The 51,217-nt window shown below is 69.2% G+C and carries 59 protein-coding genes; 41 read left to right on the forward strand and 18 right to left on the reverse strand.

Annotated elements, in window-relative coordinates; translation table 11 throughout:
• Positions 1-497: 497 nt before the first annotated feature.
• The 3 genes from ACIQJT_RS40765 to ACIQJT_RS40775 all read left to right on the forward strand — a co-directional run bounded on the left by ACIQJT_RS40765 (position 498) and on the right by ACIQJT_RS40775 (position 3,899).
• Positions 498-3,026 carry a Helicase associated domain protein gene (locus tag ACIQJT_RS40765; protein WP_402650585.1) on the forward strand — a complete coding sequence of 843 codons (2,529 nt, stop codon included), beginning with the start codon at positions 498-500 and terminating at the stop codon, positions 3,024-3,026.
• Entirely contained in the window at positions 3,026-3,568 is a 543-nt protein-coding gene (locus ACIQJT_RS40770; RefSeq protein WP_402650586.1) for a hypothetical protein, read from the forward strand. Before ACIQJT_RS40765 ends, ACIQJT_RS40770 begins: the two co-directional genes overlap by 1 nt.
• A 94-nt stretch (positions 3,569-3,662) precedes the next feature.
• Positions 3,663-3,899, forward strand: coding sequence for a hypothetical protein (locus tag ACIQJT_RS40775; protein ID WP_402650525.1), 237 nt, complete (start codon positions 3,663-3,665; stop codon positions 3,897-3,899).
• A 240-nt stretch (positions 3,900-4,139) separates the two neighbouring features.
• Here ACIQJT_RS40775 and ACIQJT_RS40780 read toward each other — a convergent pair whose 3' ends face one another.
• Entirely contained in the window at positions 4,140-4,592 is a 453-nt protein-coding gene (locus tag ACIQJT_RS40780; RefSeq protein ID WP_402650526.1) for an ATP-binding protein, read from the reverse strand.
• A gap of 166 nt (positions 4,593-4,758) precedes the next feature.
• Between ACIQJT_RS40780 and ACIQJT_RS40785 the strand changes: the two genes are divergently transcribed.
• On the forward strand, positions 4,759-5,127 hold the full coding sequence (locus ACIQJT_RS40785) for an STAS domain-containing protein (RefSeq protein WP_402650527.1): 369 nt from the start codon (positions 4,759-4,761) through the stop codon (positions 5,125-5,127).
• Here ACIQJT_RS40785 and ACIQJT_RS40790 read toward each other — a convergent pair.
• Together ACIQJT_RS40790 and ACIQJT_RS40795 are read right to left on the reverse strand one after the other, a co-directional pair.
• Complete coding sequence (locus ACIQJT_RS40790; protein ID WP_402650528.1) at positions 5,116-5,469, reverse strand: ANTAR domain-containing protein; 354 nt, start codon at positions 5,467-5,469, stop codon at positions 5,116-5,118. The two genes, ACIQJT_RS40785 and ACIQJT_RS40790, sit on opposite strands and share 12 nt — an antisense overlap.
• 476 nt (positions 5,470-5,945) lie before the next feature.
• Positions 5,946-6,326, reverse strand: coding sequence for a DUF6300 family protein (locus ACIQJT_RS40795; RefSeq protein WP_402650529.1), 381 nt, complete (start codon positions 6,324-6,326; stop codon positions 5,946-5,948).
• A 662-nt stretch (positions 6,327-6,988) separates the two neighbouring features.
• On the opposite strand from ACIQJT_RS40795, the gene ACIQJT_RS40800 reads away from it, so the two are divergent.
• The gene (locus ACIQJT_RS40800; protein WP_402650530.1) at positions 6,989-7,159 is read left to right on the forward strand and encodes a hypothetical protein; all 171 of its coding nucleotides are present in this window, start codon (positions 6,989-6,991) and stop codon (positions 7,157-7,159) included.
• A 1,238-nt stretch (positions 7,160-8,397) separates the two neighbouring features.
• On the opposite strand, the gene ACIQJT_RS40805 is transcribed toward ACIQJT_RS40800, so the two are convergent.
• Complete coding sequence (locus ACIQJT_RS40805; RefSeq protein ID WP_402650531.1) at positions 8,398-8,970, reverse strand: transcriptional regulator; 573 nt, start codon at positions 8,968-8,970, stop codon at positions 8,398-8,400.
• Between the two features lie 106 nt (positions 8,971-9,076).
• Here ACIQJT_RS40805 and ACIQJT_RS40810 point away from each other — a divergent pair, with 106 nt between their 5' ends.
• A complete protein-coding gene (locus ACIQJT_RS40810) occupies positions 9,077-9,370 on the forward strand; it encodes a hypothetical protein (RefSeq protein ID WP_402650532.1) in 294 nt (97 codons plus the stop codon).
• Between the two features lie 166 nt (positions 9,371-9,536).
• Here ACIQJT_RS40810 and ACIQJT_RS40815 read toward each other — a convergent pair whose 3' ends face one another.
• The 3 genes from ACIQJT_RS40815 to ACIQJT_RS40825 all read right to left on the reverse strand — a co-directional run bounded on the left by ACIQJT_RS40815 (position 9,537) and on the right by ACIQJT_RS40825 (position 13,013).
• Entirely contained in the window at positions 9,537-11,060 is a 1,524-nt protein-coding gene (locus ACIQJT_RS40815) for a helix-turn-helix domain-containing protein (protein WP_402650534.1), read from the reverse strand.
• Positions 11,057-12,295: a hypothetical protein gene (locus ACIQJT_RS40820; RefSeq protein ID WP_402650535.1), complete on the reverse strand. Its 1,239-nt coding sequence runs from the start codon at positions 12,293-12,295 to the stop codon at positions 11,057-11,059. The genes ACIQJT_RS40815 and ACIQJT_RS40820 overlap by 4 nt, the downstream gene beginning before the upstream one ends.
• A gap of 391 nt (positions 12,296-12,686) precedes the next feature.
• Positions 12,687-13,013, reverse strand: a complete 327-nt coding sequence (locus ACIQJT_RS40825) for a helix-turn-helix domain-containing protein (RefSeq protein WP_402650536.1) — start codon at positions 13,011-13,013, stop codon at positions 12,687-12,689.
• A gap of 55 nt (positions 13,014-13,068) precedes the next feature.
• On the opposite strand from ACIQJT_RS40825, the gene ACIQJT_RS40830 reads away from it, so the two are divergent.
• Both ACIQJT_RS40830 and ACIQJT_RS40835 read left to right on the forward strand, forming a co-directional pair.
• Positions 13,069-13,713, forward strand: a complete 645-nt coding sequence (locus tag ACIQJT_RS40830; protein WP_402650537.1) for an HAD family hydrolase — start codon at positions 13,069-13,071, stop codon at positions 13,711-13,713.
• A 4-nt stretch (positions 13,714-13,717) separates the two neighbouring features.
• The gene (locus tag ACIQJT_RS40835; RefSeq protein ID WP_402650538.1) at positions 13,718-14,554 is read left to right on the forward strand and encodes a DUF1932 domain-containing protein; all 837 of its coding nucleotides are present in this window, start codon (positions 13,718-13,720) and stop codon (positions 14,552-14,554) included.
• A 7-nt stretch (positions 14,555-14,561) separates the two neighbouring features.
• Here the strand turns inward: ACIQJT_RS40835 and ACIQJT_RS40840 are convergent, their stop codons facing one another.
• From ACIQJT_RS40840 to ACIQJT_RS40850, 3 genes are all read right to left on the reverse strand, one after another.
• Positions 14,562-15,128, reverse strand: a complete 567-nt coding sequence (locus ACIQJT_RS40840) for a guanylate kinase (RefSeq protein ID WP_402650540.1) — start codon at positions 15,126-15,128, stop codon at positions 14,562-14,564.
• On the reverse strand, positions 15,122-16,153 hold the full coding sequence (locus ACIQJT_RS40845; RefSeq protein WP_402650541.1) for an AAA family ATPase: 1,032 nt from the start codon (positions 16,151-16,153) through the stop codon (positions 15,122-15,124). Before ACIQJT_RS40845 ends, ACIQJT_RS40840 begins: the two co-directional genes overlap by 7 nt.
• A gap of 183 nt (positions 16,154-16,336) precedes the next feature.
• Positions 16,337-17,089 carry a GntR family transcriptional regulator gene (locus tag ACIQJT_RS40850; RefSeq protein ID WP_402650542.1) on the reverse strand — a complete coding sequence of 251 codons (753 nt, stop codon included), beginning with the start codon at positions 17,087-17,089 and terminating at the stop codon, positions 16,337-16,339.
• Between the two features lie 425 nt (positions 17,090-17,514).
• Here ACIQJT_RS40850 and ACIQJT_RS40855 point away from each other — a divergent pair, with 425 nt between their 5' ends.
• The 27 genes from ACIQJT_RS40855 to ACIQJT_RS40985 all read left to right on the forward strand — a co-directional run bounded on the left by ACIQJT_RS40855 (position 17,515) and on the right by ACIQJT_RS40985 (position 39,256).
• A complete protein-coding gene (locus tag ACIQJT_RS40855; protein WP_402650543.1) occupies positions 17,515-18,288 on the forward strand; it encodes a hypothetical protein in 774 nt (257 codons plus the stop codon).
• A gap of 130 nt (positions 18,289-18,418) precedes the next feature.
• Positions 18,419-18,574 (forward strand): hypothetical protein, encoded by a 156-nt coding sequence (locus tag ACIQJT_RS40860; RefSeq protein WP_402650544.1) that lies wholly within the window; start codon positions 18,419-18,421, stop codon positions 18,572-18,574.
• Between the two features lie 177 nt (positions 18,575-18,751).
• Positions 18,752-19,165 carry a hypothetical protein gene (locus ACIQJT_RS40865; protein ID WP_402650545.1) on the forward strand — a complete coding sequence of 138 codons (414 nt, stop codon included), beginning with the start codon at positions 18,752-18,754 and terminating at the stop codon, positions 19,163-19,165.
• Between the two features lie 315 nt (positions 19,166-19,480).
• The gene (locus tag ACIQJT_RS40870; RefSeq protein ID WP_402650546.1) at positions 19,481-19,621 is read left to right on the forward strand and encodes a hypothetical protein; all 141 of its coding nucleotides are present in this window, start codon (positions 19,481-19,483) and stop codon (positions 19,619-19,621) included.
• Positions 19,622-19,794: 173 nt separating this feature from the next.
• Positions 19,795-19,995, forward strand: coding sequence for a DUF5999 family protein (locus tag ACIQJT_RS40875; protein ID WP_402650587.1), 201 nt, complete (start codon positions 19,795-19,797; stop codon positions 19,993-19,995).
• A gap of 126 nt (positions 19,996-20,121) precedes the next feature.
• A complete protein-coding gene (locus ACIQJT_RS40880; RefSeq protein WP_402650547.1) occupies positions 20,122-20,997 on the forward strand; it encodes a hypothetical protein in 876 nt (291 codons plus the stop codon).
• A gap of 14 nt (positions 20,998-21,011) precedes the next feature.
• The gene (locus ACIQJT_RS40885; RefSeq protein WP_402650548.1) at positions 21,012-22,166 is read left to right on the forward strand and encodes a hypothetical protein; all 1,155 of its coding nucleotides are present in this window, start codon (positions 21,012-21,014) and stop codon (positions 22,164-22,166) included.
• 210 nt (positions 22,167-22,376) lie between these two features.
• Positions 22,377-24,014, forward strand: a complete 1,638-nt coding sequence (locus tag ACIQJT_RS40890) for an FtsK/SpoIIIE domain-containing protein (protein WP_402650549.1) — start codon at positions 22,377-22,379, stop codon at positions 24,012-24,014.
• A gap of 180 nt (positions 24,015-24,194) precedes the next feature.
• Positions 24,195-25,187 (forward strand): NlpC/P60 family protein, encoded by a 993-nt coding sequence (locus ACIQJT_RS40895; protein WP_402650550.1) that lies wholly within the window; start codon positions 24,195-24,197, stop codon positions 25,185-25,187.
• A 3-nt stretch (positions 25,188-25,190) separates the two neighbouring features.
• On the forward strand, positions 25,191-25,466 hold the full coding sequence (locus tag ACIQJT_RS40900) for a hypothetical protein (protein ID WP_402650551.1): 276 nt from the start codon (positions 25,191-25,193) through the stop codon (positions 25,464-25,466).
• Between the two features lie 6 nt (positions 25,467-25,472).
• Positions 25,473-26,759: a hypothetical protein gene (locus tag ACIQJT_RS40905; RefSeq protein WP_402650552.1), complete on the forward strand. Its 1,287-nt coding sequence runs from the start codon at positions 25,473-25,475 to the stop codon at positions 26,757-26,759.
• A gap of 92 nt (positions 26,760-26,851) precedes the next feature.
• Entirely contained in the window at positions 26,852-27,925 is a 1,074-nt protein-coding gene (locus ACIQJT_RS40910) for a hypothetical protein (protein ID WP_402650553.1), read from the forward strand.
• Complete coding sequence (locus tag ACIQJT_RS40915; RefSeq protein WP_402650554.1) at positions 27,922-30,096, forward strand: hypothetical protein; 2,175 nt, start codon at positions 27,922-27,924, stop codon at positions 30,094-30,096. The genes ACIQJT_RS40910 and ACIQJT_RS40915 overlap by 4 nt, the downstream gene beginning before the upstream one ends.
• Positions 30,097-30,283: 187 nt before the next feature.
• Positions 30,284-30,514 carry a hypothetical protein gene (locus tag ACIQJT_RS40920; RefSeq protein WP_402650555.1) on the forward strand — a complete coding sequence of 77 codons (231 nt, stop codon included), beginning with the start codon at positions 30,284-30,286 and terminating at the stop codon, positions 30,512-30,514.
• Between the two features lie 193 nt (positions 30,515-30,707).
• Entirely contained in the window at positions 30,708-31,139 is a 432-nt protein-coding gene (locus ACIQJT_RS40925; protein WP_402650556.1) for an RRQRL motif-containing zinc-binding protein, read from the forward strand.
• Between the two features lie 67 nt (positions 31,140-31,206).
• Complete coding sequence (locus ACIQJT_RS40930) at positions 31,207-31,674, forward strand: Pycsar system effector family protein (RefSeq protein WP_402650557.1); 468 nt, start codon at positions 31,207-31,209, stop codon at positions 31,672-31,674.
• Positions 31,675-31,773: 99 nt separating this feature from the next.
• Positions 31,774-32,283: a hypothetical protein gene (locus ACIQJT_RS40935; protein WP_402650559.1), complete on the forward strand. Its 510-nt coding sequence runs from the start codon at positions 31,774-31,776 to the stop codon at positions 32,281-32,283.
• Between the two features lie 95 nt (positions 32,284-32,378).
• Entirely contained in the window at positions 32,379-32,522 is a 144-nt protein-coding gene (locus ACIQJT_RS40940; protein ID WP_402650560.1) for a hypothetical protein, read from the forward strand.
• 119 nt (positions 32,523-32,641) lie between these two features.
• Positions 32,642-33,304, forward strand: a complete 663-nt coding sequence (locus ACIQJT_RS40945; RefSeq protein WP_402650561.1) for a diguanylate cyclase domain-containing protein — start codon at positions 32,642-32,644, stop codon at positions 33,302-33,304.
• Entirely contained in the window at positions 33,301-33,768 is a 468-nt protein-coding gene (locus ACIQJT_RS40950) for a hypothetical protein (RefSeq protein ID WP_402650562.1), read from the forward strand. Before ACIQJT_RS40945 ends, ACIQJT_RS40950 begins: the two co-directional genes overlap by 4 nt.
• Positions 33,765-34,289, forward strand: a complete 525-nt coding sequence (locus ACIQJT_RS40955; protein ID WP_402650563.1) for a WhiB family transcriptional regulator — start codon at positions 33,765-33,767, stop codon at positions 34,287-34,289. Before ACIQJT_RS40950 ends, ACIQJT_RS40955 begins: the two co-directional genes overlap by 4 nt.
• A 119-nt stretch (positions 34,290-34,408) precedes the next feature.
• The gene (gene dnaN / locus ACIQJT_RS40960; RefSeq protein WP_402650564.1) at positions 34,409-35,533 is read left to right on the forward strand and encodes a DNA polymerase III subunit beta; all 1,125 of its coding nucleotides are present in this window, start codon (positions 34,409-34,411) and stop codon (positions 35,531-35,533) included.
• A 141-nt stretch (positions 35,534-35,674) separates the two neighbouring features.
• The gene (locus ACIQJT_RS40965; RefSeq protein ID WP_402650565.1) at positions 35,675-36,556 is read left to right on the forward strand and encodes a hypothetical protein; all 882 of its coding nucleotides are present in this window, start codon (positions 35,675-35,677) and stop codon (positions 36,554-36,556) included.
• A 73-nt stretch (positions 36,557-36,629) separates the two neighbouring features.
• The gene (locus tag ACIQJT_RS40970; protein WP_402650566.1) at positions 36,630-36,998 is read left to right on the forward strand and encodes a hypothetical protein; all 369 of its coding nucleotides are present in this window, start codon (positions 36,630-36,632) and stop codon (positions 36,996-36,998) included.
• Positions 36,991-38,055 (forward strand): DUF5131 family protein, encoded by a 1,065-nt coding sequence (locus ACIQJT_RS40975; protein WP_402650567.1) that lies wholly within the window; start codon positions 36,991-36,993, stop codon positions 38,053-38,055. The genes ACIQJT_RS40970 and ACIQJT_RS40975 overlap by 8 nt, the downstream gene beginning before the upstream one ends.
• Positions 38,052-38,735 carry a hypothetical protein gene (locus ACIQJT_RS40980; protein WP_402650568.1) on the forward strand — a complete coding sequence of 228 codons (684 nt, stop codon included), beginning with the start codon at positions 38,052-38,054 and terminating at the stop codon, positions 38,733-38,735. The genes ACIQJT_RS40975 and ACIQJT_RS40980 overlap by 4 nt, the downstream gene beginning before the upstream one ends.
• The gene (locus tag ACIQJT_RS40985) at positions 38,732-39,256 is read left to right on the forward strand and encodes a hypothetical protein (RefSeq protein WP_402650569.1); all 525 of its coding nucleotides are present in this window, start codon (positions 38,732-38,734) and stop codon (positions 39,254-39,256) included. The genes ACIQJT_RS40980 and ACIQJT_RS40985 overlap by 4 nt, the downstream gene beginning before the upstream one ends.
• Before the next feature lie 130 nt (positions 39,257-39,386).
• Here ACIQJT_RS40985 and ACIQJT_RS40990 read toward each other — a convergent pair whose 3' ends face one another.
• Together ACIQJT_RS40990 and ACIQJT_RS40995 are read right to left on the reverse strand one after the other, a co-directional pair.
• A complete protein-coding gene (locus ACIQJT_RS40990) occupies positions 39,387-40,289 on the reverse strand; it encodes a hypothetical protein (RefSeq protein ID WP_402650570.1) in 903 nt (300 codons plus the stop codon).
• On the reverse strand, positions 40,286-41,086 hold the full coding sequence (locus ACIQJT_RS40995; protein ID WP_402650571.1) for a ParA family protein: 801 nt from the start codon (positions 41,084-41,086) through the stop codon (positions 40,286-40,288). Before ACIQJT_RS40995 ends, ACIQJT_RS40990 begins: the two co-directional genes overlap by 4 nt.
• Before the next feature lie 503 nt (positions 41,087-41,589).
• Between ACIQJT_RS40995 and ACIQJT_RS41000 the strand changes: the two genes are divergently transcribed.
• Complete coding sequence (locus ACIQJT_RS41000) at positions 41,590-41,949, forward strand: hypothetical protein (protein ID WP_402650572.1); 360 nt, start codon at positions 41,590-41,592, stop codon at positions 41,947-41,949.
• Between the two features lie 84 nt (positions 41,950-42,033).
• Here ACIQJT_RS41000 and ACIQJT_RS41005 read toward each other — a convergent pair whose 3' ends face one another.
• The 4 genes from ACIQJT_RS41005 to ACIQJT_RS41020 all read right to left on the reverse strand — a co-directional run bounded on the left by ACIQJT_RS41005 (position 42,034) and on the right by ACIQJT_RS41020 (position 44,932).
• Positions 42,034-42,243 carry a DUF6207 family protein gene (locus ACIQJT_RS41005; RefSeq protein WP_402650573.1) on the reverse strand — a complete coding sequence of 70 codons (210 nt, stop codon included), beginning with the start codon at positions 42,241-42,243 and terminating at the stop codon, positions 42,034-42,036.
• 212 nt (positions 42,244-42,455) lie between these two features.
• Positions 42,456-43,430 (reverse strand): ATP-dependent DNA ligase, encoded by a 975-nt coding sequence (locus ACIQJT_RS41010; RefSeq protein ID WP_402650574.1) that lies wholly within the window; start codon positions 43,428-43,430, stop codon positions 42,456-42,458.
• A 216-nt stretch (positions 43,431-43,646) separates the two neighbouring features.
• Positions 43,647-44,546: a hypothetical protein gene (locus ACIQJT_RS41015; RefSeq protein ID WP_402650575.1), complete on the reverse strand. Its 900-nt coding sequence runs from the start codon at positions 44,544-44,546 to the stop codon at positions 43,647-43,649.
• Positions 44,547-44,734: 188 nt separating this feature from the next.
• Positions 44,735-44,932, reverse strand: coding sequence for a hypothetical protein (locus ACIQJT_RS41020; protein WP_402650576.1), 198 nt, complete (start codon positions 44,930-44,932; stop codon positions 44,735-44,737).
• A gap of 122 nt (positions 44,933-45,054) precedes the next feature.
• Here ACIQJT_RS41020 and ACIQJT_RS41025 point away from each other — a divergent pair, with 122 nt between their 5' ends.
• Complete coding sequence (locus ACIQJT_RS41025; protein ID WP_402650577.1) at positions 45,055-45,720, forward strand: hypothetical protein; 666 nt, start codon at positions 45,055-45,057, stop codon at positions 45,718-45,720.
• A gap of 223 nt (positions 45,721-45,943) precedes the next feature.
• Positions 45,944-46,510 carry a DUF6233 domain-containing protein gene (locus ACIQJT_RS41030; protein WP_402650578.1) on the forward strand — a complete coding sequence of 189 codons (567 nt, stop codon included), beginning with the start codon at positions 45,944-45,946 and terminating at the stop codon, positions 46,508-46,510.
• A 257-nt stretch (positions 46,511-46,767) separates the two neighbouring features.
• On the opposite strand, the gene ACIQJT_RS41035 is transcribed toward ACIQJT_RS41030, so the two are convergent.
• Both ACIQJT_RS41035 and ACIQJT_RS41040 read right to left on the reverse strand, forming a co-directional pair.
• Positions 46,768-46,989 (reverse strand): hypothetical protein, encoded by a 222-nt coding sequence (locus tag ACIQJT_RS41035; protein ID WP_402650580.1) that lies wholly within the window; start codon positions 46,987-46,989, stop codon positions 46,768-46,770.
• Between the two features lie 124 nt (positions 46,990-47,113).
• On the reverse strand, positions 47,114-48,010 hold the full coding sequence (locus tag ACIQJT_RS41040; protein ID WP_402650581.1) for a replication-relaxation family protein: 897 nt from the start codon (positions 48,008-48,010) through the stop codon (positions 47,114-47,116).
• 1,010 nt (positions 48,011-49,020) lie between these two features.
• Here ACIQJT_RS41040 and ACIQJT_RS41045 point away from each other — a divergent pair.
• The 3 genes from ACIQJT_RS41045 to ACIQJT_RS41055 all read left to right on the forward strand — a co-directional run bounded on the left by ACIQJT_RS41045 (position 49,021) and on the right by ACIQJT_RS41055 (position 50,866).
• Entirely contained in the window at positions 49,021-49,770 is a 750-nt protein-coding gene (locus ACIQJT_RS41045; protein WP_402650582.1) for a hypothetical protein, read from the forward strand.
• Between the two features lie 191 nt (positions 49,771-49,961).
• A complete protein-coding gene (locus ACIQJT_RS41050) occupies positions 49,962-50,540 on the forward strand; it encodes a hypothetical protein (protein ID WP_402650583.1) in 579 nt (192 codons plus the stop codon).
• Positions 50,537-50,866, forward strand: coding sequence for a hypothetical protein (locus ACIQJT_RS41055; RefSeq protein WP_402650584.1), 330 nt, complete (start codon positions 50,537-50,539; stop codon positions 50,864-50,866). Before ACIQJT_RS41050 ends, ACIQJT_RS41055 begins: the two co-directional genes overlap by 4 nt.
• The last annotated feature ends 351 nt before the right edge of the window (positions 50,867-51,217 follow it).

The raw sequence follows: 51,217 nt of genomic DNA on the forward strand, positions 1-51,217 counted from the left end.
CGCGCGGTCTGCTCCGCAGACACGACGCGCCGCCGCTACGCGGCGGATTCCGGCTTCGCCGGAATAGCGGCGGAACTCCGTTCCGCCTACCGGATCACTCCGTGATCCGGGGGCCCGGCCTCCGGCCCGGGCCGTCCCGTACCGGCCTGCTCCGCAGTCCAGTACGGGACCTGACGCCCCCCTCCGGGGGCGTCAGGAAAGCGGCGGCAACAGGAAGAGCGTGCGGCGGTGCGTCACCGGCTTCCGCCTGACGCGAGTTTGACGTCCCGTCAACTCCGACTCCATCAGGTTCCGGCCGCCCTTGACCGCTTTCGGTCACTTCCGAAGAAGTCTCGTGCGTCACTCTCATAGGCGGCTTGAGTCTGGGATGATGGCAGAGTACCTCTTCGCTGGAAAAGTTGGCGTGAGTGGGGCGTCATTTTTGGAACCGGATGAAATCTGGGTTGAAGCTGGATTTCCTCTGAATACACCGGATAATGTGGGGTCTTGTGACTGGCATGGAATTGAGGCCGCATCAGGCTGAGGCTGTCGATAATGTCGTCCGCATTCTCGGCACGCCGCCGGGTGGGCATATGCCGCCCGAGGGCCTGCGGACGCAGGTTATCGCTGCAACCGGCTCCGGGAAAAGCCTCATTGGCGCGGAGTCCGCGCGCCGCCTTTCGGCGCGTCGGGTGTTGGTGGTGGTCCCGACGCTGGATCTGCTGACGCAGATGGCCGGCGCCTGGCGTCGGGCGGGCCGGTCGGGGGCGATGATCGGGGTCTGCTCGTTGCGGGCGGAGGAGAGCCAGGGTCTGCCCTGCACGACCGACCCCGACGAGTTGGTGTCGTGGCTGGAGGGGCTGGAGACCGTGACGGTCTTCGCGACCTACGCCTCGGTGGGGCTGCGCATCCTTCAACGGGCGCACGCTGCTGGGCTGGGGGTGTGGAGCCTGATGATCATTGATGAGGCCCACAGGACCAGTGGCGATGGAATGAAGCCGTGGGCGGCCGTCCACGACCAGGCGCAGTTGCCTGCGGAGCGGCGGTTGTACATGACGGCGACGCCGCGGGTGTGGGAGGCCGGGGCCGGGGGTGAGCGGCCGCGGTTGGTGGCGTCGATGGAGGATGGGTCGCCGGTGTTCGGGCCGGTGGCGTACAGGCTGACGCTGTCGGAGGGGGTGGCTCGGGGGATTGTTGCGCCGTATCAGGTGCTGTGCCTGGATATCCGTGATCCGGAGTTGTATGCCGCGATGACGAGTGAGGACTCCGGCTCGGATGCGGTGCGTGGGGCGCGGTTGGCGGCGGTGCAGGCTGGGCTGATGCGTGCGGCCGTGACGGAGCGGTTTCGTCGGGTGTTGTCGTTTCACAGCCGGGTGGGGGAGGCCGAAGCGATGGCGGCCGCGGTGCCGGTGACTGCGGGCCGGCTTGCTGAGGACGACCCGGACATGTACCCGCCTGCTGATCGGGTGTGGGCGGACTGGCTCTACGGTGAGCACGCTCCCGCGCATCGCCGCCAGGTGCTCGATGAGTTCGCTTCCGATTTCCTCGGAGGACCTGGTTATGATGGCCGGGATGTGCGAGCGGAATTGCGGGTGCTTTCGTCGGTTCGCGTTTTGGGTGAAGGTGTAGATACCGCAGAATGCGACGCGGTCCTTTTCGCGGATGCGCGCGGCTCGATGGTTGATATCGTGCAAATGGTAGGTCGGGCGCTTCGGCTGCATCCCGGGCAGGGGAAACTAGCAACGTTGATCGTTCCGGTATTCCTCGGACCGGACGAGGACCCCAATGAACTGCTCACGTCCAACGCCTATGACGTGTTGTCGAAGATCTTGGGAGCTCTGCGGGCGCACGATGCGGACACCATCGAAGCCCTCGCCGATCCTCGTCTGCGCAACAGCCGCCGGCCGTCCGACGACCATGGCGGTGAGGACGGTGTCGGCGTCCTGGATGGTGACGGCCAGGAGCAGGATCTGGTGCCGCCGGTGGGGGCTGCAGCCGCGGGGGTGCTGCGGTTCACCGAGGAACGCGACCCGGCCGCGCTGACCCAGTTCGTGCGGCTGCGCGTCATCGATCCCGAGGGCGCCTACTGGCGGCGTGGCATCGAGGCGGCCACCCGGTGGCTGCGCGAGACCGGCAACACCGAGCTGCGCGTCCCGTACACGTATGAGACCCCGGAGGACTGGGGAGCCCTCGGGGGCCATCCGCTGGGGGTGTGGCTGGCGGACCAGCGCCGGTACTACGCGGCCGGGGCGCTGGAGGCCAAGCGCGTCACCGAGCTGGGCAACCTGGGCATGGTGTGGTCCGTGCACGCCTCCGCGTGGGAGGCCGGCCTCGCCGTCGCCCGCGACTACGCGGCCATTCACGGGCACTGCCTGCCGGGCGCCGGTGTGGTCTGGGACGGCTACCCGCTGGGGGTGTTCCTGAAGAATGCCCGGACGGCCGCTAAGAAGGCCCGTGAGAACGCCGTGCGCCGCGCGAACGGGGAAGAGGGCGTCTCGTATGCCGGGGAGCTCTCAGAGTCGCGTATGGAGGCGTTGAACGAGATCGACCCCGGGTGGGCCCCGGAGTGGGAGATCGGATGGCAGCGCTCGTACCGGCTCCTGCTCGCGCATGTGAAGGCGGGCGGACAGCTCCCGGCCGGGCCGGGGGACGTCGTCGTCCAGGGCGAGGACCTCGCCGTGTGGGTCGCCGGGCAGGTGGCCGGTTGGGACCGGCTGCTGCCGGCACAGCAGTACCTGCTGGAGTCACTCGGAGTGCACCCCGAGAACCAGGGTGTGCCGGTGGTGCCGGTACGGCGGTCGCAGGATGAACGGTGGGCGATGAACCTCGCCGCCGCCCGCCAGTTCCACGCCCGCGAAGGACACCTGCGCCCCGCACGCAAGCACGTCGAGACGATCACCACAGACGGTGGCGGTCAGGAGGTCGCGGTCAAGCTGGGGGCATGGCTCGATAACGCCCGGCGCCGGGTCGGGACGATGTCCGCGGAGCGACGCGCCGCACTGGCCGAACTCGGACTGGAGTGGGCTGTCGTGGAGGGCGGGGCGTGATGTGGAGTCCTGAGGACGTGGCCCGGGCCGCGGTACGGCGCCAGGGCGAGGGACTGGACCAGGGGCAGGTCGCGTCGAAGGTCGCGGAAGCCGCGCGGCGGGAGCAGGAGACACGAGAGCAACTGCGCACGTCCGCGGCGTCCCTGTCCGGGCTGGACGGGCTGAGGGAGGATCCGGAGCGGCTCGCTGCGGTGTGGACGGCCCGGCACACGGAGTGGCGGCGCGTGGCCGCGCTGATGGAGCAGGAAGGCTGGCCGGTCTACGCCCCGGAACAGGACGTGAAGGGCAGTGAGTGGGCGCAGAAGCGGGACACCGCGCGCGACGGCGCTCTCGCCCGTCAGGCCGCGTGGCAGAAGGAACGCCAGGACGCGCGTGACGAGTTGCAGGCGCACGTGTGGCTGCCCGCTGATGCGAGCCGCCGGCTACGCGCCATCGCCGCCCGCACCGGCCTGACACCGGAGCAGATCCTCGCCCAACTCGCCGAACACGTCCGGCTGACCGAGGACGGCGCTCTCACGGCGGGCCCGTTCACCCCGCAGTGAACGGGCCGCGTGCTCGTTGAGTCCGGTATGGATCAGGGAGGACTCTCATGAGGATCATGCGTAACCAAGATCAGCTCAAGACTGTTCATAAGGCATGAACAGCATGAAACGGGCACTTGTCACTGTCATTCTCGCCGGCGCCGCCCTCACCGTGTGCGGCACGGCACAGGCCGCAGACCAGCCTGGAAAGCACTACTTCGACTCCACGAACTACGTGAACTTCATGCTGGAATCGATGCCCTCTGCCCCCATCCCCGGACTCAGCGACGATCTCAAGGTCGGCCTTGCGCAGAGCATCATGAAGATCATCGCCGAGCGTATCGGGTTGTAGGCATCAGAGGCCGCTTTGCCTTGCTTGGGGCGGGTCTGTCCCGCCCCAAGCAGCTTGCGCTATGAGCCCAGTGGCAGGGCCTGACGCCGGGACCGCCGTCGGTCTTCTCTGATCCCGTAGCGGGACCACGTCCGGGTGACCGAGGACGGTGCTCTCACGGCGGGCCCGTTCACCCCGCAGTGAACGGGCCGCGTGCCTTTGTGCCCCCGGCTGGCTGTCACGTTCGGCTGCGGTCGGCTCTCAGGCTGCTGGGTGTTCGGACAGGGCGATGCGGGCGGTGATGCGTTTACCGACCGGTTCCTGCTCAATGAACAGGCTCTCGGTGACGGCCTTGACGATCTCCAGTCCGTGCTGCCCGATCCTGCCGGGATCCGCCGCCCGGGCCGCCGGCACCGTGGGCTCGCTGTCCCACACCACGATCTCCACCGCGCGAGCCGTGACGCGCAGCTCCATCAGAACAGGGCCCGGGGCGTACTTGCGGGCGTTGGTGACCAGCTCACTGACGACGAGCTGGGTGAGATCCCTTACGCGGGAGGACACCGGCACGCGATGGCCGGCGCGGGCCTGGTCGAGGAACGCGGCGGCGTGGTGACGGGCGTCGGCGATGCATGAGTCGTCCGCTTCCAGGGCGTAGCCGGCGCGCAGGGTGACATCCTGTTCGGTGCGGCCGTCGCCGCTGGTATGGGATCCCACTGGCCTCGCCTCGCTCCCCGTTCACGAGCCAGTACCCGTCGGTCATCCGTGCATGCTGCAAGGGTGTCGGTCCGGTACGGCCGCCCGGGTGTATCCGGCCCAAGCGGTGGGGCAGACTCGCCACGCACCCCGAACCGCGGGCACCGCCGAACACTGTCGAGGAGACGTGGCCGACATCGAGAACGCGGACCAGCCCAAAAGGCTCTCCGTCGAGCATGCCGTGGTCGACGGGGTCCGGGTGGTGACCGTGCGCGGCGAGATCGATCACGACGTGCGCGAGGTCTTCCACGAGGCTCTGCAGTTCGAGGACGGTGTGCCAGCGCCCTGGCGGATCGTCGTGGACCTCAGTGGAGTGCCCTTCATGGACTCCAGTGGCATCAACACGTTCATCGCCTGCCACCGGCAGGTGAGCCAGAAGCAGGGGTGGGTGCGGATCGCGAGTGCCCACCCGTTCGTCGTGCGGGTGCTCGCGCTGGTCGGTGTCGATGCCGTCATCGCCTGCTACCCCAGCGTCGAGCAAGCCCTACACGCCTGACCTGCCCTCTGCCGGTCCCGGTCCGTCCGGGGTGTCTGCTTGGCTGCGCTGCACGGCGGCGTCCAGCTCCTGCCGCACCGGCTCGCACAGCGCGTTCCCCAGAGCCCAGCCGATCACTGTTTCCGCGACCTTATGCAGTTTGATGTTGGTGTGCTGGGAGACCTCGCGCAGCACCTCGAACCCGGCCGCCGGCGGAATCCGGTGAGTGGCGGTGAGGACACCGATGGCCTGGTCGATAAGTGCGTGGGAGTCGACGGCGTGCCGCAACTGGGCGTTCTCCCGCACAAGACGCGCCACCGCGTCATCGCCGTCGGTCGGTCGCTGGGCGCGGGACGTCGTCATCACCAGTCTCCATACGGGGGCAGGGTCTCCAGTACACCTGCCCGGGCGGGACAGTGAGACGCTCCCAGCGGAGCGAAGATCACATGAGGGGGTGGGGTTCTTCGCCGCCCCTGGCGGCGAAGAACCCGAGAGGCTGTCACCCCAACCCCTCCCCAGCCGAGTCGCCATCCCGTCCTGACTCACACCCGAATCCCGCCGCAACCTGCGCGGACTCACCCGACCGGGCGAGCGAGGTGTCACGACCGCGCTGTCCGCAGGCGCGGCACCTCGCGGTGCTGGCCCGGAAGATCGCTGACGCGTGGAGGTGCCGCAGTCGGCACCCGCGTGACGGCGGGATCCCATCGTCGTTGGACGGTGTGCGTCCCCGATTCGGGGCCCCGGGGCCGTTCCTCCGGGGCCCTCAGCATGCGCAGATCCGCATGGCTGGTGACGGCGCCTCGGTGGTCAACGTCTTCACACCGTAGGAGGCTGACGGATCAGGCCTGAGGTGGGTGGAAGACCCAGCCCATGGCTTCCATGGTCTCCGTCTCCCACATCGCGAAGAGCAGGGGCAGGTCGACCGCGCGCCGGGCGGGATCGCGTTTCCAGCGGATCAGGTCGGCCGCGGCCGGGCGGCCGCTGTCGCAGTGCTCGCACAGCTCCAGCATCACCCCCGGTGCGGGCGCCCTCCAGTGCAGCACCACCTCGCGGCCGCACCGCGAGCACGACACCGGTTCTCTGTCCCCGCGATGCTGGTCCACCAAAGGCCACATGCCCTGGAGCTGCTCATCGGTCACCGAGTCCAGGGCCCCGTCAACGTTGGGCGTGCGCCAGAAGGAACCGTCGGGACGGACGACGTAACGCCACTCGAACGACATGACAGCCCCCTCTTGGGACGAATGTGGTGCGATGCGCCACCATGTGCCCGCTCCCAGAGGGCCGTCAAGAGCCACACCATGCTCGCACCTCACATCCGCGCTGGATTACGACATAACCCGCGTGTAAGGCAGATGGTCGGGACCCAGGCCGCTCACACGGCACCGTCTCAGAGGGCCGGTCAGTGAGCGTCATGTGGATCAGCTAACCGACTCGACAGACACAAGTTAGGAAGGCGCTGCCCACCACCGACGCAAGTGTGGCGGGTGCGGAGAAATTACAGGTCTTCCACCACTGAGCATGCAGGGCCCGGACCAGATGGTCCGGGCCCTTGCCGTGCTGCGAGGGCTAACCGACTCGACAGCGCACCTATACCAAGGGCCTGGTGATGGCCCTGCAGAACCGAGCAGGGGGAACAGCGATGCGAAATGCCTCTACCGTGGATACGGCCCCGGGAGCCGCGCGAGCGGTGCTGAGGGGACGCCGACCGCGAGGCGATCAACCCACGCGGACAGCGCCACGACAGGCGCCGGCCCCTTCTTCACACGCTCTCGCAAGGAGAACAACCGTGTCCCGGGATCCTGGTCCCTCCAACTCGTCCGCAAGTACTCCCGGCATGCCGGCTCCCGCTGTCCGCGCTGGTACTCCGCTTGAGGCCAAGCTGATGGTGACGGCGATCGTGCTGACGGCGCTCGCGCTCGCGCTCATCGCGGGCATTGCCGGCTACGTGCTCTCCCACACCCTGATGACCGCTGTCGTGTGGGGCGGCAGCGTGTTCGTCTCGGTCGCCTTCGGGGTGCCGTCTCTGGTGAAGATGTGGTTTCACGGCCCTTGAGCATCCGCTCAGGGGCACTTCCGGTCGCGCGTCGGGTCACCGTGGCTGGCGCGCGACCGGACCGCTCGACGGAATGCAGGCACGGTGGATGGGGTCGCTGGCCCTCACCTCGTGCGAACAGGGCCCGGAGTACGAAAGTACGACCGTCTGCCTGCGACAACGCTGTCAAGAGGGGGCGCGTTCATCCGGAGAGCGTGCTTCCTGTGTGACCTTGGGCACGCAACGGGTGGGAACTGACGCGCGAGGCTGGACGTACCACCAATTTGCGGACGGGCGCGAGGACTTCGGATTTCGTCGCCGCGGGTGTGTGTGCCCAGCGTGGCGGGGTCGCGCGGCACGCAATGACCACAACCGGGCACGGCGTGCCCGAGGTTGTGCATCGACGCACAAGCAGGGACGACATCCCCGGTCAGGGCGGCGGGACTTGACGGTACGGCGGAGCCTGCTCCCCTCGGGTAAAGTGCCCGCATCCGTCACTCCGGGTGCTCATGCACGGTCGTGCCTCCCCGGGAGTCCACGAAGAATGTGGGCCTCCACGGAGGACCTGCGAAATCCGCAGGCCTTCACGGAAAGTGGGGTGACGGTCCTGATGGCTGTGCAAGATCTGCCAGAGGGGCACTGTCGGTGCTGCAGCAGGCGGAGTCGGTTCTACCGAGTCGCTCGCTGGCTGGGGCCGGTCTACACGATGTACCGCATCGTGACGGACCTCCTGCCTCAGTAACGCGGAAGACCCCGACCTAACCGGTCGGGGTCCGCGCTGCAGACGGTGTGCTGGAGAGGGCCTCACCCAAGGCTTCGCGGGCTGACGGGTGGGGCCTTCTTTATGTCCGAATGCGGTTACCGTCGCGTAAGGCAAGCAGGAACCGCCTTTTTGTGGCGGCTGTCACACTCTCGCGCGGCGACGTCCCCATCGTGCCTCAACTGGGGGGAGTTATGCGACTGCTGGTCAGATGTTGAGCACTGATCATTCAGAGCCCTGCGTCCGTAATACCCCAGGTTGGTAGCGGTTTGACGGACCCCAAATTGGGTGTGACGTGTCGCACATCACACACCCGAAAGGGTGGAGGTCACATCATCTGCGCTTGGTTGAATGAGGGGATTTGCCGGGTGTTCTCCTGATCAAGACACCCGGACTCAGACCCTCCGCTTGTGAGCCGAGGTACCTTACCCGCCGGGTCTGACAATGACGTGCTGGCAACCCCCCGTCCGCAGCACGTGCCGCCTCAGATGATCGCTCTTCACGCCGCGAACCCCACGTTGGTGACGTACTCGTACTGGCCCCACTGGGAGCCGAGGTCGACGACCAGGTCGACCCAGGCGTCGTCGAGCTCCTGGTCGTCGCCGGCCGCCCAGGCGGCGACGATCCGATCCCAGCGGCGCACGTTCATCGCGCGGAACTCCACGGGGCGCTGGCGGGGCCGGGAGACCTGGGACTGGTTGAGGGGGTGGATTTCCACGCGGGTGCCGCGGCCGTCGCGGTTGAGGCGGGCGGCCAGGTAGCGGGCGACGTTCTCGCGACGCACGGTGCGGTAGGCCCGCTCGATCGCCTCCAGGTTCTTCCTGGACGGGCTACGGGTGCCGGCCGTCCAGGCGCGCAGGGTGCGGTCGGTGACGGTCAGCCCGGCGGCCCGGGCAGCCGCCAGGGCGTGGGGGGTGCGGGTGAGGTAGTGCAGGCGCGCTTGGAGGCCTCGCCGGGCGGTGACGGGGGTGGCGATGTAGCCGGCGAGGGCGTCCAGTTGGCGGGCGACGGCTTCGTGGCCCTTGATGCCGCGGGCGCCGTACTTGCCGAACTCGATGTTCCGCTCAGGCACTTGCTGTTCCTCCGTTCCGTTCCCTGGCAGGGCAACCTACCGGCGCGTGCAGCGTTTGGGGCGCCCGTCCGGCGGGGCACGTCCCCACATGGGAGAGGGGAACGCCATGACCACCGAAGTAGCCGGCACGGACGCCTGGCTGAAGGAGATCGGCGCGCAGGCGCGCACGTCGACGGCCCGCGTGTTCTCCGTGAGCGTGCCGCTGAACCATCCCGACAGCCCGGACCAGGCACCCGAGCATTTGGTGGCCGCGACGATCGAGGGCGTTGAGGTCCACGGATGGCAACTGGAGAGCATGAGCACGTACGGGGCCGCATTCACTCTGCCCCCATACGAACCCGATCCCCGTTTCTGGGCACTGCTGGTCTTCCGCACCACCTACCGTGGCCGCAACGTGTGAACCGGACCCGACGTGCAGGTGCGGCATGAGCTGACGCATCTCGCCTTCCTTGATCGCCTGTGTGGCATTGTGAGCGCCTTTCCCGCCTCGAAGCGCTGAACAGGATCCTGCAGGGGGCGCGCGGCATTCAGCGAGGCACTGAGCACCGTCTACGGGGCGCACTCGGCTACGTCTCGGTCGGGCCGGCAAGACCTTGCTCGGTGCCGACGGTGTAGACGTCCTTGACCTTCACCTCGGTGACGCCGCGGCCTTCGGGGAACACCGCCCGCCAGTCACCGGTGACATGCAGTTCGTCGGTTCCCATCGCGCGAACGACCATGAGGCCTTCGTCGTAGGCGCGGTGGGCCTTCCACCACAGGTTCACGAAGGCCTGGGAGCGGATGAGGTGCATCCAGTCGGCGCGGTACAGCTCCCGGTTGTAGTTCGACTCCCCCATCGTGGAGACGAACTTGGAGTACATGGCCTTCACGTACTCCAGCGTCACCTCGTCGTCCTCGGCGATCGCCCGGTCGCGGGCGTCCTTGAGAGCGATGCGGAACTTCTCCAGCAGGCTCTCCGTGGCCCCCGACGTCCAGGACTCGTGGATCTGCGGCGGCTCACACAGCCCGTACTTCGGTCCCGACAGGCGCAGCAGCAGGCGCAGGGTCGGCTCGGTCACCCACAGCGGGCCGGGCTCGTCCCGGCTGCCGAGCGGGTTCGGCAGGTAGGCGTCGTGGTCCCAGGCGGGCGGGGTGATCAAGTGGACACCGGCGCGCCGCCGGTCGTGATGGTTGCCGGTGGAGTGCTCCAGCTGCCCGAGCGGCAGGTGCGTCTTGAGCGCGGACAAGTATGCGCCGTTGATGTCGAGGGCCGTGACCTCGTGGCGGCCGGCAGGCAGCTGGGGGCGGGTCCATTTGGGGCGGGCCTCCCAGATCTGGTCGGCGCCGCGGGCGGTCTGCTTGCGCAGGATGTCGGGCAGCCACGGGTGGGCGACGACGTCGTAGCGGCCGCCCTTGCGGGTGTGGTCCAGCAGCGCCATCGCGTCCGGGATCGCCCGCTTGACCAGCGCCGCGGTCGCCGCCTCCACATCGCCGGCGTGTTCGTCGAGCGCGGCCGCGACCGTGGAGCCGATCAGGTCCGGGGTGTCGGAGGCCGCCTGCGCCCGGCGGCCGACCGGCACCACCTTGACGCCGTGCGCCGCCCGGCTCTGCCCTGCGGCGGGCGCCGGCGGCCGCGACTCCTTCCGTGGCGCCGGCTCGTGCGGCCGCACGGGTTCAGGTGCGGGCGCGGTGGTGCCGCACTCGGCAGGGTCCAGGTGCTGCGGGAACCCTTCGACCTGGTGCCGGGCCGGCTGCCCGCACAGCACACACGGCTCAGGCACAGGCAGCACCTCGCCGCCAGCGTCATCGGCCCGCCCGGCGCCTTCCAGGCCGGAAGCGCCAGCGGAAACTTCCGCGGCCGCGGAGGCCGCCAGCTTGGTGCGGGCTCCCTCGAGGAAGTACGCGTACTTCTCCCGCACCTCGCCGCTCGGCTCCCGCCCGGACTCCCAGCCGCCGACCGTGGATGCGCCGACGCCCAAGGCGTGCGCGAGCTGTGGGCGTGAGAGGTGCAGTCCCTCGCGCAGCCAGCGCCGTTCCTCGGCAGGCGGCAGCGGAACCTGGTCCGACGACGCGGACGCGAGCAGTGCATCAATGGCGTGGAAATCGCTCATCGTGAAGCCCCTGCGGCGACTCGGTCAGGGTGACAGTCCGGGCACTTCTCCCCGCTGCCCATTTCTCCAAGGGTCCGGAACCGCGGGTTGAGGCGGGCCGCGGGAGAGCCCGGGCCGCACTTGGTGCACCACTCAGGCAGTCCGGATCGGCGGGACTTGGTGGTGGTTTGGGTGACAGGTGCTGTGGACATCTCCGCATGCCGAACGAGGTCGGACCAACCGCGGGCCGCCATCTCCCGGGCCCGGTCGCACAGCCAAGCCTCTGGCAGCCCCTGAGCCAGCAGCTCGACAGCCTGGCGATCCAGCTTGGCCTTGGTTCCATTCAGCACAGGTCGCCCCAGGGCTTCCGCGTACGCGGCCACGATCCGGGCTCCCGCTGCTGCGTTCTTGCGTGAACCTTCGCGCTGCGGTGGCAGTTCAGCCTCGGAGGTGTGGGGGGTGTGTTCCTCATGCGGAGCTTCGATCTCTCTCTCTCCGACCGGCGAGGCAGTCCAGATGCCTGCGGCGTCCCTAACGACAGGAGAGAGACCAGAGGTAGATCCAGAGGAAAAAACCAGAGGAAGATCGCGTTCCGGCTGGTCACCACGTGTCTGCGGGTCGGAAATCCGACTCCCTGGGTCGGAAATCCGACCCGCCGGGTCGGAAATCCGACTCCCTGGGTCGGAAATCCGACCCGTGCTTCCCGCCGGGTCGGATTTCCGACCCGCTTGGGAGACACGCTGGTCAGATGCCTGGCCTTCGCCTTCCACGAGGTCAGCGAGGGCCGTGCCCAAGGCCTTCAGCTTGTCCTCTGCGTTCCGCCAGCCCGCATAGTCGGCGGGGGCGGCGTCGTTGATCCGAATGCGGAGCGGCTTGGTCAGGGCGCTGGCCCGAGACGACGTCTTGATCGGCTGTCCCTCGGGTGTGGTGATCAGTCCGACCTTCGTCAGACCGTCCAGAATCCCTCGCACTCGTGTGAGGCTGCTGGGACCGCCGCTCGGGCTGGGAATCAGCTCGCAGAGGAGTTGCAGAGTCAGCTTCCGCACGTGGTTGCGGAACTTCTCTACGACTAGTCCGCGCAGGACCAGGTAGCCGCGAACCTCGCCGTCCTTGAGGTCCTCGCACAAGGCGATCCAGTCCTTGACCCGGGTGTCGTACCAGCCGTCATGGTCGGGGCCGTACAGCTCGACGACCTGATCCGGCGTGGCGGCCGATGCCTTGGGGCGGGTTGGTGAGGTCTTCCGGCGCTCAGACATGCTCACGCCACCTCCAGCAGAGGGAGTCCAGCACAGGCCGGGACGTCGGCGACGGGTCCCACCGTGGCTGGGATACCGGAGACGGTCCGCGCTGTCGGCGGACGGTAGAACTGTCGGTGCAACTGGGTCATCTCCCCAGGTAGGGGAGCCGCGACCAGTGGATGTGACCTATCAGGTTCCCGGAGTAGTGGCGTTGCGCAATCTGTAGCGCATACTCTGGGTATAGGTGACCACGCGGGCTTTCGGGTCCACGGGTATCACCCCCGGCGAGGTCACCTCACCGGATCACGACTCAGAGTTGGTAGCTCGGATGAGTCGGACTTGGAAGAGGCTCCTGTTGTGGCGACAGGGGCCTCTTCGCATTACGGGGCGCGTGCAGTGCGGCGCACAGTCAGCCCGCCTCTCGGTCGTGAAGATCTGCAGTTGCCTCAGGGTGCTTCTCAGCCCACCCGCTCAGCAGCCGGGCGTAAGCCTCCAGGCGTCGCCGATGCGGCTTGGCCTGACCGGTCTCCCACCGGTGGAAGGCGACCCGACTGACCCCAAAAACCTGAGCGACCTCATCCTGCGTCAGGTCCGCGGCCTTGCGCAGGTTCGCCCGCACATGCGGTGGCGGCAAGACGTCTGGTCGCGCGAGCAGAGCATCGACTGCATCGAGTAGTTCAGACACTGCTCCCCCTCTCCTCACGTGAACCGAAACTATACATAGATCTTGACTCACAGTGGGGGAGTTGATGGTGTGTCACCGCAAGATCCTCCCGGCTAGGGTCAACGGCATGCGTTTCGCCCTCTTCGATCTGGACGGCACCTTGGTCGACCGCGGTGCCGCCTACCCGCGCGCCGTGGCCGGCTTCGTTCACGAGCATGGCTACGGCCCCGAGATCGAGCAGTGGCTGCTGACCGAGCTGGCCGACCGAGCAGACCGTAGCGACTTTGACCGCCTGCGCACCGTCTTCTCCCTTAACGAGTCGACAGACAACCTGTGGCGTGCCTACGTCGACCGCATGGCTGCCTCCGTGCACTGCCGTCCCGTCGTTCTCGCCGCTCTGGAAGAACTCAAGCGGGCCGGTTGGAGTCTCGGCATTGCCACCAACGGCGCCGGCGACATTCAGCGGGCCAAGCTCACCGCGTCCGGCCTCAGCGACCTGGTCGACGGCGTTGCGGTCTCCGGCGACATCGAGATACGCAAACCCGATCGTCGGCTCTTCGAACTCGCCGCCATGCGCTGTGGTCTGTCCCTCGCCGACGGCGGCTGGATGATCGGCGACAACCCGGCAACGGACATCGGCGGCGGCCGCCAGGCGGGCCTGCGCACCATCTGGCTGCGTGGCCGCCCCTGGCCCAAGGAGCTCCCTGCCGCGCACCACACCGTCGATGACGTCACCGACGCCGTCGCGATCCTGCTCAACGAGATGGAGTAGCACCGTGGACCAGCCGACCGTCGGCATTCTCCACCCCGGCAGCATGGGCGCCGCCGTCGCCGCCTGCGCCGCGGCGAACGCATCCGCGGTCCTGTGGTGCGAGGCGGGCCGCAGTTCCGCATCCGCAGCGCGCGCCGCACAGTTCGGCCTGACGCCCATGGCCACGCTGGCGGACCTGCTGGACCGCAGCGACATCGTCATCGGCCTCTGCCCGCCGGCCGCAGCCGAGGAGCTCGCCCGCGACGTCGCCGGGCACCGCTTCGCCGGGGTGTACGTGGAGGCGAACGCCATCAACCCGGAGCGGGCGGTTCGCATCACCGAACTGCTCGAACCGACCGCGACCGTCGTGGACGGCGGCGTCATCGGCTCCCCGCCGGTCGGCGGCAAAACCCCGTTGCTGTACCTGTCCGGTCCGGCGGCCGCGACCGCGCGGATCGAGGCACTTTTCGCGGGCACGGCCGTGCAGACAAGGCCGCTGGGAGCGGAGATCGGGAAGGCTTCCGCGCTGAAACTGTCGTACGCCAGCTTCCAGAAGGCGTCGCGGGTGCTGGTCGCGCTCGCAGTCGGCATGGCACGAGGGCACGGCGTCGACCAGGAGCTCATCGAGGTCGCCTCCCGGCGCACCGACTCGTACCTCGCGGAGCCGGAGTATGTCGCCAAGACCGCGGCCCGCGCGTGGCGTTGGGGACCGGAGCTGGCGGAAGCCGCCGACGCACTCGCGGCGGCTGGCCTGCCGCCGGAGATGCTGCGTGCGGCTGCGTCCACGCTGGCACGGTGGAACGACGCCAAGGACGGCGAGCTCACGCTCGCCGACGCCTTGGACCGGCTCGCCCAGCCGTAGCCCGCATTCATGCCGTCGCCGCTCCCGTCCGCTGCACCAGCAGTTGGTCGATGAGCCGTGCTGCGTCCTGAGGAGTCGACGCCGTGGTGTCCACGCTCAGGTCCCAGACCATGCCCGGGTGTGCGTCCAGGTCCTCGCGGGTGGCGTCCCACGCCGCCAGGCGCGCCGCGGTGTCGCTGTCTCCGCGCCCCGCCGACCGCTGCTCAGTCACCTCGCGCGGGCACCACAACAGCACCACCGACCAGTCGGCCGGGTAACCGTTGATCAACGCTCGGATGCCGTCGATCTGCCCGAGGTGCACAACGGGCACCCTGGCCGCGAACGCGGCGTCGAGGCCGGGACGGTCGATCGCGTACGTGTTGCCGTACCGCGCGTTCGCGTAGACGACGTCGCCCGCGGCCTCCAGCTCGTGCAGATGGTCCGCTGTGCCCATCCGGTAGCCGGCCGACTTGCCTGCCCCGACCTTGAGCCGCGCGAACTGCGCGTACTTCGCGTGCAGCTCGGTGAGCGCGGCGGTGACGGTGTCCTTCCCCGACGCTGGCGGCCCATACAGGATCACCCCCTGCGTCACCACGCCACCGCCCCGATGGCCTGACGGGCCTGGTCTGCCAGCGAGATCGCAGCACCCATCCTGTTGTCCACCACCAGATGGGGTACCGCCGGGCGTAGATCCACGTCGACGGTGGCCACGTACTCCTCCCACCGTTCCAACTTCCACGCGTCCCGAGCTGCGCCACGGTGCGAGATGTACTCGTGCATCGACTCCACGTCGCACCGAACCCAGATCGGCGCCACTTCGACGCCGTGCGACGCGCACTTATTGATCAGCCGCTCCATCCACTGCTGGTCCGTGAGCTCCGCAATGAACGGTGCGGTCACTACAGCAGAGATGCCGCACGACACATGGGAGTAGACGGCCTGCATCAGCGCGGCGTATTCAGCCGGTCGGACCTTCGTGCGGTACAGGTCCGTGTGTCGGTCGTGGGCCTGCGATCCCAGCGCGGTCAGCAGCGGCTCCACCAGCGGCCGGGTCAGCGGGTCCTTGTCCACCAGCGGCCAACCCGTCAACTGCGTCAGGAACCGGGCGAACTCCGTCTTACCCGAGCCCGCATACCCACCCACCAGCACCACGCAGGGCCGATGCGGGTCACCACCGGTACGGCGCCGCTTCCACGCCTCCATCACGCGTTGCTGCCAGCTATAGCTGTCGAACCCGTCCCCGTCCGCGATCCGGGTCAGCGCACGTTCAACGGCGATGACATGGAGCCCATTGCGCTGCTCGGGAAGCGGACTGACCTCGAACTTCGTCTCTTCACCCGGCAGAGCGGGACGGAACCCGAGCGACGGCTCTGTCGCCCGATACAGCAGGCAGTACGCCCGACGGTATGGCGGACCCGGATAACTCTCGCCCGTCTCGTGCTGGCTCAATGTCTGGGGATTCGCGGCCGGCACATCCTTCAAACCAGCCTGCTCTGCCACCAACCGGAGCTGCTCACCGGCTTCCTCCAGCGTCAGCCCATGAGCTTCACGGTGCTCCCGCAGCCTGTCCGGGCGCCACCCAGCGCGCTTGCCCACCCCGTGATCCTCCGTCTTCACCATGATCCGGAGCCTAGGCGCGGGCCCCGAAAACCCGTGTGTACCTACTCGTTGAAAACGCGTTGAGGAACTCGTTCACCGAAGTGACGAGCTCTTCGTGATGTTCCTCAAAGCCTCTACCGGATGTGATGAGCCCCACGCAACGAAGCGTTTGAAGGGGCGAAACCAGTGGTCGTTCACACCTGGTCAGGAATGACCTCCATGCCAAACGCCAGGCCTGAGGATGTCCTCCCAGACCTCCAACGGACCGTCTTCATCCGAGTAGAGGGTGCGCAGCACAAGGAGCGGGACGGCCATGTCCGGCGGTACGTCGATGCCGAACTCCTCGAGTTCGCCGGGAGTGGCGAGACGCGCTCTACTCAACTCAGGACCAGCCGTGATCGTTTTGCCGGTGCGCTCGGTGTACAGATCGTGCCGGAACTTGGACATCGGGCCCTCGTCGAGCAGCTCCGGCAAGATCACCAAGGCCCGCATGTGGATCACATTCAGGGCCAGGATGGTGGGCTTGTCGTCCTGGACGAACGTCCGGCTTCGGAACACGACCTCGTCGTACAGATCGATTCCCAACAGCGTTGCAATCTCGGGATCCGCACAAGATCGGAGTACGGAGCGGGAGTGCACGTATTGCTCGTGGGGAGCGAGAGGCCTTCCTGTCCGGCGAAGCCGTTCCAGGCGGGCGGCGCCAGTCAAGACCGACGGCGGGGTGTCGTTGGGCCCAAGGACCATGGTGCCGACGCCCTGAGTCGTACGGACGAGCCCTTCTGCCTCCAGCGCCTGATATGCGCGATGAACAGTCGCGGTGGCCCCTTTGCCCTCGCTGACCAGGGCCTGAACGGAAGGGAGTCGGTCGCCAGGGCGGTATTCGCCACTAGCGATCTTTGCCGCGATCTCATCGGCGATCTGTCGCCACTTTGGCGGCTTGGAGGCCAGAGCTGGCATGGCAACTCCTCTCATCGTGTGCGGGCTCATCAGTCAACCACATTCTAGAAGACCTTGACAGTCTTCTAGAAGACCTGCATTGTAGTGGCTGCGAGCGGGACTGAGTGCCAGTCCGCACCAGTTCCCTCGTGTGTGCATTACCGCGAGAAGTCGCCCGGCCTTACAGAAGAGGCCGGACGTGCAAAACAGCAGGCGTCACCGTCTCTTCCGAGGCGGCGGCAGTCACCGCCTCTTCGGAGGCGGGGGCGGAGGGGTTGAGCCCGCGCTCCCCCGGTCGAGACGCCTTCATATCGAGCACCACAGAACGACCGTGAACAGCGCGTTTGCTGCGTTGTCTGTCCGCCAGGAACCACCCGACCGCAAGGCCGGCCTGGCGCGGCAGAGAGAGCAGCGCTCGCCCCTCACCTGCGAGAAGGAGATCCGAGATGGCGAACCGGAAGCGTCCCGGCCGTACCCGAACCAAGCGCAACAACCGTCGCGAGCCGCTCCTGCTCAGCAAGCTGCCCCCGGAGGACTTCAACGTCCGTCCCGGCGAAGTGAAGTCGATCGCCTGCCCGGACTGCAGGACCTGGCGCCGGATCATGGGGAACACCGACCTCAAGATCCGCGAGCACTGCATCTCCGACAAGGTCCCGGAGGGCGAGAAGCACGTTCTTTGCCCCGGCAGCAACCAGGCCGTGGTCATCGACATTGACGTCCGGCGCTGGCAGGCCCGACAGGACCGGCTGCTGCGCAACGCGATGCCGCAGGAGAACCGGCGAGCCGCCCGGCAGTTCTACAAGCCGCTCCCGGCCCCGGCCGCGCCGGTCTTCCGCATCAAGGGGGAGGTCATGCTGGAGCCGTCCCGCCAGTCCTACCTCGCCCACCGCAATGCCTGCACGCGGTGCGCCGGCCGCCAACACTGCACGACCGGCGACATCCTGGCCCGCCGCTACGTCCTGGCCCTCACCCAGGAGCCCGCCCGCCGCGAGGCCCGCAGGGAGCAGGAGCGTCAGGCGCGGAAGCAGGTGGTGCCGGCCGTCCGTAAGGCGCAGTGGGCGTCGGCGGCGCGCGACGCCGACACCCGCCGCACGGAACTGCCTGCCGGCGACGCCCCTGCGGAAGGCCGGGGAGTTCCACTGCTGCCGCAGAACGTGAAGGCGCATGACCAGCGCCAGGCCGAACTGGGCAAGCAGTACACGCAGAATGCAGCCGCCTGACAAACACCCGAGACGATCGACCACGGCCCTGGCCGTCCCGCACTCAAGGGGCGGCCAGGGCCGTGGCCGTACGGCCATTCACGCACCGGCACGCCAACACCCCGATTAACCCACCGAGTAGGAGGACGTGATGGACAGGCTTGAGGAAGTCCTCGCCCGGGCCGCTAAGAACAGGCGGGAGCTGGATGAGATGAATGCGAGGTACGAGGCGATGGACCAGGCCGAATACGAGGACTTCATGAAGGAGATGGACGCCCGCGACGCCGCGCGCGGCGAGCAGGCCTGACTCGCCGCCTGCGCTGCCCGCCGCCGATCGACCCCAGCACCGCGGGGCTGGTCGTCGGCGGAGTGCGCAGGACGCACTCCCCGCCGGACCGGGCGGGGCCATGCATGCGACGAACCCCCAGGGATTGCGCCCCTGGGGGTTCTTGTCGCAGGTCACCCAGTGAGAGGAACGACCTGCATGACCATCATGACTGATGCCCCTGTGGCGGACACCCGCCAGCCCCTGCCGAGGCGCCCGATCCCGCACGAGCGGGTCCCGGACAGGCCCACTCCGTCCGGCCCCCGACCGCACCCCGGTGTGGCCGACTCGATGGTGACGGAGGCCCTGCGCAGGGTCGTGGAGCTGGAGATCGGGCCCCGCGAGGTAGGGGCGATCTACCGCAACGTCGACGGTGTCTTCCAGGTGTTGGCCGTCATCCGCGACCCGGAACGGGCCCGCTCCCTGCTGGGGCGCCGCAGCCCGCAGTGGGCACTGATCGTCAAGGACGTCACCCGTGCCGACGGCGAGCCGTTTGTGATCGGCTCCGTGTGGACCACCTCGGACTACCTGGTCCGCGAGGCCGGCGCCCGCCGCACCGAGGCCTTCGCATGAGGCGCCGCCTCGCACGGTTACGCCAGCACCTGTGCCGCAACGGCGGCCAGTGCAGCGTCTGTTCCGGCTGGTTCGACGGCTGGCCCGGCGGCGTCTGCGCCGCCTGCCAGGCCAACGGTTACTGACCATCGCCCCAGTCCGACATCGCCACCTCTGTCGGCTGCCTGACCCGCCCGGCCCGGCCCCGCCCCCGTCGGCGGCCGGTCCGGGCGGCGTCCAGGGGAGCCGGACAGCTCCAACTCCCTTGATTCCCAACAGGAAGGACGGCTGATGTTCCGTCGCGACTCGAACACGGGCGAGGAAATCGCGCACCGCGTGACGACTCCGGCTGGCTACACCGCGGTCACGATGCACCCCGACTTTCACCGGCAGACGCCGGGCGCCGACCTGGAGGAAGTCCGCGGTCACTCCACCCCGCAGGGCTTCGTCGTCGAGCGCGTCGTCGACAACACCTGAGTTCGAACCGACATCGCCACCTCTGTCGGCTGCCTGACCCGCCCGGCCCGGCCCGCCCCCCGTCGGCGGCCGGTCCGGGCGGCGCCCAGGGGAGCCGCGCAGCCGCGCACCCCGTCCCTCACCCGCCTGGAGGTCTCTTCATGCGCACCCCGACCCGTCGTCAGCCGAGCTCCCTGTGCCTGCACACCCCGGCCTGCCCGACCGCCGACAGCCCGGACGCGGAGGCCGCCCGCGTGGTGGCCGACCACCCCGAGCAGGGCTGGTCGCTGCTGTGTAACGGCGTCCTGCTGTTCGACGACACCGGCGAGCTGCTGCCCGACGGCCGCGCCATCGCTCCGCACCGGCCCACCCCGAGGGTGCCGGCCCTGGTGTGACCGCATCGTCTGTCGGCTGCCTGACCCGCCCGGCCCGGCCCCGTCCCTGTCGGCGGCCGGTCCGGGCGGCGTCCAGGGGAGCCGCGCAGCCGCGCCTCCCACCCCGTCCGATCACGGAGGACTTCCGTGTCCCAGCTCATCCCGTTACGCGCGCTCCTGGACGACTCCGGGCTGCCGCGCAAGGAGCCGGCCGCCCTGCCGCAGCAGAACGCGGACGTGCCGGCCCAACCCTGCCAAGGAGAAGCCATGGCCCTCGGTCACACCGTCACCCTCACGGCCACCGAGATGGACACGATCATCACCCGTCTCCAGCCGCACTTCCCGCCCTACCTGCTCAAGATCGAGCCGGGCCCGTACAGCGGACTGCGCTTCGAGTTCGCGCCGTTCACCGGCCGCGAGCCGAAGCCGTTCCGTCCGCAGTCGTTCTGGGACGACCCGCAGCTGACGTTCGTGCCGCAGAGCACGAACCCCACCGAGCACCGGCTGAGGCGCTGTGCCGGGCAGATCCTGGACGACCTGTACGAAGAGGCGGCGGAGCAGTGGAAGGACGCCGCCTACGTCGCCGACCTGAAGGCCGTCGTCGGTGACGCCCCGGACCGGTGGCGGGCCTACGAGCGGGAGTCGAAGGCGCTGGCGTCGGCCTACGCCTACCTGCGCACCGGCGAGGCCGCAACGGAGTGGCCGGCCGCGCTCTCCCGTCTGGTTGACGCGCAGGACCGCACCCGCGCCGCGGCCGCCGCGTTCGACGACCGGGCTGAAGAGATCGCCCGCATGCACGAGACGCACCGGCATGCCGACCTCGGTCACGTCGCCGCGCTCACCCGGGCCGGCTACCCCGAGGCCAAGGACTGGCACATCGCTTCGGCCGACGTCTACGGCAGCGGCTACTGCAGCTCCTTCAGCACCGACGTCCCGCTCGCGGAGCAGGTGCGGAGGCTGATCGAGCAGCAGGACAACCACATCACCAAGGTCGGCCGCCTGATGGGCACGGCCACCGCCTGAGAAAGGAGTCGAGCATGAAGCACCTCAACCCGTTCAAGTGGCCGCGGCCGTCCCGGCGCGGTGCGGTGATCGGCGTCCTCGGGATCGTCACCCTCGGGGTGGCCATCCTGTCGATGTTCGTCAGCTACACCATTCTTGAGCCCGCGTTCGGCGGCTGGGCTGTGCCGACCGTGGGCGCCCTGGACGCCCTGTGGGTCGTCATGCAGGCCACGGAGATCCTCTCCGGCAACAACCGGGCCCGCGCCCGCCGCGTCCAGTACGCCGGCCTCGCCCTCACCGCCATCAACGCGGCCATCCCCACCACCGACCTGATCCTCGCCTCCCACGGCCAGTTCGACCTGGCCGTCATCCTCACTCCGGTCGCGATCGTCGCGACCAAGGGCGCCTGGTGGATCGCCCTGCCCTCGTTGGGCCGCAAGGTGTCGGCCGACACCCAGACGCGGATCGACGTCAAGCGCCAGCAGGTCGCCGACCGCCTGGAGGAAATGGAAGCCGAGGCCGCGGACCGGATCGAGCTGCTGGAGTTGGCCACGACGCTGGAGAAGCGGGTGGCCGAAGCCGAGACCAAGTACCGCAAGGCGCAGCTCAAGATCCAGCAGACCATGACCGAGGACCTGCACACGCAGGCCGTGTCCACCGAGAAGACCGTAGCGGAGAAGCCGCTGCCCGCCTCGGTCGCGGCGATCCGGCTGCCGGAGCTCGGCACGTGGACGCCGACCGTACCCGCCCTGCCCGTCACGGCCGACCGTGACGCCTCCGGCGTGGATCACCCGGCCCTGCCCGGAGGTCGTGACGCCTCCGGCACGGATGCCCGTGCCCGTCACGCTGGTCAGGGAGATTCCGGCAACGACCGGCACGCCGACCGGCACGGCGGGCATGACGCGGACCGTGACGCCGTCACGCTCGCGCAGCTCGCGACCGTCGCGGGCGTGCCGACTCCGCAGCCCGGCGAGCCGCTGACCGACGCCCAGTTGGACGTCGTGCTGCGGCACCTGCGCTACCGCGAGGACCCGCCCCCGTCCTACCGCAAGGCCGGTGAGGCCTACCGCAAGGCCGGCTTCGTCGGCAGTGAGGAGCGGGTGCGGCGCGCATGGGGCGCGCTGCTGGCGAAGGAGGAAGACGACCCCAGCGAGAACGAGAGCGAGGAAGAGGAGGACGCGGACGTCTGACCAGCGCGTCCGGCACCACCAGTGAGGGCCAGTCCGCCTGTGCGGACTGGCCCTCGCCGCGACTGCCGGAACCCAGCACCACCGCAGTCGACGGGTGCAGACCCGGCGAGCAGAACCGGCGAGCGGCACGTCCGCAGACCCGGCGAGCAGACCCGGCGCGCACCCCGCCACCCCAACCCCCGCATGCCTGCGATCACGAAAGGAGGGGATGTGGGAACCGGAAAGTCCCAGAAATCCCAGGTCAGCGAGGACATCTACGGGCAGATGGCGGGCGCGATCGGCGGCCTGGCCGTCGTGTTCGGTGTCCTCGCTGCCATCAAGGACAAGCTCGGTCTGTCGTGGCCGGCCACCGTCGTGCTGACCGTCGGAGTCCTGGTCGGACTGGGCTATGCGGCCTGGCAGCTCCGTACCCGCTTCAAGCGGTGGCTGGCGAGCGAGTTGCAGCCCGCCACCGCCGTGAAGCAGGAGCCCGCTACCGCGGTGATCGGGGGCGACCAGGCAGCCGCGCAGGCCGCCGTGGCGCACCCCCAGTTGACCGGGGCGCTCATCAAGGCCGGAGCGATCAGCAAAGACGAGATCGTCCGCGCGGATGAGGTCCGCATCGAGCCGCTGCCCGGCATCGGTGTCTTCTACGACTTCCTCGTTCCCGAGGGGAAGACGTACGCGCACGTCGAACGGCGCCTGGGGGAAGTGGCCGGCATGTTCGGCAAGACCCGGCTGCACACCAAGATGGAGCGCAGCCGGGACAACGAGCGCCGGGTACGCCTGCTGGTGCTCGACGAACCGCCGTTCACCCACCCGTTCACCCCGCCCGCCCGGCACCAGATCGAGGCGTTCGCCGGGGTCCCCTTCGGCCACGACGTCACCGGCCAACTGACCGGCGCGCGGACCTTCAACAAGGCATCGCTGCTGGTCGCAGGCATGACGCAGACAGGCAAGACCACCCTGATCAACGGTCTGATCACCTGTCTGCTGATCGCCTACGGCGAGTTCGACCTGTACCTGCTCGACGGCAAGTTCTGCGGGCTGACGCAATTCGAGAAAGTCGCCGTCCGCTACGAGGCGTCCGACAACCCGGACGTCTACGAAGACATGGTCGACACGCTGAACGCCCGTGCCGACCGGCGGTATGAGCGCCTCCAGGAGGCGAAAAGGAATCGGCAGGAAGAACCGCAGTTCAAGCCGGTGTTTTTCATCGTCGATGAAGCGGCAGACTTCTTCGCTCACGACGGGACGAACGCGGGTAAGGACAACGCGGCACGGATCGCTGAAAAGTCACGGTCTCTGGTCTCCAAGTGCCTGGAGTCCGGGATCTCCGTGGTGATGCTCACTCAGCGTCCAGCTCAGAATGCGATTCCGGTCATGGTGAGGGACCAGTTCCTTTACCGGCTGTGCCTCTACGTGGCGTCGGAGGGAACCGCGAAGGTCGCCCTCGGTGACACGTACTTCGAGACGATCGCCCCGATCAATCCGGCACTGCTTGATCCCGACATCAAGGGACAAGGCGTGCTGTTCGCGCACGGGACATCCACGCTCATCCGGGGATTTAATTTCGCGGATGAGTTCATGTGGGAGATCGTCGATGAAGTGCACGATCGCCAGCAGAAGGTGATCGAAACCGGTCCGCCGTCTCCGCTCAAGCAGGCGATCAAGCTGATGCAGGACGCGGGTGTCGAGTTCATGCGAACGACCGATCTCGCCCCGGCTCTCGGGATCACAGAAACCGATCCGACGGAGTGCGGGAAGCAACTGAGCAGTCTTCTCGGTGTCCCTGCGGACCGTGGCACGAAGGGGGTCCGGGGCTATCGCCTGGCCCATCTCACGGCCGCCGCTTTGTCCGATTCGTGACCGCCACCCGGCACCGCCGAACAGACCGCCAGGTCACCGCCACCCCACCGTCACCCGGCCTGCCGGGTGACGGTCAAAACCGCTCGGGTGACGGTCGCCTGACGGTGCCGTGGCGGTGCCGGGTGACGGTTCTGATCAGCGAAAACGATCAAATACCCCCGGAAGGAGGGAGGAAGCCCCTTGCGTGCCTCTGCAGCCGTCACGATCGGTGTGGGCGCCACTGCGGTCGTGGCCGTGGCCGCGTGCCTGCAAGCGGTCGGCGACGATCCCGCGGGATCACTGCTGAGCCTGTCCGTGCCCAGCCAGTACAAAACTCTGATCCAGGCGGCGGGAAACACCTGCCCGGCGGTCACGCCCAACCTGCTTGCCGCGCTTCTCACCCAGGAATCCAACTTCAATCCGAAAGCGAGATCCCCGGTCGGCGCGGAAGGCATCGCACAATTCATGCCGTCCACATGGGAAGCGCACGGAATAGACGGCAACGGTGACGGGAAACGCGACGTCACCGACCCCGCCGACGCGATCCCGTCGGCGGCCAAGTACCTGTGCGCGATCGCCAAAGACGTCAAAGACGTGCCCGGTGACCAGCAGTCCAACATGCTGGCCGCCTACAACGCGGGAAGCGGCGCCGTCCGCAAATACGGCGGCATTCCCCCGTACAAAGAGACACAGAATTACGTCAAATCGATTCAGGCGCTCGCCGACCAGCAATCCGGCGGGACCGTCTCGCCTGCGCAGCAGGCCGCCACCGTAATCAACGCCGCATACGCGATGATCGGCAAGCCCTATTCGTGGGGCGGCGGAAACGCGAACGGACCCAGCACCGGAATCTGCTGCTCACCCGCCGGAAAGTCCGGAGCGAGCATCACCGGATTCGACTGCTCCGGCCTCACCCTGTACGCCTACGCGAAGGCCGGGATCTCCCTGCCCCGCACGGCAGCACAGCAGTACACGGCCTCCGAGCCGGTAAAGCCGGAAGACGCCCGCCCCGGCGATCTCGTCTTCTACGGAAAAACTGCCGCCGGAATCCACCACGTCGGCATTTACGTCGGCGGCGGATACATGCTCAACGCCCCCCGCCCCGGCACCCAGGTCCGCCTCGATCGCCTCGACGCGCTGACCGACCTGTACGGCCTCGCCCGCCCCATCCCGCAGCACCACAAGGAGATCTGACCCATGAACAAGCACGTCTTCCTCGCCAAGCCCGTCGACATGTCCACCGGCTTCAAGGACTTCTTCGACACGATCGGCCTGACCGGCGCCGGCCTGGTCACCAAGGGCATCGCCGCGGTCATCGCGGTGATCGCGCTGCTCATGCTGATGCGCACGCCCAACGACCCCCAGAGCGCCCTCCGCAAGGGGGCAACGGCGGTCGGCACGCTGTTCGTCGCGGTCGTCCTGGCCCTCTACGGCGACACCCTCTTCAGCACCGTCACCCAGGCCAAGGGCTGATCCAGCATGGCGGAACCGGACAACTGCAGCCTGCTCACCGGCCAGGCCTACGAGATCTGCGAATCGGAGCCCAAGGACGACAACCCGTGCAGCCTGGTCGCCAAGCCCATGCGGGCACTGTGCGAAAAGGACCACGGCATCAGTCCTGGCCAAGGCACCGGCGGGGGCAACAGCCTCACCGACGGGGCCGCCGACAACGTCCAGAAGACCGCAGAAAGCCTCCTGAAAAAGATCAACGGGCTGATTGCGCCGAAGGACGCGTGGGCGCCGAAGAGCGCGGACAGCGCGCTATATGAGCCGTTTTTGTGGCTCGGTCAGCACCTGGCCATCGCCATCTTCGTGTGCGTGGTCGTCGTGTGCGGCCTGACCGCCTGGCAGGGCGTACCGCGCCTGCGCCAGATGGGCGCCTCAACCGGATGGACCCTGGCGGCCGTCGCCGGCATGGCGGCGGTCCCGGGAGCGGTGATGATGCTGAACAAGGCCGTGAGCGAAGCCTTCACGGCCATGTTCAACAGCAACGAGTCGACCCTGTTCAAGGTCATCGTGGAAGACATCCAGAGCGGGGCGGACACCGACGTGCCGCTGGCACGGCTGCTGCTGATCTCCGCCCTGGTGGTCGCCCTCGCCCCCGCCGGGCTGGTCTTTCTCACCCGCAACCTCGGCATCCTCGCGTTCGTGTGCATGGCCCCCCTCGTGCTGGCCTCGCTGGCACGAGGGGGCGACACGACGGCCGTGAAGACGTGGGCGATGCGCCTGCTGGGGCTGATGTTCTGCCCGTTCGCCCTGCTCCTGGTCTCCCCGTTCGTCGCCCTCGCCCACGGCTCCCTCGTGGTCGACACCGTCCTCCTGCTCGCCGCGGACACCCTGATGCTGCGCATGATCTTCCACGGGATCCCGTACTTCGGACCCCGGATCGCGCGCGGCGCCCGGACGTTTGTGGAACGGCGCACCGACAACCGGCTGGCCCACGCGGTCGTCCGGGCCGGCGCCCCGGACATCTACGAGCGGGAGAACGCCCGCCGGCCGCGTCGCATCATCGACACCCCCGGCCGGGCCGCGCACCAGGACCGCGGGGTCCTGCTCGCCGCGTACGGCGTGAAGCAGCAGCCGCGGCCGGGACGGCTGACCACCCAGTCCGCCGTCAGCGAGGCGAACCGGGACGCCGACCGCCGCAATCGCGTGCGCGCCGCCTACGGCCTGCCTGGCCAACAGCAGCGCAATCCAGCGCCCAACAGCGGCCCGAACCCAGCCACTCCCCCGCCGGCGCCCCGTCGGCGGCGGCCCACCCCATAACGAGTCCAGCCGGGACCGGCCCCCTGCCCAGCAATGCAGGCAAGGGGCCGGTCCCGGCGCGTCACACCCCAAGACTTCCGGAGGTTGTTCCGATGTACTCCCTGACACCCGGCTACCGCATCCCTGCTCTCCAGCGCGGACTGAGCCCGGCGGAGACTCTGCTGACCCGGGTGAACGCCGGTGTCGGGAGCGCCGTCCTGGCATCCGCGATGATCTCGCCGCCCCCGCTGTGGACGTTCGGCGCGGTCGGCGCCGCCGCGGCCGCGCTCAACCTCGCGCCCGGCCCGCGCTCGGTGGCCCGGTGGGCGACCGTCGGCTACCGGCACCTGCGCGAGCGCACCGTGCCCGCCTCGATGACCGACCAGCCCGGTGCCACGGCGACATGGGCCCTGTACCCGGGCCACGGCACCATGCAGGACGACCAGCGGCGCACCGCCTTCCACGAGGCGTTCTCCAAGGCGCTGACGTTCGCAGCCGGGCAGACCCGCCAGGCGGGCGTCCAGGTACACGTCACCCACCACGCCGCGGTCGGCGAGTACACCGAGCACACCCAGACCCTCTCCGTCCACGTCCCCAAAGGGCTGGCCGGCCAGCCCGACCGGATCCTGGCGACCCTGGAGAGCGAGTTCGCCCGCCTCGGCTCCCTCACCCCCCTCGATCCCGAGCCGCTGCGCGCCGTGGCCGACCGCGGCCCCGGCTGGGTCGGCCTCGAGGACGGCCGCTACGCGGCCACCGCCCGGGTCACCGGATGGCCCGACGAGACCGGCGGCGACCTCATGGGCAAGCTCCTGCTCGACGACCAGGCGGAGCGCTCCTTCGCCGTCCTGTACCGGCCGCTGCCGGTGGCGGCCTCACGCCGCTCCGCGAAGTGGCAGCAGGCGGCCTCCGAGGCGTTCACGGCCGACAAGGTCAAGCAGGACGCCCACGCCATCGCCAGCGGCACCACGCACGGCGCCCTCGTGCAGGGCGCCACCCTCGTCGACATCGACGGCTACCTCACCGTGTGGGGCGACAGCCCCGAAGCCGTCACCGACGCCCGCTGGCAGGCCTCCCTGGCCGCCGACCGGCACCGCATCCGCCTCGACTGGCTGCCCGGCCAGCAGCACCGCGCCCACGTGATGACCACCCCGCACGGAGCATCCACCCGGAAAGGGGCGATCCTGTGATCCGCCTGCCCTCCAACCACGCCGCGATCACCGCACCCCTCATCGCCTCCAACACCACATTTCCCGGCATCCCGATCGGCCGCTCCCTCCTGGACGGCCGCGCCTTCCGCCTCTCCCCCGTCCTGACCGATGACAAGATCCTGCCCTCCACAAATTCGCTCGCGCTGGGGGGCCTTGGCTCCGGCAAGTCCACGACAGCCAAGACCCGGGCCCGCCGCGAGATCCTCGACAACGGCCACCAGTACGTCGTCGTCGACTCCTTCGGCGAGGACGCGAGCGGCGAGTGGGCGCCGCTGGCCCGCTCGCTGGAGGGCCGGGTTATCGAGGCCGGCTCCTTCACCCTCAACCCGTGCAGCGAGCTGTTCCCGCGCGAGGTCCGCGAGCAGCTGGTGCGCTCCCTGATCGCCGCTGTCGAGCCGGGCGCCCTGACCCACCAGGCCGCCCACGCCCTTCAGCACGCCCTCGCCCACCCCAAGGCGACGTCGCTGAACGGGCTGGTGGACGCGCTGGTGGCACCGGAGGACGGCCGGTGGCCGGCCGCCAAGCTGGCCGACTGGGGCGAGGGAGCGGCGATCGCCCTGTCCCGCTACACCGAAGGCTCCCTGACCGGCCTGTTCGACGGCCAGGACGCGAGCCTGCCGGAGACCGACCTGCCCATCCTGTCCTTCGACTTCAGCAAGCTGGACCGCAACTCCCCGGCGATCCCGTCGCTGATGGCCGCGATCTCCTGCTGGGTTGAGCACGTGTGGCTGCGCCAGTCCACCGCCGTGCACCGCCACCTGGTCCTCGAAGAGGCCTGGCAGATCCTGCTGTCCCCGGCCACCGCCGAACTGATCCAGCGGCTGCTGAAGAACAGTCGCAAGGCCGGACTGTCGCTGGACGTGGTGATGCACACGCTGTCCGACCTCGGGCAGGGCAAGGCGCAGGACCTGGCCAAGCTGTGCGAGATCGCCCACGTCGGCCGCCTGGGACCGGAGGAAGCCGCGATCGTCGGCGCCCTGCTGGGACTCCCCCCGTCGCTCATCGACATCATCCCCACCCTCGAACCCGGCCAGGCGGTGTGGAAGGTCGGACCCGACTACGTCGACGTCGTCCAGACGATCCTCACCGAAGACGAGATCGCACTGACCGACACGTCGTCGCGGCGCCGGCGAGCACAGCAGGCCGCCACCGAGGAGCTGGTGCAGCAGGACCTGGCCGTCGAACAGGCCACCACCGCCCTGGCGGAGCCGGTCACGGCATCGCGCCGTGAAGAGACCGACGTCGTCGACCCGATCGAGGACCTGCACGCCCCGTTCACCACCGCCGACGACACCTGGGACTGGGAGAGCCTGCCCCCGAACGTCATCGGCGACCTCAGCCGGCACGAGCGGGTCCTCCAGGCCGCGCTCGAAGGCCGGTTCAACGAGGCATCCCAGCTCGCCGCCCTCCACGAGCGCGAAGACATCACCGCCCACGGCCTCAACTCCCCCCAGGCGCTTGCCTGGTTGGAGACCCGGGCACAAGTGGCCGATCTCAGTGGAGAGCCCGGACAAGCCGCGCAACTGCGCGCTACGGTCGCCCGCATGGGCACTGACGACGCCGCATGGTTCGAGAAGACCGCAGACAGTACCTCCCCGCAATGGCACCGCGGCCCCCAGCCGTACGCGCCCGAACCCCAGACCGCCCCGCAGCCGCAACCGCGCCGGCGGACCTGGCCCTACGTCGCCGCGATCGCCGCCCTGGGCATCACGATCGCGGGCGTCTACCAGTACGCAGCCGACGACCAGAAGCAGCAGGAACGCCAGGCGAAGGCCGCCGCCTACAAGGGCCGCTCCGGAGCAACCGTCAAGCTCGACGGCATCAGCACCGATCTCATTGCCCAGTGGAGCAGTGACCGGGAGCGGGTCGTCATCGAGCTGCGCTCGTACTTCGACCGCAACGCCAAGTACCTGCGCATCGACGCCGCCGGCAGGACCGCGTACACCACGCGAGGTGACGACCGCTGGTATCCCAAGACCCCCGAGCTCTCGCTCCCGGTCACGGACCCGCTCGCGGACATCACCGTCCATATCGCGGTCGGCGGCAAAACATGGAAGGAAGGCGCCCGGGCGCAGTCCCGGACGGTCCGGCTGTCCCCGACGGGCGTCGCCTACGACGGCGACACCGGCGAGCGCCTCCCCTCCGACTAGATCCATCACCTGCCGCTGCGGGCCCGCACTCCATGACCGGGGTGCGGGCCCGCAGCACGTGGGAGCCACCCAGGCGCCCATCGCGGCGGTGTCCGTGCGTTCCGCCTGGCTCTCGCCCTGCTCGTGGGCGAGAGCCACGCAGGCTGTCCGGCCGCCCCACCCACCTGACACAGAAGGAGACCCCGTCTTGGCGAAAGGCCCCAGAGTCATAGGCGTCCTCACGGAACCCCAGGCCCCCACCTGGTGGCGAGCCAACCGACACAAGGTGCTCCTCATCCTGGGCCTGCTGGCCGGCTACTACATCGGCACCCACCTTGGCGACGCCCCCGCCCGGCAGCCGGACACCCCGCGCCCGGGACACACCACCCCCGCCACCACCGGCCCGCACAGCACACACACGACCCGCGGCACCGCCTGACCGCCAAACGACGACACTGCGCCCCCGCCAACCCCTGTGGTCGGCGGGGGCGCAGTGCTTCCACCGACCGCTGGAGGAGATCACTCGTGCTCATCCCCCACCCGCGCCGCCGGATCGGCAGGCCCCGCCCGCACCGGCCCGGCCTGCGCTACCCGCACCGGCCCCAACGGCTGCCCAGCGCCTGGAGGCGATGATGGGCGCCCCACAGCGCGAGGACGTCGACACGGTCGACGTCGACCTGTACGACCCCGGCGACGGCTCGATCCCGGTCTTCCGGTGGAAGCAGGCCGGGCACGCCCTGGCGACCCGCCGTCAGTTACGGGAGATGGGACTGCGCCCCGGCGGCCAAAGTCCCGTCGCCCGGATCGAGTGCCGCGGCGGCAGGCGCTTCGCCTGGCTGTACCGGATCGACCTGGCGAAGCCGAAGCTGCCGATGACGCTCGCGAAGGAGCTCGCGCTCGACAAGGCGATGGCCGCCCGGCAGACCTGCCCCAAATGCGGCCGGCGCTACCACCACGTGCTCCCGCTGAAAACCCTCGGCAGTTGCCTTGAGTGCCACGACGGCACCCCGGCCGACCCTTCCAGCTACGTCACTGCGGCGGCCGCGCACCGGCTGGCCGCCTGACCTTCCACAGCGCCCCGCGTACTGGCGGCTGCCTCACCGGCCCGCCCCGCTGACCTGGAGTACCGCCATGACCACCGTCTCGCCCTCCGCCACCAGTGAGAACGCCAACCTGGACGCCGCCTGCACGGCGGTGGCGACCGAGGTTGCCCGCACCGACGGCAAGGCCAGTCTGCTGCTGGCGTTCAACGGCGCGGTCCTCGCCGGACTCGCCACGGTCGCCGACACCGGCCTCCCGTCCGTCACGAAAGCCTTCGGCGCGGCCGCCGTGCTCGCGCTCGCCGCGGCCGCCGTCCTGCTGCTGTTAGTGGTCCGCCCCCGCACACGCGGCATCACGGACCGGGCGTCCTTCCCGTACTGGGCTGGTCTGGACGAGGACGCCATCCGCGCCAGCCTGCGAGGCGATACCCGCCCCGCCCGCATCCGTGTCCTGTCGATCATCGCGATGCGCAAGTACGGCCAGTTACGGCTCGCGGTCGACCTGAGCCTGGCCGCCCTCGCCCTCCTGGTCGTGGCCGCCGCGAGCGCCCTGGTCTGACGGTCCTGCGTCCCCTCCCACCCCCGGTGTTCACCGCCAGGGGTGGGAGCGGGCGCAGGACCGGACAGCCCGGCCCGGCACACCGGAAGGGAGCACGACATGCACGACACCCTCACCGCGGTAACCCGCCCCTACGGGGCCGACTCGCCCCTGGCCCACCTGCTCGACATGGTGCAGGCCGTCGGCCAGCCGACGGCAGACGAGCAGCGCGAGGACGCCGTCACAACGGCCGCACACTACGTGTACAAGGCCTACCCCGACACCCTGGGCAGGGTGCTGGAGGCGATGGACTGGACCGGCTACCCCGCCCTGCACTGCCACGGCTTCTCCTTCGAGCCGGCCGCGACGGCCTGGCTGGACGGCGGCCTGTGGCTGCACCACACCCTGCGCCTCAGCGAGAACGGCGCCTTCGACGTCCTCACCCTGATCGTGCCGTGCACCTGCGGCGCCGGCTACAGCGACATCGTCCTCGACAGCGAGGACATGCTCATCGAGATCCTCGCCGAACTGAGGCCCACCCACGGCCGGTCCGTGCACGACGAAAGCCTGGGGGACTGCCGCAGCGTGCGATCCCTGGCCCCGCTGGGCAGGCCGCTCGCGGCCCTCTGAGCACCCGACACCACCTCACCGAACCCGGGGGCGCCACCCTGCCAGCGCGGCCGGTGTGCCATCCCACCACGCGAGAACAACACCAAGGAGCGAAGATGCCCGACAACTCCCGCGACCAGGACGGCTACGTCGTCGACGTGAAGACGGACGGCGGAGTCGACACCGTGATCGTCACAACCGAAGGCGTGAACGTCTTCCACTGCCCCGGCGGCCTCACCGAAGACGACCTTGTCGACTGACACCTTCGAAGGCCCCACCCGCGAGATCACACAGCAAAGAGGCGCACCCCCTACGCCTGGACAGCTCGGGGTGCGCCTCTTCCCTTTGTCCGCCCTCACGGGCGGGAGGAGATCCCATCATGCCTGCACTCGCTGCCTTACGGCAGCCGACCCGCACACTCGTGACCGCCGCGGCCGCCGTGCCGCTGACCGGCTGGACCGTCCACGCTCTGACTCTGTACCGGCGCGCGGCACACGATCCGCTCACCGGGCTGCTGCGGCGCGACGCCTACACCGCCCGGGCCCGGCGGCTCCTGGCCCGCCACGGCCACAACAGCGCCGTGGTCCTGGTCGACGTCGACCACTTCAAGCAGATCAACGACACGCACGGGCACGCCGTCGGCGACCGCGTGCTCGCCGCGACCGCGGCCCGGCTCACCGCGTGGGCGGGCAGCCGGGGCGTGGTCGGCCGGCTCGGGGGAGACGAGTTCGCAGCCGCCGCACGGATCGACGCCGCGCACCGCCGCCCGCGCCTGGACCAGCTCGCCGCCGCCCTCGCCCGGCCCGTCGACATCGGCGACGGGCGCCTGGTCGACGTCACCGTCTCGATCGGCGCCGCCACACCCGACACGATCGGCACCACCGACCTGTCGCTGCTGCTGCGAGCCGCCGACGCCGCCATGTACGCGGGCAAGCACACCGGCACCGCGGTCCTCGCCGACCGCTCCCACGCCGACGTGCCGTCCGTCAACGGCCGCCGCGCCGGCCGCCCCGGCACCGCCATCCCGGGAGCGGCCGTATGACCGCCACCCTGTACGCGCCCGACTGGATCCGCGGCATCACCATCAAGCAGCCCTGGACCGCGTGCATCGCCCACGGCGACAAGCGCATCGAGAACCGCCCGAAGGCGTGGCCGGCCGGCTGGTACCTGCTGCACGCCGGTGCCGAGTCCGGCACGGACCGGCACGCGCTGCGCGACCCGCTCGTGGCCCGCACGATCCGCGACCACCCGATGCAGTTCAGCGCGGTGCTTGCTGTCGCCCGCATCACCGGCTCCCACAGCTCCCTCACCGACACCGGCGGCCCCTGCTCGCCGTGGGCGCAGCCTGGCTGCTTCCACATGCAGCTCGACGACGTCCACGCCCTGGCGCTGCCCGTGCCCTGCCGCGGCGCGCTCGGACCGTGGCGCGTCCCGCTGCCCGTCTTCGAGCAGGTCCTGACCCAACTCCCCCACCTGGCCGCGACGTTCCCGGAGGTCACGTCATGAACCGCACCGACACCACCGCCACGACCGCAGCCCAGGCGGCCCGCTTCGACTTCCCGCACAGCCCCACCCCGACCCGCTGCCAGCGCACCCCGCAGATGTTCGACTTCACCAACGGCGACCGGGCCGCGGACCGCGCGGCGACGGACAAGCGACTGGCCAAGGCCCGCAAGGCATGCTCCGGCTGCCCGATCGCCGCCGACTGCCTGAAGTGGGCGCTGGTGAACAAGGACCTCACCCGGCACGGCATCTGGGCTGCGACCACCCCCGGCCAGCGCAACGACCTGCGCAAGCGCCTGGCCGACCGGCTCGGTCCGGACTGGATCAGCGTCCTCGCCGAACGGGAGCAAGCCCGCCGCGAGCGCGCGGCGGCCGCCCGCCACCAGCCGTTGAGCGTGAACGCGTCCCGCATCGTGCGCCTGGACCGCGAGATCAACGGGCCCATGCCGACCGGCCGCCTGCTCACCCCCCAAGCCCAGCAGCGCAACCTCGCCCGCCTCGTGCACGGCCTTACGGCCGCATAACCGCAGCGCTCCGCGCCGACCCGCGCCAGTCCCTGGGCCTTGCGCCCCGCCCGGCGCGGACCGCAGCCAACCACACGCTCGCACCGGATGTGACCCGAACCCCTCGGAGGAATCCGCCCGTGAAACTCGTCATCGACACCGAGAAACTCGCCGACGCCGCCCAATGGGCGATGCGTGCCGTCCCGACCGTCCCCTCCCGCCCGTTCCTGGCCGGCCTGCGCCTGGAGGCCGCCGACAACACGCTCACCCTGAGCGGATTCGACTACTACCGCTCCGCCCGGGCCAGCGAGGAGTGCGAGGTGTCCGAGCCCGGCACCCTCCTGGTGCCCGGACGCGTCCTCACCGACATCGTCCGCTCGTTCCCCAAGACCAAGCAGACCCTGCTGGCCCTGGACGGCAACGACCTCGCCCTGTCCTGCGGCACCGCCCACATCATGCTGCCCACCCTGCCACTGGACGACTACCCGACCCTGCCCGCGTTGCCCGCCGCCAGCGGCACCGTCGACGGAGCCACCCTGGCGGCGGCCGGGGCCCGGGTCGCGGCCGCCGCCAGCACCGACGACACCCTCCCGGTCCTGACCACCGTGCAGTTCACCCTCAACGACAACGACATGACCCTGTCCTCCACCGACCGGTACCGCTTCCATGTCGCGGACCTGCCCTGGACGCCGAACAAGACCACCAAGGGCAGGGGCAGGACCAAGCCGCTGACCGCGGGCAGCGCACTCGTTCCGGCCGACGTCGTCACGGATGCCGCCCGCGTCCTCGCCGACGCCGACACAGCCGAGATCACCATCACCGAGTCGCAGTTCGCGCTGAGCGTCCCCGGCCGGTGGGCCACCGGCGGCATCATCGAAGGCGCCCTGCCCAAGTACCCCTTCCCCACCGAGTTCGAGTCCGTCGTCACGACCGGCACCGAGGCCCTGACCGACGCCCTCAAGCACGTCACCCCGCTGCTCGACAAGACAGACCCGATCGTCCTCGACATCGCCGACGGACAGATCACCGTCCGCGCCGGCACCGACGACAAGGGCCGCGGCCGCGACCAGGTCGACGCCGAGATCGATGGCGAACCGCTGACCGTCGCCTTCAACCCTGGACTGCTGGCCAAGACCCTCCAGCAGATCGACGGGCCCGCCGTACAGATGAACTTCAACGGCCAGCACAAGCCCGCCCTGATGCACGCCCCGGAACAGGCCGGCATCTTCCGGGGCCTGCTCATGCCGATCCGCCTCAACGGCTGAATCAGCCAGCTCAGCACCCAAGGCCCCGCGCCTGCGGGGCGGCCGTCGACGCCGCTCCGGCCGCCCCGCAGCACCACCCGCGCCGTGCACCGCGGCGCCCGTCGCCCCGCCCGTCCCACTCATTTCGGAGAGCGATCACCCATGACCGGATTCACCCAAGCCTTGCCCGGCCAGCAGGTCACGCTGGCCGGAACCACCGAGGAAGGCTTCGAGACGCTGTACGGCGTCCCGGTCGCCGCCCTCGGTGAGGACGACCGGCTGATGGCGTTAGGGCACCTCACGGACCGCGCTGTCCTCGCCGTCACCCTCGCCTACCACCGGCACGTGTGGGGATACCGCATCCTGCCCAACCGGGAACTCGCCGCCCTTGCCCGCTCCGGCACCCAGCGCACCCACAGCACCGTGACTAAGGGCGGCCAGGACGACGACTGCGCCTGGCAGTTCGAGGACGCCGACCCCGACGATCCCACGGCCCAAGCCGTCACCCTCATCACCGTTGAATGGCTGGACCACGAGGACATCACCACCCGGTCCACGTGCCCGGCCTGCACCCGGGCCAGTTGGTCGACCAGCCTCACCGCCGGCCCCGGCCGTGCCGGATGGGGCCGATATCACCACTGCCTGTACTGCGGCCACAGGTGGCCCACCGCACCGGCCCCGTACCTCAGCCTGACCAAACACCGCCGCTGGAGCCCGGCCAGGCCCGACGGCTGCTTCGCGTGTCCTTGCCTGCCCGACTACCCCTGCACGGACGGCTGCGCGATCGGACACGATCCGGTGGTCGGTCAGCGGATGTGCGCTACCTGCCGCAGCCAGCACACCGACGACATGTGGAAGCAGCTGGCCGCTGTCGCCTACGGCACCGCCACCACCTTCGACTACCTGGACGATCAGCGCGACCGCTGGCTCTACAGCGAGGCCCTGCGCGGCATCCCGCCCACCCAAGCCGCCCGCACCTGGCAGCAGCGCCTCACTCTCGCCTCCCGCCAGGCCACCGAGCGGACGCAGACGACCGCGTCCTGATCTCACCAACCACCCGGCCGGGGCCGTTCAGCGCGGCCCCGGCAGCCTGCCACCCGTCCACGAAGGGACACCGATGCGACAGCCTACCCACAGCCCGGGCCCCCGGCCGACGATCGTCGCCCTGTGCGGATCCACCCGCTTCTGGGACCAGCTCGCCGAAGCCAACTTGTATGAGACCGCGGCCGGCCGGATCGTCCTCGCACCCGGCTGCAACCTCAAGGAACCCCACTCCCTGTGGGCCGACCCCGTTCAGGCCGACCGGCTCAAGCAACAGCTCGACACCCTGCACCGGCAGAAGATCGATCTGGCCGACGAAGTCCTCATCGTCAACCCCGGCGGCTACATCGGCGACAGCACCCGCCGCGAGATCGCCTACGCCCGCAGCCTCGGGAAACCGATGCGCTACACCCACCCCGTCCAGGACGGTGACGACCGTGGCTGACAGCACGCCCATCGAGTGGACCCGCTCCGAGGACGGAGCCCCCGGCGCCACCTGGAACCCCGTCACCGGCTGCACCAAGATCAGCGAAGGCTGTGATCACTGCTACGCCGAAACCTTCGCCGAACGGTGGCGCGGCACCAGCGGCCACCACTTCGAGAACGGCTTCGACCTCACCCTGCGCCCCGAGCGGCTGCGGCTCCCGCTGACCTGGAACAAGCCGCGCCGCGTCTTCCTCAACAGCATGTCCGACCTGTTCCACCAGGACATTCCCGACACGTATATCGCCAAGGTGTTCGCCGTCATGGCGATCGCCGGCCAGCACACCTTCCAGATCCTCACCAAGCGGCACGCCCGCATGCGGGCCCTGCTGTCCAGCCCGTCCTTCTGGCACCAGGTCGCCCACGAGGGGCGCGAGCACTTCACCGGCTGCCAGCAGGACTGGCTCGCCGCCGGCGCGATGCTCGGAGGCCAGCCGCTGCCCAACGTGTGGCTGGGGGTCTCGGTTGAGAATCAGCGGTGGGCGGACATCCGGATACCGGCGCTGCTGGAGACCCCGGCCGCGGTGCATTTCCTGTCCTGCGAGCCGCTGCTCGGTCCGGTCGACCTGAAGCAGGCCGTGCGGACCATGGGAAGCGAGCGCGGCCACGGCCTCACCGCCTCCTACGTCCACGCCGGCGGCTGCTGCCGCACGCTCCACGGCATCGACTGGGTCATCGTCGGCGGCGAGTCCGGACCCAAGGCACGCGCCATGCACCCCGACTGGGCTCGCTCACTGCGCGACCAGTGCGCCGCTGCCGAAGTGCCGTACTTCTTCAAGCAGTGGGGCGAGTTCGCCCCCGAAAGCTACGGGCACAACAGCGGAGCCACCGTCCTCATCGACGGCCAGGGCCGCACCTGGAACGAGACCGATGCACCCGCCACGCAGGACGTGATCCGCATGCGCCGCGTCGGCAAGAAGCACGCCGGCCGCCTCCTGGACGACCGTCTCCACAACGCGTTCCCGGCATCCGGCACCACCCACACCACCACCGAACTGGAAGGCAGGACTCTCCGGTGAAGCGCCGTCTCTTCCCTCGCTGCGGCCACGCTCCCGGCGCCACCTCCCCCGAGGACCAGGCCATCGTGGACCAGTTTCGCGAGCTGCTCGCCGCCATGCGCGACCCACAGCCCTGGACGCCGGGCTGCCACCAGGACATCGCCGTACGGGTCGGCCCGTTCCTTGAGCGAGCCCAGCCCCGCCCCGGCGACGACCACGGCCCCGACCTGATCGCCGTCGCCCTGCGCCACCCCGACACCCCGCACGCCGCGGCCTACCTCCACGGCCACCAGCTCGGCTACACCAACAGGGGCTGGCTGCGCTGCGAGACGTCCAAGATCCTCGGCATCTGGCAGCCCGCCTACACGATGCTCACCCACGCCGCCGCCAACCTGCCCCTTCCCGACGACGTCGGCATGAACCCGGCCCACTACGGCGTCCACGTCGAAGCCCGACGCAGCGACAACACCGGCCGCATCCTGCTCCGCCTCGGCCCCTACACCCAGACCTGGCACGCCTCCCGCGACGCCGACCGCCTCAACACCGAACTGGAAGGCCGGGCTGCCCCTGTCCTTCCCGGCTTCACGGTCACCGCAAAGGCCGCGCCGTTCCACGTCAGCGACCACGCAAGCTACGCCGACCCGTACGACACCGACATCGTCGCGCTCCTGACCGACGCCATCGCGGAGGTGAGCGCGTGACCACCACGACCCTGTACGAGATCGAGACAAGCGAGGCCGACGACGGCACGACGGTCCCCGCCGAAGGCATCTGGACCCCCAGCAGTGAGGACGCAGCCGGGTTCATCACCTACAACGGCCTGTACGTCGCCGGCATCGGAGCACCGAACGACGACAGTCTCTACCCAGACCGGTTCGTCGTCCTCGGACACCAGCGGTGGGCCGACACCATCGAGGCCGCCGCCGCATACATGGACCGCGTCCACAACTGGCGGACCCTGCACCTCTACCCGGGCGACGACCCCTCCGTGCTCATCCCCTGCATCCCGCGCGCCGTCCACACGCACGCCGTCTTCTTACGGCACCCGCACCCAGACCACCCGTGCGGCTGCGAGTGGGAAAACACCTGGCGCCTCGTCTGGGCACCGCCCACCGAGCACGGCGCCATCCCGATCACCGCCATGCGGCACCCCGCCGCCCCGCCAGCCACCATCAGCATCCCCAACCCCGACCAAGGAGCGCCCGCCACCTGGGCACCCTGACGCACCACGACTGAGCACGAAGAAGGCCCGTACCTCCGCGAACGCGCGGGGAGTACGGGCCTTCTTGCGTTTCCGGCCCTCGATGAGGAAGGCGCTCGGGTCAGAAATTTCTGACCTTGTCCACAGAGTCTTACGCGGAAGCGTGTTCCTGGGCTGAGGCGAAGGCGCGCTGTGCGGCGGCCAGTCGCTTCGCTACGCGCCCCAGCTCCTTCTCCAGCGCCGTCAAGCTGACCCGCGCAGCCTCCGGGTCAACCTCCAGTGCTGCCTGCACCGCGGCGGGCGCCAAGGGGGCGTACACACGCTCCTTCAGTGAAGCGACCGCCCGCTCCAGAGCTGTGATCTCCGAAGGTGCCGACGGTACAGCGGGAGGGTCAGAAATTTCTGACCTCGACTCCTGCGCCGGAATAGAGGGTGCAGTCAGCTCCTTGGCGATCGAGGCGAGCACGGCGGCGGTCGGACGCCGCTTGCCCTGCTCCGCAGCCTTGGCCAATCCCTCGGACATAACGACCTGGGCTGTCTCCAGGCCCTGATTGCTGATGACCTCCGCCATGACCTTGCGGGCCGACGCCCGCGTCAGGTGCTGAGCGAGATCGGGACCCAACTCGCTGATAGCACGGATACGTTCCGCATCCTGCAGCAGTTCGAACACGTACTTCGGCTCGACGTCGAGCACATCCGCCGCCCACACCGAGAAGTTGCTGTGGCCGGCCACCACGTGGAGCTCCCGCTCCCGGGCGACCTCAAGGAGCACCGCCTTGTTCAGGACCGTGAAGTCCTCGGCACGTGCGCCCGCGAGGTCGATCTCGTGCAGCCGGTCTGTGATGAAGGCAAGCTGCTCCTCAGGGGTGCCGGTGATGTCGTCGGCGCTCAGAACCCGGCCGTGGGCGAAGATGCTGGTCTCCGGAGTGGACGTGCCGGTCGACGCGGCTTGCGCAGCCACCTTCTGCAGCTCCGCGGGTACCGCCGGGTCGACAGACGAGTCGGCGGCCTTCTTGAGGCGGCTGCTTCCCGCTGCAATGAGCTTGTTGCTCACGCTTCCACTCCTGATGCCGTGAGGATTCGGTCGTAAACGTCGGTGAGCGCCTGAGCCTCACGGCCGGACGCATCGGTGATGGGCACGCAGGCGAACCGTGTCTGCTGCCGCACTGCGTGTCGGGGGATCGTCAGATCGCGGCGGTAGAGGTCGCCATACGTCTCCGCCAGGTAATCCCCTATGACGTCCTTCAGGTTGCTGGCGCCGCCCGGCACTATCGACGGGATGATGCCGACCACCCGAAGATCGGGGTTCATCCCCAAGTCTTTGACGAGCTTGATCGTGCTCAGTGCCTCTTTGGCACCGATCCGGCCGTCTTCGTCCAGTGTCGCCGGGATGACCACGTCGGTGGCGGCCACGAGCGCCGATGTCACCAGCTTCCCGCCGGCGCGAGGCGGCAGATCGAGAATGGCTACCGTGCCCTCCTTGACCACACCCTTCAACCCCAGGCGCAGCCGGAACTCCAGGCCGACAGCCACGTTGTCGGTCTCCCGGTTGGCCAACGCCCGCTCCGCGGCGAGGACCTGAACCCCCGACCATGCCTCCGAGGCGGGGGCAAACGCGTCCGCGGCCAGACCGGTCTCACCCTGTGGATCCAGCGCCAGCAAGTCATTCATAGAGAACGCCGGCGCTTCGTCTGCCGAGATACCGAGCTCCGCTGTGAAGGTCCCCCGCGGATCCAGATCGCCTGCGATGACGTCCAGCTTCCGTTTCCGTGCGGCCGCGACCAAGCCTGCGGACAGGGCAGACTTGCCCACGCCGCCCTTCTCGCTGTACACCGCCAGCACTCTGCTCATGTCGGAACCTTCGCCATCAGTCGATACGCCGAACTCACGCAGCGAAGCGTATCGACAAGGAGCGGTTCGGCCAGAGGTGACGGGCAGGTATGCCCCACAGGCCAGCTGCGGCTGACGCCTGGTGCCCGCAGCCGGAGTCCGTGCGAGCGAAGTGGACGTAGTCAACCCCCGCCACCGCAATGCGGACTTGAGAAGAGAATGTGAGTGGCTGCCCCGCAGAGCAGCCACCCACAACGCTCGCACAGCCTGCCGGGTGGTCGACCACTGGCCGGGTGCAAGTGCATGGCATTCACCTGACACGGACGCAGTCTGCTTTTGGAGCCAGGGCCCCGTAACACCTATGCCCACAAGCTTTTAAAGTTTCGTTTGTGACGAAACTAGGCGAGCAGAGGAAGCGAGCTCAGAGCTCCACACCCGAGCGGCTCGTGGAACGCACCTGCGCATGGTGCGGTGAGCCGGTCGCCTACAGCGGCCGTGGCCGGCCACCGCGCTACTGCGGCCCTGTGCACCGTCGTCGGGCCTGGGAGCTGCGCAGTGCCCAGGAGCGTGCAGAGCGTCCCGTGAGCGAGGGCGGGCAGAGCCGTGAGCCGGTGCGCGAGGTCGTGGAACGCACGCAGACCGTGGTGCGCACGGTCGTGCTCCAGGATCAGGGCAAGGTTCCGCTGGCGCCCCGCGCGGCTCAGCGGCTGAACGGGGAGCCCTACACGCTGCCCGAGGACGCCGTGGAATGGATCGAGGCGCTGGTGGCTCTACGGCGCGAGGTGTCCAACCCGAAGATCCACGCCTTTCGCCACCACATCGCCCTCGCCTGCGAGAAGACCGCGCGGGCGCTACGTGACGCCGACCCAGGGACCGGGAGCTGAGAACAGCCGGCCGTAGGTGAATGGCAGGAGACGGCCCGTGCCGAGTGCGTTCGGCACGGACCGACAGGACTCTATCCACTGTCGCTACGCGTCGGGCTGCTGGCGCAGGTCAAGGAACATGCGTAGCCGGATGCCGGGCTCGCCGGGTTCGCGGACGGTGCGGTCGGCCGGCGCGAGTGCGCAGTGCTTGGCGAGCAGGTCCTGGACGGCGAAGGCGGTCGCGTCGTCGGCGGCCGCGACCTCGACGACGGCCAGACCTGCCTGTTCCACGTGGGTGGGATGAATCGGCTTCATGCACGGCACTACGCGCCAGCACCGGTAAAGGTTCTCCGCCCGGGCGGCCTTCACCCGTCTGTGTAGGTGAGCCGCCCCCGACCAGCTACCGAGGAGCTGTGCGGCGACCCCCGACCACGGTGGTGGACTCCCCGACCACGGGCCCGACCAAGGCAGGTCAGCGGTGGTTGATGGCGCGTGCCGGGGTGGGGCAGTGCAGCCCGAAGGCCGTGCTACGGCGGTGTGAAGGTGGGGGTGTCTGCGGGGGCTAGGTCGGGGCGGGTGCGGTGCCAGCGTGCGGGGTGGCGCCACCGGCCAGCAGCGTCGCGGGCGACGTCGACGCCGACTTCCACCACCAGCTCGGGTTCCACCAGCGTGACGAGCAGCGTCTCGCGGCTGCCCCATCCGGCGGAGAACGACCAGCCCGTCCACGGATGGTCGGCGGCGGCTGGGGTGAGCAGGGGGGCGATCGCGTGGCCGGCGGCCGCGGCCAGTGTGGTGGTGCGGCCGACGTAGTGCAGGTGCCCGCCAGTGTCATACCGGCCCAGCAGCAGCGAACGGGGCGCGGTGGGCGGGCCGGTGACGGCGCCGACGATCGCCTCGCTCGTCTCGATCGGCTTGTACTTCAACCAGTAGCCCCGCGCCGACGGCCGGTAGGAGTCCGTGAGCCGTTTGAACATCACGCCCTCCATCCCGACGGATCCCCACGTCAGCCACCGCGCCACAACCTCCGCGTTGGTAGTCGACGGGCATAGCGTCCACGGCGCGGTGAGCCGGCGGGCGGCGAAGACGGACTTGAGGGCCGCCCGGCGACGCTGGTAGGGCCAGGCGGTCGTGTCGGTGCCCGCCAGCCGCAGAAGGTCGAAGGCGACGAAGTGCGCCGGCCACACGTCCGCCGCCCGGGCCGCGCCGGCGCCGCGGCGATGCAGCCGGTCCTGGAGCCGCTCGAACGCGAGGCGGCCGTTCTCCCACACCACCAGCTCGCCGTCGAACGCGGTCGCATCGGGAAGCTGCCCGGCCCCGGATACGACCTCCGGAAACGCGGCAGCCATCTGGGTGCCGCGCCGCGAACGCAGCACCACCTCACCCTGGTCGACGGACACGAGAGCCCGGAAACCGTCCCACTTAGGCTCGGCAGCCCAGCCCGCCCTGAGCTGCGGCGATCGGGTCAGTGTGGCCAGCATCGGCTCCGGCGGAATCCAGGTCACGCCCCCATCCCTTCCACCGCGACCCTGCGCTCGGAACCCCGCCTTGTGGAAGCTGAAGCCGGATGTCCTGTGACGCCCTTCCCGTCCGGTGCCTCATCGGCTGTGGTCGTCCCGACCGCGGGAGGACACACGGGACGGCAGCGAAGAAGACAGCCGCACGCCGCTCACGCAGCGCCTAAAGGGGCGGGCCTTCCAACAATGGCTCCGGGGTAGCTGTCAGGCTGCGTCGGTCTGTGGCGTGTTGAGAGTAATGAGTTCTCCGAGGGCGATGTATGTCTGGAGGAAGACGAAGCGAGCCTCGCCAACCGTGACCTCGGCGTGAGTGCCTGCTGAGCAACGCTCGTAGAGATCAGACAGGGTCCTTCGAAGCCGGTCCCTCCGGCTCTTGGAGGCGCCGCATACGTGAGTGTGAGCCTGGAGTCGGTTCAGCACGTTTTGCGGTCCGACCTTCAGCGTGACCCCGTCTCCGATGACGTAGGGCTCATCCCTTGCCGGAAACACGTAGTCCGCGCAGGAATCGATCAACCGGCGGCAGGTGGTGAGAGCTTGGCTGACGGACTCGGGGTCTCCGTCCCGGAGCCGGTCGGAGACGCGCTCGATCTTGTCGAGCGCAGACCCGCTTGCCGCGGCCAAAGAACCGTCGACCTCCTTCTGCGTCGCCGCGAACAGACTTGCCTGGAGATCGCTAAAGAGAAGCTCGTGATAGATCTCGGTAACCATGTCGTAAGTGGTGGCGACTACTTGCCCGCAGATTCCGGTCCACGTGCCCAAGTTGGCTGATGCTTGCAGAATCCGCTGGTCATGGTTCTGGGACGCGAGGGCGATGTGGTCGCCTGAGTAGTTGCCTCCGCCGCGCATAGCGTCGATGGCCTTCTGGGCAGACTCGACGTGAGCTTCCACTTTCGCGATCGACACAGGGTAGAAGGTGTTCTTCTCCTTGGCGGCCAATCGGCCCGCCCGTCTGATCCATGTGCTAGCAGAACCGTCGGTCGGGTACCCGTTGCGCTCGAATCCGAGGAATTCCATCAACTCGGTGTGGCCGACCAACCGGGCGAGTCTGCTCGCCTTCAGGACAATCTCGGACGCCTTCAACCGCTTGAGCTCGACATCGGCCAAGAGCTCGTCCGCAACTCGGATTGCTTCTTCCTGTCGCCCCACGCTTCTGACCGCCTGTCTGCTCGAACTTCCTCAAGCAGCAGTCGTACCACGCTGATCCGACGCTCCTCAGCGATTATCTGGTACACCCACCCCGGCACTCGCCTCCTGTTGGTTGCTGGGGGCATGCGGTCCTGTTCGCCTGCTGGCTACGGGCGCGTGCTGACGAAGCGCACGGTCGATCCCCAGGCGGTCTTCGCCGCTTCCATGCACCACTGGCACAGCGGGATGCCGCCGCTGCCGTACTTGTGTGTCTTGCGCTGGCAGGCGGCACAGGGGCCGATCTTGTCGCCGGGGCAGATGAGGGCGGAGGGGTCCGGTTCAGTGATCGGCGGGGGAGTGGTCATCGCGTGCCTTCTGTTCCGGGCGACGGGCATTCATCACCTGCTGTGCAGAATACGACCCCTTTAGTACGGAAGTTCGATCGGCGCTCCGGAACCCGGGAGGTCTGTTGCGTGTCCCTGTGCACATGGACAGCACCCTTCTCAACGCGGCGCTCAGCGCCGCTGGCGCCGTGAGTCTCCTCTTCCTCGGAGGGTGGCAGAACAACCGGCAAACCCTGCGCACCGAGCAGCGTAAGCAGGCCGAAGCCGACCGCGCCGCGCTGGAGGCGCAGGCAGACGAACTGGTGACGGCGGTCCTGGCGGTGCGCGTGGTCGGCAACACGCACGATCACCTGTGGGGGAGCTGGCGGTCCAAACTCAATGTGCTGTTCCACGCGGCGGTGCGGGGCGGCGCCGCCTACGCCGCCTCGCAGCAGCGGGGATTCCCGGCCACCATGATCGGCTATGGCGAGGTCGCCGGCGTCATCTCCCAGTGGGACCGCGAGAGCGTGGCGTCGGCCGCGAAGCTATCCGCGCCCCTGAACCGGCTTGCGGCGGCCGTCACGCCCTTGCTCAGGCGCCCGGAGCCCGGCCTGGCGCAGGCAGCAGATGAACTGTTCACCGTGGTCACCGAGCACTACACCGACACGGACCGGACCGTACGGGCCCTTGAGGCGTTTCACCGGGCGCTGCGGCCCGCGCTGGAGGCGCCCGCGGTCCGTCGACGCCGATGGGCTCTGCGCAGAAGGCCGGCCAGCGAGCCGAGACAGTTGGAGCCCGCCCGGCAGGAGCCGGGGCCCGACACCCCCTGACGCGAATGCGTACGCCCCCGCCAGCTCCTGTCGCGCCCCGACCACGGACCCGACCACGGCCCTGGGATGAGCCCGAACAGCCCGTCCACCGCTGGTCACAGGGCCTGCCCGGGCCTGTGGGGGGCTTGCCCGGCTGAGAGGGCAAGCCCCCGGCAAAGGGCTTGCCCAGGACGCCGGTAGCGGTGCGTTCCGCACCACGGGGACGGCCGCCTACGGTGGTGCGGTGACGCCGCCCTCCGACTCCGACTCAGTCTCGACGCCGGCCGCGGTGCCGGTCCGTCTCGTGCTGCCCGCCGACCCCCTGCTCGGCACCCCCGACCAGGAAGTCGTCGCGCGGTTGTGGAAGCGGCAGCAGACGCCCACGGGCTGGCTCTACCAGGTCGGGCTGCCCGCCTACCGCAACAGCGAGGACGGCGGTGTGGAGGCGGCGGAGTACCGGGTATGGGTGCGCGCCCCCGAGCATGTGCGGCCGGTCGACGGCGTCGACTACGACCAGGTCGACACCGAACGCCTGGAGAGGACACCGCGGTCGACGGCCCGCGAGGTCCTCGGAGAGCGCCGCCCCGCGGGTTGGGTGCTGCAGAAACTGCGCGAGGAGCGCGGCCCGGCCCGCTCGGTCCTGCACACGCCGGACTGCGAGGAAGCCCCGACCGGCGCACCCGTCCTGGACCTGGACCAGGCCCTGGACGCGGCGGAACACCCCGGTACCCGGCTGTGCGTGCTGTGTGGCTGCGCTCAGGAACTGTCACCCGTCCTCAAAGGCTTCGACCACCTCGGCTCCGACGGCTGATCAGGTTGCTTCCTTGGTGGGCCCCACCGTTGCCTGGACAGGTGCACCCACCGTTGCACCGAGAGGTGCACCGAGGGTTGCACCTCACGCACCCCCGGTGGCACGGGTTTCACCAGGTCACCCAGTACGGGCAAGCCCTTCCCGCACACCGACACCTCTTCCTACGCGACAGCCGCAGGAAGAGGACCCTTCCCGCGGGCTGGTGGCGTGGAAGCAGGGAGGCACGTCAGCGAGGGAACCGAGCAATGGCCGGCTGGTCAGGGCTCCCACATGGTCGGGCCTCCGCCCAACCACTCGATTTGCTCGGAGGCCGCGATCTCGTCTTCGTCGGCCAGCCCCTCCGTCAGGCCGGCCCGCTGAAGATAGACGACCATGTCCCAGAGCCCGTAGGCGTTGCCGACAGGTACTCCGTGGATGCGGACCATCCGACCGCCCGCGCTGTCGGGCGGATCTACAGTCACTGGCTGCGCAGTGGTCATGTCCAATGATTCTGCCGCAAACCAGACGCCTCCCCATCTAGTGCCCCAAGGCCTTTCTCCCAATGGGCGGTGGGCAGCAGCGGCTTCCGCGTACTTGCGCGTGCCCGCGCCACAGCCGGGCGGGTTACACGTCCCGGCTCAGGTCCCAGGGGACTCTGCTGCCGGGGGCCTGGACGGGGCGCCACACGGGCGCTGACGGGCCGGCCTGAAGCAGGTCGGTCAACGGGGCCACGAGGACGGGAACGTCGCGCAGAAAGGCGTACAGGGCCAGCTCCCGGGTGGCCGCGCGCAGGGCGCTGATCCGGTTCTCGACGCCGACGGGGCCGGTCCCGTCCAGGACGAACAGCAGCCGCGGGAACACCGGGTAGCGCCGCTTCCACGCCTCCACTCCCGGCTCCTGCATGGTCGGCCGGCGCCCCGGACGCGTGGGGACATAAGCGTGGAGGCGGGCGTACGAGGTGAGCTTGGCTGCCAGGCGCTCAGGGCCCATGGTGGCCCGGTCAACCTCCACGAACGCCCGCAGCATCGACCCGCTGTCGCCGTCGACCGGGCCGCGCCGGTAGTACAGGAGCGCGTCGGGGATGACCGCGTGCGCGTTGCCGATCGGATGGTGGACCTCGGTCATCCAGTCCAGCGGCCGGCACACATCGCCACGGCGACGGGCGTCCTGGAGGAAGGCCAGCCCTGTCTCAGTCACCGTGAGCCCGTGCCCGATCCCGAGACGCACCGCGGTCGGATCGGACGCCGTCCTGGAAGGCCGTCGCTCCCGCAGCTCAGGCCACTCACAGGCGACCTTGACCCCGTAGGCGGTGGGAAACCACACCCGCCTGCGCCCGGCCTGCGGCAGCGTGATCCGCTCGATCAGCCCTTCCTCGCGCAACCGGGCCAGGCGCCGCCGGGTCTGCTCGATCCGCACCCCGGGCGCGATCACCCAGTGCATCTGCTCCGTGGTCGCCATCCGGTACTGCACCAGCACCGCCAGCGCCAGCCGATCCCCACCACCCACGTCCACACCGATCACACTCGCTCCCCTTCCGGCAGCGGCGCCGGCCTCCTGCCCGCACCGCATACCGGAAAGGCCAGCGGCCACCCCCGACCAGAAGAGCGACCACCAGGGCCCGACCACGGTCACGAAGCGACAACACTGCCGCCGACCAAGCCCACATCCCCTCCGACAACCCCACCGACAACCCACCGCACCCACTCGCACGCCCACCCACAAACCCGCAGGCCACCACGCTGGTTGGGTCGTGGTCGCCAGGCCGACATCCCCCTCTGCACACCCCCACACCCCTCAGCCGAGAAGAAGAGAAAGGGAAAGGGCGGGGGCCGGGCGGCGCGCCTCGGGGGATCGGGGCGCCGTCCTCGCTGCTTGCGCGTCGGCGGGGCCTCCGCGCCTGGCGCCGGACAAGCCGGGCGCCGCACAGCACGCGACCAGTGAGCGCAGCGCACGCAAAAGGCCGGCACCCCTCAGTCCGCCGAAGCGGGTGGCACGGGGTACCGGCCAAAGCGAACCTCCGAAGAGGAACTGACACCAGCATAACCCGCCGCAACACGGCCCACAGGCGCCGCGCTGCGGCCTTTCCACGCCCTCGCCGGACCCTCGCGCGACCCGAGGGGCAGCGGACGCCACGGGGCGCAGCAGGGCGCAGCAAACCCCTTTCTCGCGGGGTGGGCGGGGCGGGGTGCGCCACCGGCCGCCGCCACGCGCGGCAGGGTCCGCTCCGCGGCCCCTGCGGGGCGCCTCCGGCACCCCGGGCGCGTGCTGCGGGCGACTCCGTCGCCCTTGCCGGTTGCTGCTCCGCAGCCCGGGCGTCCCGGCTCCGCCGGGAAAGCAGCCGGTACCACACCCCGCCCCGACTACCCCGCGAGAAAGGGCCCGGTAAAGCATTTCCGGCCCAAAAAAGAAAATAAAAAAGATCCATTGCGTAATGGAAATCGGGAGGCAAATTCGGTATTGTTTCTCTTGCCGGAAGGGAGTGGCACCCAACCGGCAAAGCGAACCAAACACCGAAGCAGACAAGGAACACAATGGAACAGCAGGCCCGTTACGTCATCGGAGCGCGTGAAGACTCCGGGATCTACCCCGTTGTAGTCGACGGCTACCCCGCCGGGACCATCCACCGCCGTCACGGCAGTTGGTTTGCGACCATGCCCGGCCACCCCATCACCGGCCGGAGCACCAGCCGCTACGGCGCTGCCGAACTCCTCGTGGCCGCCGTCGATGAGGGCAAGCGCCCCACCGCCCCCCTCACGCCCGCACACACCCCCCGCGCCGTGGACGTCGCGCACCGCAGCTACACCCATCTCATCCCCGAGCTGCGCCCGACGCTCCCGAACGCGGTCCGGGCTGCCGAGGCTATGGCCCGGCTGGCGGAGCTGGCATGGAAGCCGCTCGCGGGCTACCCCGGCGCCGACCAGCCCTGGCTGATGCAGTGCCTGCTGTGCGGGTGGCAGGGCCGTCGCTTCTGGTCCCACCTCCGAGGCCGCAACGGCGACCCCACGCCCCGCCCCATCACCCGGCACCCCGGGTGCCTGCTCGTCGCCGACCACGCAAAGCACATTGCTGAATTCACGGCCAATCTCACCACCACGTGCGAATGCGCCGAATTCAAGCACCCCACCGACATTCACGGCGCGCGTGAAATCCTCAGGACCCTCTCCTATTCTCCCGCCGCCACGATGCCGTACGCCCGAGCAATCCTGGAGCCCTGCACGGCATCCAGCGCCAGGGCCGCAGCCCTGCGCGAAGCACTGAATTCCCTCACCGCAAAGAAGTAGGCACACCAGGCCGGACCCACCCGGCCACCCACACCAGCGGGAGGCCCGCACCGGGCCTCCCGTCCCCGCCCGGCGAGCACCCCGCGCCACCGCCCGGCCACCCTTTCCCGCGCCCCGCCGCGAGTTGAGCCGCCCAAAGGGCCCGCTCCTCGCCGCCTTCTGCGCGCAATCCAGCACGCCCGAGGAATTCAGTGATCCCGGTAAAGAGCACCGAAGAACAGCGCCGCGAATACACCCGCGCCATCATCGAAAAGTGGGAAACGGCCACGCCCGACCAAAAGCGCCGTGGCCGTGACTGGTACGCAATCGCCCACGAAATCGCCCTAGAAATCTCAGGAGGCAACGCAAAGAAAGGGGCAGGCGTACTTGCCGCATTGTCCGCAAACACATCGTGGCCCGAAAACTGCCGACTCGCCCGAAAGGCATTCACCGACGGCACCGCAACCGGCCACGTCCGAGACGCACTCACCAAAGCAAACCGCATCATGGCAGGAACCGACCCGACCGAAGTTCTCCCCATGACCCTGAAAACAGGCTGGTTCTACCTCTGCATCGAAAACCCAGAACACCCCGAAGCCGTAGTCATCGACCGCCACGCCCACGACATCGCAGTCCGCCAGGTCTACGGCCAGCGCGACCGAGGCCTAGGCGCACAGGGCCGGTACAACACCCTCGCCAACTGCTACCGGGCCGCCGCGCAGGCAATCGGAGAGATCCCCAGCAAGGTTCAGGCAGTCACCTGGGTCGCACACATCGAGAGGAAATCATGAACGTCATCACGTGTGCTTTCTGCACCTCCGAGGCAGCGACTTTCCGCGTGCGCCCGGACCGAGTATTCGAATGCCCACAGGGTCACGAAATCACAGTCCGGGATATCTGCTTGGACGAAATGAATGTCTGGGCAGTCGACGCCTCCGGAACTCTCGGATACGTCGTCAGCCCCGTGTTCTCCCTGGAAGTGATCGCCGAAGCACTGGAAGACCTGGCCAACTGCGACAGTTGGCCACACCCCGAATACGCCGCCCGCGTAGCGCTCGATACGGCATTCAAAGCCTGCGTCGACTACGTGGCCGCTTACCGCGTCGGCGTAGCGTAAGTCTCCAAGCCCCTTCGGGGATTGGAGAGGGAGTGAGGACTCAGCCCGGAATTCATCCGGGCTGAGTTTTGACGCACCTTCAGGGGCGAGATAGGGGGTACGGTGTGAGACCAAAACACATCCGGGCCTCAACTTTGACGCACGAGGTCTGTGCTGATGGTCTGTCAGGTTCCGGCAGGTGCCTGCGCTCCACTGCGCACCCCCCTCCCTGCTGCTGCCGCTTTCCTGACGCTCCCGGAGGGTGCGTCAGGGCCCGTACTGGACTGCGGAGCAGGCCGGTACGGGACGGCCCGGGCCGGAGGCCGGGCCCCGGATCACGGAGTGATCCGGAAGGCGGAACGGAGTTCCGCC

The organism is Streptomyces sp. NPDC091972 (genome assembly GCF_044756385.1).
GTDB lineage: Bacteria > Actinomycetota > Actinomycetes > Streptomycetales > Streptomycetaceae > Streptomyces.

What these genes read in the sequence shown, in the direction of transcription:
- ACIQJT_RS40810 (WP_402650532.1), top strand. Translation starts at nt 9,077, where the DNA reads ATGACCACCGAAGTAGCCGGCACGGACGCCTGGCTGAAGGAGATCGGC.
- ACIQJT_RS40855 (WP_402650543.1), top strand. Translation starts at nt 17,515, where the DNA reads ATGGCGAACCGGAAGCGTCCCGGCCGTACCCGAACCAAGCGCAACAAC.
- ACIQJT_RS40970 (WP_402650566.1), top strand. Translation starts at nt 36,630, where the DNA reads ATGCGACAGCCTACCCACAGCCCGGGCCCCCGGCCGACGATCGTCGCC.
- ACIQJT_RS40865 (WP_402650545.1), top strand. Translation starts at nt 18,752, where the DNA reads ATGACCATCATGACTGATGCCCCTGTGGCGGACACCCGCCAGCCCCTG.
- ACIQJT_RS40845 (WP_402650541.1), bottom strand. Translation starts at nt 16,153, where the DNA reads ATGGTGAAGACGGAGGATCACGGGGTGGGCAAGCGCGCTGGGTGGCGC.
- ACIQJT_RS40900 (WP_402650551.1), top strand. Translation starts at nt 25,191, where the DNA reads ATGAACAAGCACGTCTTCCTCGCCAAGCCCGTCGACATGTCCACCGGC.
- ACIQJT_RS40945 (WP_402650561.1), top strand. Translation starts at nt 32,642, where the DNA reads ATGCCTGCACTCGCTGCCTTACGGCAGCCGACCCGCACACTCGTGACC.
- ACIQJT_RS40955 (WP_402650563.1), top strand. Translation starts at nt 33,765, where the DNA reads ATGAACCGCACCGACACCACCGCCACGACCGCAGCCCAGGCGGCCCGC.
- ACIQJT_RS40885 (WP_402650548.1), top strand. Translation starts at nt 21,012, where the DNA reads ATGAAGCACCTCAACCCGTTCAAGTGGCCGCGGCCGTCCCGGCGCGGT.
- ACIQJT_RS41045 (WP_402650582.1), top strand. Translation starts at nt 49,021, where the DNA reads ATGGAACAGCAGGCCCGTTACGTCATCGGAGCGCGTGAAGACTCCGGG.
- ACIQJT_RS40850 (WP_402650542.1), bottom strand. Translation starts at nt 17,089, where the DNA reads ATGCCAGCTCTGGCCTCCAAGCCGCCAAAGTGGCGACAGATCGCCGAT.
- ACIQJT_RS40830 (WP_402650537.1), top strand. Translation starts at nt 13,069, where the DNA reads ATGCGTTTCGCCCTCTTCGATCTGGACGGCACCTTGGTCGACCGCGGT.
- ACIQJT_RS40940 (WP_402650560.1), top strand. Translation starts at nt 32,379, where the DNA reads ATGCCCGACAACTCCCGCGACCAGGACGGCTACGTCGTCGACGTGAAG.
- ACIQJT_RS40820 (WP_402650535.1), bottom strand. Translation starts at nt 12,295, where the DNA reads ATGTCTGAGCGCCGGAAGACCTCACCAACCCGCCCCAAGGCATCGGCC.
- ACIQJT_RS41020 (WP_402650576.1), bottom strand. Translation starts at nt 44,932, where the DNA reads ATGACCACTCCCCCGCCGATCACTGAACCGGACCCCTCCGCCCTCATC.
- ACIQJT_RS40935 (WP_402650559.1), top strand. Translation starts at nt 31,774, where the DNA reads ATGCACGACACCCTCACCGCGGTAACCCGCCCCTACGGGGCCGACTCG.
- ACIQJT_RS40765 (WP_402650585.1), top strand. Translation starts at nt 498, where the DNA reads ATGGAATTGAGGCCGCATCAGGCTGAGGCTGTCGATAATGTCGTCCGC.
- ACIQJT_RS40925 (WP_402650556.1), top strand. Translation starts at nt 30,708, where the DNA reads ATGGGCGCCCCACAGCGCGAGGACGTCGACACGGTCGACGTCGACCTG.
- ACIQJT_RS40995 (WP_402650571.1), bottom strand. Translation starts at nt 41,086, where the DNA reads ATGAGCAGAGTGCTGGCGGTGTACAGCGAGAAGGGCGGCGTGGGCAAG.
- ACIQJT_RS40965 (WP_402650565.1), top strand. Translation starts at nt 35,675, where the DNA reads ATGACCGGATTCACCCAAGCCTTGCCCGGCCAGCAGGTCACGCTGGCC.
- ACIQJT_RS40775 (WP_402650525.1), top strand. Translation starts at nt 3,663, where the DNA reads ATGAACAGCATGAAACGGGCACTTGTCACTGTCATTCTCGCCGGCGCC.
- ACIQJT_RS40930 (WP_402650557.1), top strand. Translation starts at nt 31,207, where the DNA reads ATGACCACCGTCTCGCCCTCCGCCACCAGTGAGAACGCCAACCTGGAC.
- ACIQJT_RS40905 (WP_402650552.1), top strand. Translation starts at nt 25,473, where the DNA reads ATGGCGGAACCGGACAACTGCAGCCTGCTCACCGGCCAGGCCTACGAG.
- ACIQJT_RS41025 (WP_402650577.1), top strand. Translation starts at nt 45,055, where the DNA reads ATGGACAGCACCCTTCTCAACGCGGCGCTCAGCGCCGCTGGCGCCGTG.
- ACIQJT_RS40770 (WP_402650586.1), top strand. Translation starts at nt 3,026, where the DNA reads ATGTGGAGTCCTGAGGACGTGGCCCGGGCCGCGGTACGGCGCCAGGGC.
- ACIQJT_RS41055 (WP_402650584.1), top strand. Translation starts at nt 50,537, where the DNA reads ATGAACGTCATCACGTGTGCTTTCTGCACCTCCGAGGCAGCGACTTTC.
- ACIQJT_RS40860 (WP_402650544.1), top strand. Translation starts at nt 18,419, where the DNA reads ATGGACAGGCTTGAGGAAGTCCTCGCCCGGGCCGCTAAGAACAGGCGG.
- ACIQJT_RS40950 (WP_402650562.1), top strand. Translation starts at nt 33,301, where the DNA reads ATGACCGCCACCCTGTACGCGCCCGACTGGATCCGCGGCATCACCATC.
- ACIQJT_RS41005 (WP_402650573.1), bottom strand. Translation starts at nt 42,243, where the DNA reads ATGAAGCCGATTCATCCCACCCACGTGGAACAGGCAGGTCTGGCCGTC.
- ACIQJT_RS40910 (WP_402650553.1), top strand. Translation starts at nt 26,852, where the DNA reads ATGTACTCCCTGACACCCGGCTACCGCATCCCTGCTCTCCAGCGCGGA.
- ACIQJT_RS40795 (WP_402650529.1), bottom strand. Translation starts at nt 6,326, where the DNA reads ATGTCGTTCGAGTGGCGTTACGTCGTCCGTCCCGACGGTTCCTTCTGG.
- ACIQJT_RS40800 (WP_402650530.1), top strand. Translation starts at nt 6,989, where the DNA reads ATGGTGACGGCGATCGTGCTGACGGCGCTCGCGCTCGCGCTCATCGCG.
- ACIQJT_RS40815 (WP_402650534.1), bottom strand. Translation starts at nt 11,060, where the DNA reads ATGAGCGATTTCCACGCCATTGATGCACTGCTCGCGTCCGCGTCGTCG.
- ACIQJT_RS41035 (WP_402650580.1), bottom strand. Translation starts at nt 46,989, where the DNA reads ATGACCACTGCGCAGCCAGTGACTGTAGATCCGCCCGACAGCGCGGGC.
- ACIQJT_RS40790 (WP_402650528.1), bottom strand. Translation starts at nt 5,469, where the DNA reads ATGACGACGTCCCGCGCCCAGCGACCGACCGACGGCGATGACGCGGTG.